Origin of the sequence: Extibacter sp. GGCC_0201 (genome assembly GCF_017566055.1) — a bacterium.
In the GTDB taxonomy this organism is placed as follows: Bacteria; Bacillota; Clostridia; order Lachnospirales; family Lachnospiraceae; genus Extibacter.
In genome coordinates this window covers 57,672-115,342 of record NZ_JABFCH010000005.1, presented here as the reverse complement: position 1 = coordinate 115,342, position 57,671 = coordinate 57,672, and the positions used below count along the sequence as shown (strand labels likewise).

At 49.8% G+C, this 57,671-nt stretch carries 53 protein-coding genes, 1 pseudogene and 1 other annotated feature (2 of these 55 cut by a window edge); of the genes and pseudogenes, 46 read left to right on the top strand and 8 right to left on the bottom strand.

Features of this window, described 5'->3' with window-relative positions; all coding sequences use genetic code 11:
* From HJV72_RS05015 to HJV72_RS04990, 6 genes are all read left to right on the top strand, one after another.
* A protein-coding gene (locus HJV72_RS05015) for an NAD(P)/FAD-dependent oxidoreductase (protein WP_208069221.1) crosses the window boundary here: on the top strand, positions 1-895 show its end. It extends 1,055 nt beyond the left edge of the window; only the last 895 of its 1,950 coding nucleotides appear in the window; its start codon lies off the left edge, out of view; its stop codon occupies positions 893-895.
* 11 nt (positions 896-906) lie between these two features.
* Positions 907-1,968 carry a zinc-binding dehydrogenase gene (locus HJV72_RS05010; RefSeq protein WP_208069220.1) on the top strand — a complete coding sequence of 354 codons (1,062 nt, stop codon included), beginning with the start codon at positions 907-909 and terminating at the stop codon, positions 1,966-1,968.
* Between the two features lie 32 nt (positions 1,969-2,000).
* A complete protein-coding gene (locus HJV72_RS05005) occupies positions 2,001-3,254 on the top strand; it encodes an MFS transporter (protein WP_208069218.1) in 1,254 nt (417 codons plus the stop codon).
* 33 nt (positions 3,255-3,287) lie between these two features.
* Complete coding sequence (locus HJV72_RS05000) at positions 3,288-5,198, top strand: oxidoreductase (RefSeq protein WP_208069216.1); 1,911 nt, start codon at positions 3,288-3,290, stop codon at positions 5,196-5,198.
* 20 nt (positions 5,199-5,218) lie between these two features.
* A complete protein-coding gene (locus HJV72_RS04995; protein ID WP_243765520.1) occupies positions 5,219-5,980 on the top strand; it encodes an SDR family NAD(P)-dependent oxidoreductase in 762 nt (253 codons plus the stop codon).
* 215 nt (positions 5,981-6,195) lie between these two features.
* Positions 6,196-7,122 carry a toll/interleukin-1 receptor domain-containing protein gene (locus tag HJV72_RS04990; RefSeq protein WP_208069214.1) on the top strand — a complete coding sequence of 309 codons (927 nt, stop codon included), beginning with the start codon at positions 6,196-6,198 and terminating at the stop codon, positions 7,120-7,122.
* Between the two features lie 48 nt (positions 7,123-7,170).
* Here HJV72_RS04990 and HJV72_RS04985 read toward each other — a convergent pair whose 3' ends face one another.
* Complete coding sequence (locus tag HJV72_RS04985; RefSeq protein WP_208069213.1) at positions 7,171-8,052, bottom strand: MerR family transcriptional regulator; 882 nt, start codon at positions 8,050-8,052, stop codon at positions 7,171-7,173.
* A 202-nt stretch (positions 8,053-8,254) separates the two neighbouring features.
* Between HJV72_RS04985 and HJV72_RS04980 the strand changes: the two genes are divergently transcribed.
* Positions 8,255-9,082: a MerR family transcriptional regulator gene (locus HJV72_RS04980; protein ID WP_208069211.1), complete on the top strand. Its 828-nt coding sequence runs from the start codon at positions 8,255-8,257 to the stop codon at positions 9,080-9,082.
* Between the two features lie 4 nt (positions 9,083-9,086).
* On the opposite strand, the gene HJV72_RS04975 is transcribed toward HJV72_RS04980, so the two are convergent.
* On the bottom strand, positions 9,087-9,422 hold the full coding sequence (locus tag HJV72_RS04975) for a DUF3784 domain-containing protein (RefSeq protein ID WP_208069209.1): 336 nt from the start codon (positions 9,420-9,422) through the stop codon (positions 9,087-9,089).
* A gap of 194 nt (positions 9,423-9,616) precedes the next feature.
* Here HJV72_RS04975 and HJV72_RS04970 point away from each other — a divergent pair, with 194 nt between their 5' ends.
* The 20 genes and pseudogenes from HJV72_RS04970 (at position 9,617) to HJV72_RS04880 (ending at position 27,823) form a co-directional block, all read left to right on the top strand.
* Positions 9,617-10,162, top strand: coding sequence for a prolyl-tRNA synthetase associated domain-containing protein (locus HJV72_RS04970; protein ID WP_208069207.1), 546 nt, complete (start codon positions 9,617-9,619; stop codon positions 10,160-10,162).
* Positions 10,159-10,491, top strand: coding sequence for an MmcQ/YjbR family DNA-binding protein (locus tag HJV72_RS04965; RefSeq protein ID WP_208069205.1), 333 nt, complete (start codon positions 10,159-10,161; stop codon positions 10,489-10,491). Before HJV72_RS04970 ends, HJV72_RS04965 begins: the two co-directional genes overlap by 4 nt.
* Positions 10,492-10,565: 74 nt before the next feature.
* Positions 10,566-11,174 (top strand): annotated as a pseudogene (locus HJV72_RS20300) (phosphatase PAP2 family protein); the annotation flags it as partial.
* 57 nt (positions 11,175-11,231) lie between these two features.
* Entirely contained in the window at positions 11,232-11,603 is a 372-nt protein-coding gene (locus tag HJV72_RS20295) for a diacylglycerol kinase family protein (RefSeq protein WP_334299332.1), read from the top strand.
* Positions 11,604-11,632: 29 nt separating this feature from the next.
* Complete coding sequence (locus HJV72_RS04955) at positions 11,633-12,013, top strand: phasin family protein (RefSeq protein ID WP_208069201.1); 381 nt, start codon at positions 11,633-11,635, stop codon at positions 12,011-12,013.
* On the top strand, positions 12,006-13,592 hold the full coding sequence (locus tag HJV72_RS04950) for an ABC1 kinase family protein (protein WP_208069352.1): 1,587 nt from the start codon (positions 12,006-12,008) through the stop codon (positions 13,590-13,592). The genes HJV72_RS04955 and HJV72_RS04950 overlap by 8 nt, the downstream gene beginning before the upstream one ends.
* Positions 13,593-13,659: 67 nt before the next feature.
* On the top strand, positions 13,660-14,427 hold the full coding sequence (locus HJV72_RS04945; protein WP_208069199.1) for a MerR family transcriptional regulator: 768 nt from the start codon (positions 13,660-13,662) through the stop codon (positions 14,425-14,427).
* Positions 14,428-14,515: 88 nt separating this feature from the next.
* Positions 14,516-15,184, top strand: coding sequence for a response regulator transcription factor (locus tag HJV72_RS04940; RefSeq protein ID WP_208069198.1), 669 nt, complete (start codon positions 14,516-14,518; stop codon positions 15,182-15,184).
* Positions 15,172-16,101 (top strand): sensor histidine kinase, encoded by a 930-nt coding sequence (locus tag HJV72_RS04935; protein ID WP_208069197.1) that lies wholly within the window; start codon positions 15,172-15,174, stop codon positions 16,099-16,101. Before HJV72_RS04940 ends, HJV72_RS04935 begins: the two co-directional genes overlap by 13 nt.
* Before the next feature lie 108 nt (positions 16,102-16,209).
* A complete protein-coding gene (locus tag HJV72_RS04930) occupies positions 16,210-16,899 on the top strand; it encodes an ABC transporter ATP-binding protein (protein WP_066578585.1) in 690 nt (229 codons plus the stop codon).
* On the top strand, positions 16,892-19,381 hold the full coding sequence (locus HJV72_RS04925; protein ID WP_208069196.1) for an ABC transporter permease: 2,490 nt from the start codon (positions 16,892-16,894) through the stop codon (positions 19,379-19,381). Before HJV72_RS04930 ends, HJV72_RS04925 begins: the two co-directional genes overlap by 8 nt.
* Positions 19,382-19,856: 475 nt before the next feature.
* Positions 19,857-21,407, top strand: coding sequence for an ABC-F family ATP-binding cassette domain-containing protein (locus HJV72_RS04920; RefSeq protein WP_208069195.1), 1,551 nt, complete (start codon positions 19,857-19,859; stop codon positions 21,405-21,407).
* Positions 21,408-21,489: 82 nt separating this feature from the next.
* Positions 21,490-21,927 carry a LytTR family DNA-binding domain-containing protein gene (locus HJV72_RS04915; RefSeq protein ID WP_208069194.1) on the top strand — a complete coding sequence of 146 codons (438 nt, stop codon included), beginning with the start codon at positions 21,490-21,492 and terminating at the stop codon, positions 21,925-21,927.
* 2 nt (positions 21,928-21,929) lie between these two features.
* A complete protein-coding gene (locus HJV72_RS04910; RefSeq protein WP_208069193.1) occupies positions 21,930-22,424 on the top strand; it encodes a hypothetical protein in 495 nt (164 codons plus the stop codon).
* A complete protein-coding gene (locus HJV72_RS04905) occupies positions 22,408-23,259 on the top strand; it encodes an ABC transporter ATP-binding protein (protein ID WP_208069192.1) in 852 nt (283 codons plus the stop codon). Before HJV72_RS04910 ends, HJV72_RS04905 begins: the two co-directional genes overlap by 17 nt.
* Positions 23,256-23,954, top strand: coding sequence for an ABC transporter permease (locus tag HJV72_RS04900; RefSeq protein ID WP_208069191.1), 699 nt, complete (start codon positions 23,256-23,258; stop codon positions 23,952-23,954). Before HJV72_RS04905 ends, HJV72_RS04900 begins: the two co-directional genes overlap by 4 nt.
* 107 nt (positions 23,955-24,061) lie before the next feature.
* On the top strand, positions 24,062-24,715 hold the full coding sequence (locus tag HJV72_RS04895) for a response regulator transcription factor (protein ID WP_208069350.1): 654 nt from the start codon (positions 24,062-24,064) through the stop codon (positions 24,713-24,715).
* Between the two features lie 3 nt (positions 24,716-24,718).
* Complete coding sequence (locus HJV72_RS04890; RefSeq protein WP_208069190.1) at positions 24,719-26,152, top strand: sensor histidine kinase; 1,434 nt, start codon at positions 24,719-24,721, stop codon at positions 26,150-26,152.
* A complete protein-coding gene (locus tag HJV72_RS04885) occupies positions 26,149-26,931 on the top strand; it encodes a hypothetical protein (protein ID WP_208069188.1) in 783 nt (260 codons plus the stop codon). Before HJV72_RS04890 ends, HJV72_RS04885 begins: the two co-directional genes overlap by 4 nt.
* 46 nt (positions 26,932-26,977) lie before the next feature.
* Positions 26,978-27,823 (top strand): M15 family metallopeptidase, encoded by an 846-nt coding sequence (locus tag HJV72_RS04880; protein ID WP_243765519.1) that lies wholly within the window; start codon positions 26,978-26,980, stop codon positions 27,821-27,823.
* A gap of 79 nt (positions 27,824-27,902) precedes the next feature.
* Here the strand turns inward: HJV72_RS04880 and HJV72_RS04875 are convergent, their stop codons facing one another.
* On the bottom strand, positions 27,903-29,279 hold the full coding sequence (locus HJV72_RS04875) for a TrpB-like pyridoxal phosphate-dependent enzyme (RefSeq protein ID WP_330618798.1): 1,377 nt from the start codon (positions 29,277-29,279) through the stop codon (positions 27,903-27,905).
* 136 nt (positions 29,280-29,415) lie between these two features.
* Positions 29,416-29,679, bottom strand: a binding site (T-box leader).
* Between the two features lie 252 nt (positions 29,680-29,931).
* Here HJV72_RS04875 and HJV72_RS04870 point away from each other — a divergent pair.
* Positions 29,932-30,600, top strand: a complete 669-nt coding sequence (locus HJV72_RS04870) for an ABC transporter ATP-binding protein (RefSeq protein ID WP_208069186.1) — start codon at positions 29,932-29,934, stop codon at positions 30,598-30,600.
* Between the two features lie 940 nt (positions 30,601-31,540).
* On the top strand, positions 31,541-33,181 hold the full coding sequence (locus HJV72_RS04865; protein WP_208069184.1) for an ABC transporter permease: 1,641 nt from the start codon (positions 31,541-31,543) through the stop codon (positions 33,179-33,181).
* A gap of 132 nt (positions 33,182-33,313) precedes the next feature.
* Here the strand turns inward: HJV72_RS04865 and HJV72_RS04860 are convergent, their stop codons facing one another.
* Positions 33,314-34,642 carry a replication-associated recombination protein A gene (locus tag HJV72_RS04860; protein ID WP_208069346.1) on the bottom strand — a complete coding sequence of 443 codons (1,329 nt, stop codon included), beginning with the start codon at positions 34,640-34,642 and terminating at the stop codon, positions 33,314-33,316.
* A gap of 166 nt (positions 34,643-34,808) precedes the next feature.
* On the opposite strand from HJV72_RS04860, the gene HJV72_RS04855 reads away from it, so the two are divergent.
* The 7 genes from HJV72_RS04855 to HJV72_RS20120 all read left to right on the top strand — a co-directional run bounded on the left by HJV72_RS04855 (position 34,809) and on the right by HJV72_RS20120 (position 40,609).
* A complete protein-coding gene (locus HJV72_RS04855; protein WP_208069182.1) occupies positions 34,809-35,303 on the top strand; it encodes a ribonuclease domain-containing protein in 495 nt (164 codons plus the stop codon).
* A gap of 13 nt (positions 35,304-35,316) precedes the next feature.
* A complete protein-coding gene (locus HJV72_RS04850; RefSeq protein ID WP_208069180.1) occupies positions 35,317-35,556 on the top strand; it encodes a barstar family protein in 240 nt (79 codons plus the stop codon).
* 112 nt (positions 35,557-35,668) lie between these two features.
* Positions 35,669-35,914: a (2Fe-2S) ferredoxin domain-containing protein gene (locus tag HJV72_RS04845; RefSeq protein ID WP_066578553.1), complete on the top strand. Its 246-nt coding sequence runs from the start codon at positions 35,669-35,671 to the stop codon at positions 35,912-35,914.
* Positions 35,911-37,626, top strand: a complete 1,716-nt coding sequence (locus HJV72_RS04840) for a [Fe-Fe] hydrogenase large subunit C-terminal domain-containing protein (protein WP_208069178.1) — start codon at positions 35,911-35,913, stop codon at positions 37,624-37,626. The genes HJV72_RS04845 and HJV72_RS04840 overlap by 4 nt, the downstream gene beginning before the upstream one ends.
* Position 37,627: 1 nt before the next feature.
* Complete coding sequence (locus HJV72_RS04835) at positions 37,628-38,800, top strand: SpoIIE family protein phosphatase (protein WP_066578550.1); 1,173 nt, start codon at positions 37,628-37,630, stop codon at positions 38,798-38,800.
* Positions 38,784-39,428 carry an RNA polymerase sigma factor gene (locus HJV72_RS04830; RefSeq protein ID WP_208069170.1) on the top strand — a complete coding sequence of 215 codons (645 nt, stop codon included), beginning with the start codon at positions 38,784-38,786 and terminating at the stop codon, positions 39,426-39,428. The genes HJV72_RS04835 and HJV72_RS04830 overlap by 17 nt, the downstream gene beginning before the upstream one ends.
* Complete coding sequence (locus HJV72_RS20120) at positions 39,425-40,609, top strand: anti sigma factor C-terminal domain-containing protein (RefSeq protein ID WP_208069169.1); 1,185 nt, start codon at positions 39,425-39,427, stop codon at positions 40,607-40,609. The genes HJV72_RS04830 and HJV72_RS20120 overlap by 4 nt, the downstream gene beginning before the upstream one ends.
* Before the next feature lie 90 nt (positions 40,610-40,699).
* Here the strand turns inward: HJV72_RS20120 and aroA are convergent, their stop codons facing one another.
* Both aroA and HJV72_RS04815 read right to left on the bottom strand, forming a co-directional pair.
* On the bottom strand, positions 40,700-41,998 hold the full coding sequence (gene aroA / locus HJV72_RS04820) for a 3-phosphoshikimate 1-carboxyvinyltransferase (protein ID WP_208069168.1): 1,299 nt from the start codon (positions 41,996-41,998) through the stop codon (positions 40,700-40,702).
* A complete protein-coding gene (locus HJV72_RS04815) occupies positions 41,988-43,082 on the bottom strand; it encodes a prephenate dehydrogenase (RefSeq protein ID WP_208069167.1) in 1,095 nt (364 codons plus the stop codon). The genes aroA and HJV72_RS04815 overlap by 11 nt, the downstream gene beginning before the upstream one ends.
* Positions 43,083-43,272: 190 nt before the next feature.
* Between HJV72_RS04815 and HJV72_RS04810 the strand changes: the two genes are divergently transcribed.
* The 5 genes from HJV72_RS04810 (at position 43,273) to HJV72_RS04790 (ending at position 50,870) form a co-directional block, all read left to right on the top strand.
* Positions 43,273-45,351 (top strand): elongation factor G, encoded by a 2,079-nt coding sequence (locus HJV72_RS04810; RefSeq protein ID WP_208069165.1) that lies wholly within the window; start codon positions 43,273-43,275, stop codon positions 45,349-45,351.
* Between the two features lie 105 nt (positions 45,352-45,456).
* Positions 45,457-46,815 carry a Trk system potassium transporter TrkA gene (trkA, locus tag HJV72_RS04805; RefSeq protein WP_208069164.1) on the top strand — a complete coding sequence of 453 codons (1,359 nt, stop codon included), beginning with the start codon at positions 45,457-45,459 and terminating at the stop codon, positions 46,813-46,815.
* Between the two features lie 17 nt (positions 46,816-46,832).
* Positions 46,833-48,278 (top strand): TrkH family potassium uptake protein, encoded by a 1,446-nt coding sequence (locus HJV72_RS04800; protein ID WP_208069163.1) that lies wholly within the window; start codon positions 46,833-46,835, stop codon positions 48,276-48,278.
* Between the two features lie 28 nt (positions 48,279-48,306).
* Positions 48,307-49,938 carry a CvpA family protein gene (locus HJV72_RS04795; protein WP_208069162.1) on the top strand — a complete coding sequence of 544 codons (1,632 nt, stop codon included), beginning with the start codon at positions 48,307-48,309 and terminating at the stop codon, positions 49,936-49,938.
* Positions 49,938-50,870: an AEC family transporter gene (locus HJV72_RS04790; RefSeq protein WP_208069161.1), complete on the top strand. Its 933-nt coding sequence runs from the start codon at positions 49,938-49,940 to the stop codon at positions 50,868-50,870. The genes HJV72_RS04795 and HJV72_RS04790 overlap by 1 nt, the downstream gene beginning before the upstream one ends.
* A gap of 63 nt (positions 50,871-50,933) precedes the next feature.
* On the opposite strand, the gene HJV72_RS04785 is transcribed toward HJV72_RS04790, so the two are convergent.
* Positions 50,934-52,109: a CapA family protein gene (locus HJV72_RS04785; RefSeq protein ID WP_208069160.1), complete on the bottom strand. Its 1,176-nt coding sequence runs from the start codon at positions 52,107-52,109 to the stop codon at positions 50,934-50,936.
* 106 nt (positions 52,110-52,215) lie between these two features.
* The gene (locus tag HJV72_RS04780; RefSeq protein WP_208069159.1) at positions 52,216-52,638 is read right to left on the bottom strand and encodes a hypothetical protein; all 423 of its coding nucleotides are present in this window, start codon (positions 52,636-52,638) and stop codon (positions 52,216-52,218) included.
* 171 nt (positions 52,639-52,809) lie between these two features.
* Here HJV72_RS04780 and leuS point away from each other — a divergent pair, with 171 nt between their 5' ends.
* The 5 genes from leuS to HJV72_RS04755 all read left to right on the top strand — a co-directional run.
* Positions 52,810-55,233, top strand: a complete 2,424-nt coding sequence (leuS, locus tag HJV72_RS04775; protein WP_208069157.1) for a leucine--tRNA ligase — start codon at positions 52,810-52,812, stop codon at positions 55,231-55,233.
* 337 nt (positions 55,234-55,570) lie between these two features.
* The gene (locus HJV72_RS04770; RefSeq protein WP_208069155.1) at positions 55,571-55,774 is read left to right on the top strand and encodes a hypothetical protein; all 204 of its coding nucleotides are present in this window, start codon (positions 55,571-55,573) and stop codon (positions 55,772-55,774) included.
* Positions 55,775-55,779: 5 nt separating this feature from the next.
* Positions 55,780-56,634 carry an ATP-binding cassette domain-containing protein gene (locus HJV72_RS04765; RefSeq protein ID WP_208069153.1) on the top strand — a complete coding sequence of 285 codons (855 nt, stop codon included), beginning with the start codon at positions 55,780-55,782 and terminating at the stop codon, positions 56,632-56,634.
* Positions 56,618-57,346 (top strand): hypothetical protein, encoded by a 729-nt coding sequence (locus HJV72_RS04760; RefSeq protein ID WP_208069151.1) that lies wholly within the window; start codon positions 56,618-56,620, stop codon positions 57,344-57,346. Before HJV72_RS04765 ends, HJV72_RS04760 begins: the two co-directional genes overlap by 17 nt.
* Before the next feature lie 20 nt (positions 57,347-57,366).
* On the top strand, positions 57,367-57,671 hold the beginning of the coding sequence (locus HJV72_RS04755; RefSeq protein WP_208069149.1) for a DUF5131 family protein. Its footprint extends 403 nt past the window's final position; only the first 305 of its 708 coding nucleotides appear in the window; the start codon lies at positions 57,367-57,369; its stop codon lies beyond the right edge, outside the window.

The following is a 57,671-nucleotide window of genomic DNA, read 5'->3' as shown; positions in this document are numbered from 1 at the left end:
GACCGCGGCGTTCAAGATGTCGATGCTCAGCTGTGCGGTCAACCCGGAGGCATGTCAGGAACAGTGGTTCCGGCTTGAAAAGACGAGGCTGCCCAAGCGGGTCTGTGTCATAGGCGCCGGGCCGGGAGGGCTGGAAGCCGCACGTGTCGCGGCTGAATGCGGCCACACGGTAACCGTATATGAACAGGAGGGGCAGATAGGCGGACAGCTCACAGCAGCAGCCACTCCGAAGTTCAAAAGCCAGTTAAGAGCGCTGCTGGCATATTATGAGGTACAGCTTGAGAAGCTTGGCGTGCCGGTGCTGCTGAACCGTGAGGTAAAAGCGGATGACCCTCTACTTTCCCAGTATGACAGATGGATAGTAGCGACAGGGGCTGTCCCATTTACCCCGTCTGTAAAAGGAATGGACGGCAGCAATGTAATCAGCGTACTTGATGCCCACCGCCATAAAGAGCTGGTGAAGGGGGAACGGATAGTCATCTGCGGAGGCGGCCTGTCGGGATGCGACTGTGCGCTGGAGCTTTCCATGGAATATAAGAAACGGCCCGTCATTGTGGAGATGATGGACAAGCTGGCGCCGAACATGATTATGATGAACCGGGCATCCATGCAGCGGATGCTGCAAGAGCAGGATATAGATGTCTATACAGGCTGCCGGGTGGAACAGGTGGAAGAAGGCAGGGTACATATAGTGGATAAGGACGATAATTCCCGGATTCTGGAAGCGGATACGGTGATAAGTGCTTTCGGGATGCGTTCCGACCATGCTCTGGCAGATGCCTTGGAGCAAAAGTATGGATGGAAGGTACGCACAGTCGGGGACTGCAGCCGCATCGGACGGGTGGGGCTGGCAGTGCGCGAAGGATATTTTGCAGGGAGCACGTTAGATAGTTGAGGAGGAAGAAGATGAAAGGATATGGAATAGCTGTTCCGGGAGAGCGGATGGGATGGATAGAAAAAGACATCCCCGGACCGGGAAGATATGAGGCGCTGGCAAGGCCCGTAGCGCTTGCGCCATGTACCTCGGATGTTCATCTATTTGAGAATCCGATGATGCCGGCAGAGCGGATACTCGGGCATGAAGTGGTAGCGGAAATCGTGGAGGTCGGCGAAGGTGTGACACATGTAAAGCCAGGCGATATCGTGGCCACAGGTGCCACGACTCCAGACTGGCGGACATGCGAGGTGCAGGATAGCCTGCCCCAGAACAGCGGAGGCACAAATGCAGGAATGATATGGGCATCCAGGACAGATGGCGTATTTGCGGAATATTTTATCATCCGGGACGTGGATATGAATACAGCGGTCATTCCGGAAGGGGTCACGGTGGCTCAGGCCCTGATGACCGGCGACATGGTGACGACCGGTTTCTATGGTGCGGAACTGGGGGAAGTGGCATACGGCGATACCGTCGTCGTGTGCGGAATCGGTCCGGTAGGACAGATGGCAATAGCAGGTTCCGTTCTAAGAGGCGCCGGAAGAGTCATCGCCGTCGGAAACCGGCCCCATACATTTGAGCTCGCCAGATATTACGGGGCGACCGATTGCGTAGATTACAAAGCAGGAGACATCAAAGGGCAGGTGCTGGAATTGACGAAGGGACAGGCCCCTGACTGCTGTATCGTGGCAGGCGGTAATGCGCATACATTTACGCAATGCCTGGATTTGGTCAAGTCCGGAGGGATCCTGTCGAATCTGGTGGCCCAGCCAGAGGGAGTTGCCATTACACCGGCTCAATCCGGCAGATGGTGTTCGCATAAGACGGTCAGAGGCGGGCTCTGCCCCGGAGGCCGAAGGCGGTTGGAGCGGCTTCTGGCCATGATAGCCTGCAGAAGGTTTGACCCGGAAAAGCTCGTGACACAGCGGTTTTACGGACTGGAGAAGATTGAGGATGCATTTGCGCTCATGATGCATAAGGATGACAGCGTGGTGAAACCCATCGTGTATGTAAATGGTACGGAATCTTAGGAATGAGACAAATATAACGGAGGAATACACATATGAAGAAAAAGACAATTTATTATGCAGGCGTAGCCCTTGTCACAACATGCATCATGCAGCTCGTGTTCACAGGGATGATTTACAATCCGCTCAGCCTGTATACAAGCTCTATCATAGAAGACATGGACCTATCCAGAACAAGCTATGCCCTTACGCTGACGACGATGAGCCTCGTCTGTGCAGTCGCGAATTGGACGCTTGGCTGGTTCAAGAAAAAGATTAACCTACGAGGTATCCTCGTGATGGGCGGCGCGGTCATGTCCGTATCCATGTTCGTCTATTCAAAAGCGAACAGCTTGGGAGTCCTTTATCTGGCGGCAGTCCTTACTGGTATCGCATTTGCCTACCTGGCTTCTGCCGTGGGCGGGACGATTATAAATGCCTGGTTTTCAAAACACGCGGGATTTCTTGTCGGCGCTACGATTACGATGGCGGCTATAGGCGGTACGATATTCAGCCCTATGGTAGGCGGATGGATTGCCGCATATGGCTGGAGGAAGTCATTTTTGATTGCTGCGGTCATCAGTATCATCACCACAGCCATCATCGGAATCTTCTTCCGCTCCGAGCCGTCGTCCGTAGGCGTGTGTCCTGCATTCCAGGAAGGAGCGGACGCAGAGGATAAGAAAGACACAGCAACAGTGGAGGAAGAGGGGCTGACACTAAAGGAAGGCATGAGAACGGTAAGCTTCTGGACAACGATCGTCGTGTGGCTGCTCATCGGTATCATCGTCTACTCCATCATGAGCATCATCTCCATCTATGTCCAGGATCTGGGCTTTGACGCGGCGGCGGCCGGAAAGGCGCTGGCACCTATGTACACTGCGAATATGATTCTACCGTTTATCCTCGGATGGCTGGCGGACCGCATTCCGGTTAAATATGTCGTCTCGGGAGGGATGATATTATTCACGATAGCGTGTATCATCCTGCTGACATCGCCATCCAGCTTGAACATGATATATCTGGTTGCTGTCTTTACCGGTGTCGGAATCGCGACAGGCCGCTCCACGCTTCCCATGCATGTGAGACGCGTCTTCGGCAACAAAGAGTATGCAGCGTTCATCGGTATCTTCGTCGGCGTATTCTCCGGCGGAATCGCAATCGGGAGTACAGTAATCGCGGCATTTTACGATATGACGGGAACCTATGCTTCAGCCATGAAAATATACATACCGCTTATGATTGCAGCGATTGCCGCCATGTTCTTCCTGTCTGACAGAACGAATAAAAAGGGAAATGAAAAGAAATAAACGAAAAGTAGTAAAAGAAAATGAGGTGTATACATGAAACTATTTGAACCGATGAAGATAGGCAAGATGGAAGTAAAGAACCGTATCGTAATGGCGCCGATGGGGACCCAGAATGACGGGGACGGCGGCTACTCCACACGGACGGCAAGATATTTTGAAGAACGGGCGAAAGGGGGGACGGGACTGATCATCACCGGGCGGAATGCGTCTACGACGATATTCGAAGAATATTCCACCACACTTCTGGACAAGGCGCAGCATGTTCCGCGGCTGAATCTTATGATTGAAAAGTGTCATCTGTACGGCGCTAAGGTATGCGTACAGATTGGGCCGGGGCTTGGGCGGATCCAGTGGACCAATCCGTTCGACCCGCCGTATTCGGCGAGCCCGATTCCTGCCTTCTGGTTCCCGGATCTGACCTGCAGGGAGCTGACGGTGGACGACATCCACACGCTGACCGATAAGGTGGGATATTCGGCACAGCTGGCGCAGAAGGCGGACGCAGACGCAGTGGAACTGCATGCTTACGGAAGCTATCTGGCCGACCAGTTCCTGACCCCGCTCTGGAACAAGCGGACAGATGAGTACGGAGGGAGCCTGGAAAACAGAACCCGGTTCCTGATAGAAAATATCCAGGCCATCAAAAAATACTGTGGGGATGACTTCCCTGTCATCGTGAAGTTCACGCCCGTACACTGCTATGAGGGAGGCCGGGAACTGGAAGAAGGGGTTGAGATAGCAAAGTTGCTTGAAAAAGCGGGGGCAGATGCGCTCCATGTAGACACCGGCTGTTATGAAGTGTGGTACAGGCAGATACCGACCGTCTATGAAAAGCCTGGCTGCCAGCTCTTTGCCGCAGAGGCGGTAAAAGAAGCTGTGAATATACCGGTCATCGCCCAGGGCAAGCTGAACCATCCTGATCTGGCAGAAGAGGTGGTGCGTGACAATAAGGCTGACTTTATTGCCATAGGGCACCAAAGCCTGGCTGACCCGGACTGGGGCAACAAGGTGATGAACGGGGAACGCGAGGAGATTGTTCCGTGCATCGGCTGCAATAACTGCCTGCATATGGGGCATAAGAGCAGATATTATACTTGCTCGGTTAATGTCCACTGCCATCATGAAGAAGACTATCCGGTAACTCATGACGAGCAGAACCGGAAAGTGCTCGTCGTGGGCGGCGGCCCGGGCGGGATGATGGCGGCAATGACTGCCGCGAAGCGGGGGATGGATGTAGAGCTGTGGGAGAAGTCGGACAGGCTCGGCGGTCTCCTGCTGGCAGCAGGCGCTCCTGATTTTAAGCAGGATGTCATGGATTATGTCAACTATGCCTCAAACCAGGTAAGGAAACTGGGGGTAAAAGTGCGGTTGAACTGTGAAGCGGTTCCAGAAGAGATCATCCGCGGCGATTATGATATGGTCGTGCTCGCATGCGGAGCGGAACCGGTGATTCCGCCGATTCCGGGAGCGGATTCTCATATCGTGAAGAACTCGACGGAAGTGCTCTGCAAAGAAAGGCCGACGGGAAACGTAGTCGTCATAGGTGGAGGCCTCGTAGGCTGTGAGACCGCCCTGCACTGTGAAGAGACTGCACATTCCGTAACAATCATCGAGATGATGGATAAGATACTTGCGACAGTCGATGATTCCGCCAACAATCTGATGAGCCTGCGGGATGCCTTTGCCGCCGGTAATATTAACATCCATGCAGGCGCAAGGGTGAGCAAGATCAACGGGGACAGTGTAGAATTCATCAAAGACGGCCAGACACAAGTAGTTTTGGCGGACCTCGTCGTTATCGCCGCAGGCTACCGTTCCCGGAACCAGCTGGAACAGGAGATAGCGGGGAAAGTAAAAGCCTACAAGGTAATCGGAGATGCCGGACAGCCGGGTAAAATCATCAATGCGGTACACGAAGGATTTCATGCAATCCGCATGATGTAGCATCAATAAAGAGGTGAGCGATGATGTTTGATTTAAAAGGAAGAGTTGCAGTCGTGACAGGGGCTTCGGCGGGACTGGGCACGGAGATTGCAGATGGGCTGGCCCGGCAGGGAGCCGACCTGGCCATTCTTGCAAGGCGGAGAGAGCTGCTGGATGAACAGGCCTGCCTTTTGAGAAAAAGGGGCGTGCGTGTATTACCTGTCGTCTGCGACGTGACGAAGCAAGAAGACGTGGCAAGGGTAGCCGAAACTATCCTGCAGGAATATGGCAGAATAGATATCGCGGTGAACAACGCCGGAGGAGGAAAAGGTGCAAAGGCAGAAGAGATGCCGGCGGAGAACTGGGATTATACGATCAACCTGTCTCTAAACGGGATGTACCATTGCTGCAAAGCATTTGGGAAAGCCATGCTGGAAGCCGGTTACGGAAGGATGATTAATATCGCTTCCATGTACGGGCTGATAGGGAACTTCCGGATACCGTCTTCCGCATACCATGCAGCAAAAGGCGGAGTCGTCAATTATACACGCGCACTGGCGGCCGAATGGGGAGGAAGAGGGGTGACTGTAAATGCGGTCTGTCCGGGATTCTTCTGCTCTGAAGCCACAGAACGGCTGTGGGACAAGGAATTCTTTGCAGATTATCTGAATACATATTCACCGATGCACCGGGGCGGACGTCCGGGAGAACTGAACTCTGCGGTAGTATTTCTGGCGGCCGAGGAATCTTCCTTCGTCAATGGAGCGATACTTCCGGTAGACGGGGGGATGACTTGCATCTAGTATAAGAAAAACATGTGCCAGAGGGTATTGCATTACAATATTCCTCTGGCTTTCTGCACCCTTCCTTGGATTACTGACATTTCATAGGGCTAGCTTATTGAAATGTTAGTATTCAGTAAGGTATACTTATTGAACTGCTAACGATTAATAAGGTATAATAAAATTATAGATAATACTTGCACAGGATAAGGGATGGTAAAAGGACGGTGGATGATATGTGGGACTTATTTATATCGCATGCTTCGGAGGATAAAGAAACAGTCGTGAAACAACTGGCAGACACGTTAAAGAAATATGGATTAAAAGTCTGGTATGATGAATTTGAACTCAAGATTGGAGACAGCTTGTCAAGATCTATCGACAGGGGCCTTGCAGATTCCACATTCGGAATCATCATACTGAGCAAAGCATTTTTTGAAAAGGGCTGGACCGATTACGAACTTCGCAGCCTGCTAAGCAGGGAAGTGTCAAAGCGAGATAAGATAATCCTGCCTGTCTGGCATGGAATAAAAGCAGAAGATGTACTGAATTACAGCCCTTACCTGGCAGATAAGTTCGCTCTGTCAACGGATATCGGGCTTGATGAGCTGGCATATAAGATTATGGAGACGGTAAAGCCCGATGTCATCAATTCCATCGGTATACAGAAGATGTTCCGGAAATTGCTGCCGTATAGTGAACAGAAAGAGATAGGGCTGGAACATATCTATATGGAAGAGGAGGTCAGGCATAAGACGCTGCCGAATTATTTTGTGATAGCTACGAAGCTGATCTGTGATGTGCTAGGTGACATTACAGAAATGGACTACAGGGACGTCTTATATGATTTTGCGAGAGATGCAGATTATGACCACGAGTTTCTCATATGGAATGCTATCGCATGTTCGTACATCAGCTTCATACGTGATAATAAAATTAATTTTAGCGATTTGGATATAAAAAGGGATATATTTTCCTTCTTGCTCGGCTATACGACAGGAGCAGTCGAAGATATAGAAGACTGGCAGCAAAGGCACTCTAAGCTGACAAAAGAGCAATATTACGAATTGTTGATTCGCTACGCGCAGAATCATGATTTCATTATGGAGTATTCTGGTGATTCTATGAAATATACATACGGAAAGATACTGGAACAGGTATGAACAGCCGAGCCCTGCTATGTGTGCGATAGACAGGGTTCGGCCATTTTACTATTTTGAGGGCAGTTCTTTGTGGAAATAGTATCGTAGCGCATCTGCGATATAGTCAGAAGCACCTGCCCCATATTTCTTGTCGTATATCTCCCGGACAGCGTCATGGGAGCAGCTCTCGATTACGATATCCCAGTAGCCATCCCCCATATCGACGCCGAGACTGTTCTTGGTCACATCTTCTATAATCTCACGGACGATGTCCTGAATCTCACCGGTGGTGGCGTCTCTCGTCATATCAGAGGTCAGACGGGCGAAGAGAGCATCGCTTTTCTGCATTAGCTCATCTTTTCTGTCTGCAAGTTCTTCTGACTTCTCCATCAGTTCCGAGAAATGCTCAAGATTATATTTCATGGCCTCCGTGTATTTCTCAACGCTGCCAAACTGCTTGACCGCAAGTTCCGCTATATGGCCGTCATCATCTCTTATCTTCTGGATAAATTCGTTGAACTTCTCGACACTCCCCCAGTATTTGATGACGTCGTCTTCTTTTTCACTTTTAAATGTTTCTAATGCCTCGACATATTCGCTTAAGTCAAATTCTTTAAAGCTCATGCACGGTTCTCCTTTCTCCAGCCTGCCCAAAAGTGCGATAAGCTTATCCAGCCGTTTCCGTTTTAATTCGAGCAGTTCTTTCTGTTTTCTGAAAGCCTTGATATTGTCAAAATCAGAATCTTCCAGAATGTCTCTGATTTCTTTTAATTTAAAGTCCAGTTCTTTAAAAAACAGGATCTGCTGCAGCTTCTGCAAGGCCTCGTCGTCGTACAGGCGGTAGCCTGATGGGGTAAGCTCGGATGGCTTCAGCAGATTGATTTCATCATAATATTGCAGCGTACGTGTACTGACGCCTGTCAGTTCTGCAACCTGTCTCGTTGTTTTCATCGTAATCAGCCCCTTGTCGTAAAGAGTAAAGAGTAAAGAACGTGGCTTGGAAGTCTGCCGGCGTATATCCTGCGTTGTTCTTCAGTTATATGGTACACTATCACGCTACGTGTAAGTCAATAATTTTTTGCCAAATAGTGAAGATTAGTTGACTGTAAACATGGTTGATACTTTATAATTAACAGGAAGAAGGTGATAATACATGACAATAAAAGAAGTAGAAGAGGCAACGAAGCTGCCCAGATCAAATATCCGCTTTTATGAAAAAGAAGGGCTCGTCGTACCGGAGCGGAACGTCTCTAACGGCTACCGGGAATATTCTGCAACCGATGTAGATAACATCAGGAAAATAGCATATCTGAGGACATTAGGTATTCCGCTGGAGATTATCCGGGAACTGATGGATGGAAAACAGTCTCTCTATAGAGCTGTCAAGAGCCAGGCAAAGCGGCTGGACAATCAGATGGAAGACCTGGAGAATGCCAGAAGGCTGTGTGATGCGATGCTTCAAGATAAAGAGATTCATTTTAGTAATCTGGATGTGGAACATTATGTGCCTGATTTGCAAGAGCAGTGGAAGAAGAGCAGGAACATCTTCCGCATGGATTCTGCAGGGTTCCTCTACCTGTGGGGAGGCATGGCCATGTGGAGCGTCTTGCTTGTGGTAAGCATGATTACGGCGCTGCTGTCCTACCGGCATCTTCCCCCCGAGATTCCAATCCAATGGAGCCATGGAGCGGCCAGCTCGATGGCAGGACGATACGTGATATTCCTCTACCCGGCAGCTTGTATTGTCATCAGATATGTGCTGCGTCCGTTTATCTGGAGATGGCTGTATACGCATACGGTCTTCAGTGACAGCCTGGCGGATTATATCACGAACTCCTTATGCCTTGTCGCAGTATCTGTGGAGATATTTACACTGCTATATGTACATGGTACCGTTAGGCATATTACGGTAGTATTGCTTGCAGATACCATTGTATTGGTAGCGGTCTTCGTGGCGTGGCATTCCAGACGGCATAAGTAATGTATTAGCTCCGATTGTTCTTGAAGAGTTCTGCAAGTGCATAGATGACGAGGACGATAGCCGCGATGACAGCGAGCCACATGATACGGATGTCGATGATTATACCGAGACCTGCCAGGAACCACATGAGCGCAATTCCAAAAAAGATCTTGGCTGCATACCTGTAATCGTCATTCCGTTCTTCTTTGGGCTGTCTTGCGAGAGTCCGTTTTTCTTCCTCAGAAGCGAGCAGATACTTGTTCATGAGTATAGGGCCTCGGTAATGCCAGGCAAATATGCCGTATATAAGGCAGAGTACAGCCAGAAGGGCACATATTACAGTGATAATAAGTTCAGCCATATTCCAATATCCTTTCTGCGATATCATGATTTACATATAGAAGCGTTCCTGCTCAATGGCAGAGAAAGCTTATCTTTATTATGTGACACACCGTCTGAAAAGGCAACGTTTTTCCGAGAATCTGCTTTTCTTCTGCTTCTTTATAGAGTAGAATCATAGTAGCAAAACATAGGATTATACAGGGAGATGACAATATGATATTACAGAATGGACGTCCTGCCAAGGCAGAAGGACGGGAAGAAAAGGAAATGAAAACGTATGACGTGCTGGATGAACTTGGCATCAAGTATTCGAGGACAGACCACGGACCAGTAGGGACAATAGCAGACTGTCTGGAGGTAGATAAGGTACTCGGCCTCACGATATGCAAGAATCTGTTCTTGTGCAACCGGCAGAAGACGGCTTTCTACCTCCTTATGATACCCGGGCATAAAACATTGCGGACGAAAGAACTGTCCGCCCAGATTCCTACATCCAGGCTCTCCTTTGCATCAGGAGACGACATGATAAAATATCTGAACGTTGCACCCGGTTCTGCAACCGTGATGGGGCTCATATATGATACGGACAACCAAGTGCAGCTGCTCGTGGACGAAGAGATACTACGAGAAGAATACGTGGGCTGCCATCCGTGCGTGAATACATCAAGCCTGAAGCTGCGGACGGAGGATGTGTTTGGAAAGTTCCTGGAGGCGGTGCATCATGATTATAAGACGGTGGTGTTGGGAGAAGATGTATGACAGAGAGAAATGAAGTGATATCTTATTGTCTGACTTATAAAGAGGTGTATGAAGACTATCCGTTCCGGGATACGGACTGGTGCGTCATCCGGCACAGGAACAGCAGGAAGGTATTTGCCTGGATCTTTGAAAGGGAAGGCCATGTATGGGTTAATGTAAAGTGCAGCCCCGAATGGATAGAGGTGTGGAGACAGACCTTTGCCTCGGTGCTTCCGGCATATCATCTGAATAAAAAGCACTGGAATTCCATCATATTGGACGGGACGGTTCCGAAGGAAGAGATATGCAGGATGATAGGCGAGAGCTATGATCTGACGAAAGGAAAATAACGCTTTGTTTTGTCCTTTACGAAAAAGAGTGGTATAATAAGACCAAAGTCAGAAGACATTAAGGGTGGGATACCATGACAGGAGACAGGGCAGGAAACAATACAATTCACATATGGAAGCTACCGGTGCTGTTCATCGGCCTGGCGGCCTTCGGCCTCCTGCTGGCGGACGTGGCTGGAAGCTATCGCCTGGAGGGCGTAGATACGTTTGTATACCGTGTCATCCACAGGCTGCAGTGTCCGTTCCTGACCGGATTCTTCAAAGTGATGACGAATATGGTACATCCGGTCGTGCTGCTTATCATCAGCATGGCGATGATACACACGCTCCGGCAGAAGCAGTATCTGATCGCCTTGTTTGCCAACCTCGTCCTGGCGGTACTTCTGGATCTGTCCGCCAAGGGATGGGTCATGCGGGAGCGGCCGCCGCAGGCAGGAAGGCTCATCGCAGAGACGGGATACAGCTTTCCGAGCGGGCATGCCATGCTGGCTGCTACGTTCTACGGCTTTATCTTGTTCCTCATATGGCAGACGAAGAAAAGCAGGGCATATAAGATGGCAGGCACGGTAATCTGTCTGGCGGTGATAGCCCTTGTCGCCTTGAGCCGGATATATCTGGGCGTGCATTATGCGACAGACGTCGTGGGAGGATTTCTTGCCGGAATGATATACCTTATCATATATACCTCGGTTGCCAGACGCTATTTTGCGAAGGGGATAGCGTTGCACGGACAGCCGGAGGTGGCGGCCAACCCGCTCTTTAAAAGTTTTGAGTATGCATTTTCCGGCATCATAACCGGGCTTAAGACGGAGCGGAACATGATGATACATTATTCCGCTCTCGGGCTGGTCGTTGTATTTGGAATCACGCTGAAGCTGACAGTGACAGAGTGGTGCATCTGCCTTATCTTATGCGCCCTCGTCATCTCGCTCGAACTGGTCAATACCGCGGTGGAAGCCGTTGTCGACTTGGTGACGAAGGAGCAGAGGCGGCGTGCCAAGCTGGCCAAGGACACGGCCGCCGGGGCAGTGCTGATTGCGGCTATCACTGCGGCAGTCATCGGAGGAATCATCTTTATTCCGAAGATACTGGCGCTGTTTGCACTAAACTGACCATGGCAAAATGAAAGGAGAAAAAGAGGATGGATAACTTAGGTGAAAGCTTGAAAAAGGTAATGCTGGCAGGCGTGGGAGCGCTGGCCACGACAGCGGAGAAGTCCAAAGAGATTCTGGACGACCTGGTGAAGAAGGGAGAGCTTACGGTTGAGCAGGGCAAAGTGCTCAACGAAGAGCTGAAGCACAATGTGAAAAAGGCAGTAAAGGAAAATGTCACCGTAAAGGTAAAACCATCTTCCCCGGAGGAGCTGGAGGAGCTGCTTGACAAGATGACTCCCGAGCAGATAGACCAGCTGAAAGAAAAGCTGGCCGGCCTCGGGCAGACGCCGGCGGAAGAGCCGAAGGATGCCGGGAAGCCGCAGGATGCTTTGGAAGATGAAAAGGACAGCGGAGCGGCAGATGAGTAAAGACGTGCCGGCAGCGTATGGCACCAGGCTGAAAGAGATTATGTCTGTCCTGAAAAAGCATGGCATTGCCAGAGGGGTAACGCCGGAGAAGCTGCGGCTCATACTTGAGGATCTGGGACCTACTTACATCAAGCTAGGCCAGATTATGTCCATGCATTCCGATGTCCTGCCGAAGAGATACTGTGAAGAGCTGATGCGGCTTCGCTCAGACGTGAGCCCCATGCCCTTCGCACAGGTAAAAGAAGTTATCGAAATGGCATATAGCTGTCCGTTGACAGAGGTGTTTCAGGAGGTGGATGAGACACCTCTTGGTTCTGCGTCCATCGCACAAGTACACAAGGCAGTGCTGGAGAGCGGCGAGAAGGTTGTCGTCAAGGTGCAGCGGCAGGGCATCTACGGGACGATGTCGCGGGATATCGGTCTGCTGCACCGGGCGGTCAGGTTCCTGCCGCCAGTGAATATGAAAGGTCTGGTGGATCTGGATCTTGTGCTGGACGAGCTGTGGAACGTAGCCCAGGAGGAGATGAACTTTCTCAACGAGGCGTCCAATATGGAAGAGTTCGGCAAGCTGAACAGGGACGTGGCATTCGTGGACGTCCCTGTCCTGTACCGGGAATACACGACCGGACAGGTGCTCGTGATGGAATACATCGATGGCTTCGGAATCGATGAGAAGGAAAAGCTCCTGGAGAACGGGTATGACCTGGATGAAGCAGGCGCTAAGCTTGCGGACAATTATATAAAGCAGATTATGGAAGACGGCTTCTTCCACGCGGATCCCCACCCGGGCAATGTAAAGGTCCGGGATGGGAAGATCATATGGATTGATATGGGCATGATGGGACGCCTTTCCGCCAGGGATAAGGAACTGATCGCAAGGGCGGTGCAGGGCGTTGCCGTAAATGATGTCGGAGAGATCCTCGAGTCGGTCATGGCACTCGGCGAATTCAAGGAGAAGCCGGACCAGAGCAGGCTCTATGCAGACATCGGCAATCTGCTCACAAAGTATGGGACGACAGATATCGGCAAGATAGATATTGCCAGAATCATGGAGGATCTTATGGAGGTGATGAAGGACAATAAGATTATCATGCCCCATGGACTGACGATGCTGGCAAGAGGCATGTCTCACATGGAAGGGGTGCTTGCGGATATCAGCCCAAAGATCAACATGGTGGAAGTTGCATCTGCGAGGCTGGCAGGCAGCCTCCTGTCCTGGGAGAACTGGAAGAAAGAGCTGAAAAGCGGTGGCAGAAGCATCTACCGTTCGATTCACAAGGCGCTGGATATCCCGGCGCTGGCAGCCGATCTGCTCCGGGGATTCCTGAAGGGACAGAACCGCATCAATCTGGACGTACATGCGACAGAAGATCTGAGCGAGATGCTGACAAGGCTCATAAAGAAGCTTGTCATGGGCTTCCTCGTGACCGCGCTTCTCATCAGTTCCAGCATTCTTTGTACGACGGATATGAAGCCGAAGATATGGGGGATACCCGCGCTTGGGGCATTCGGATATCTGCTGGCTCTGGGGCTTGCTGTCTGGATATTCCTGAGCCATATCCATACGAGAAAAAAATAAAATATGCCTCTTGACTTTGACGCTGCGTAAAGAAGTATGCTTGCTTTGGATAGAGGAGGTGACGATAATGGAGTATAGTATCAGAGAATTGTCTGACATGGCGGGAGTAAGTGCACGTACCCTGCGCTATTACGACGAGATAGGGCTCTTGAAGCCGCTCTACACGACGGACGCCGGATACCGCTATTATGGCGGGGATGAGGTGGCGCTGCTGCAGCAGATTCTTTTTTTCCGTGAGCGGGGCTTTGATTTGAAAAGCATACAGAGCATTCTCTATGAGGACGGTTTTGATATTATGAGCGCATTGGAAGGACATCTTCTCGGGCTGGAAGAAGAGCGGAACCATATGGATTCCCTCATTCGGACAGTGAAGCAGACGATTGCGTCAATGAAGGGAGAAGGCAAAATGAGCGATAATGAGAAGTTTGCCGCATTCAAAGAGAATATGGTGAAGGAAAATGAAGAAAAGTATGGAGCAGAAGCACGCCGCAGATACGGTGATGAGGCAGTGGACACATCAAACCGGAAGGTGATGGACATGACGGAGGAAGATTACGGACACTTTGAAAGCCTCGAGAAAGAGATCCGCAGGCTGCTGAATGAAGGCGTACGCGCAGGAATAAAGGCGGACAGCGAGGCAGCGGGGCAGATTGCGAAGCTGCACAAAGAGTGGCTCTGTATGACTTGGAAGGAGTACACGCCAGAGGCCCACAGGAATATCACCCTGATGTACGTGTCAGACGAGCGGTTCCGCTCCTATTATGACAAGGAAGAGCAAGGATGCGCCGCACTGCTAAGAGAAGCGGTGGACAGATGGTTGGACGGGCAGGCGTAAGTGTCACGGCATTGTGATTATTTGGCATTTGCAGTACCTTCTGCATGACGGTATAATAGAGTTAAGAATCGTGAATCAGAGGTGTGCTATGCATAAGATAATGATAGTGGAAGATGACGTGGAATTGAATCAAAGCATATCCTATTCCCTTGAGCGGGATGGATATGACACGATATCTGCACATTCCCTGGAGGAGGCCAAGAGCCTTTTTCTGCAGGAATGTGCAGATTTGGTTCTGCTCGATGTAAATCTGCCGGACGGAGAAGGCTTCTGGCTGTGCGGATGGATCAAAGGGCAGAGGAAGGTGCCGGTCATCTTCCTCACGGCAAGAGATCTGGAAGAGGATGCGCTCAAGGGATATGAGACAGGAGCGGAGGACTACGTGACCAAGCCCTTCTCCATGAACATCCTTTTGAAAAAGATTCATGTCATCTTACAGCGTACAGACACGCAGAGCAGGAACATCTACGACGACGGGTTCCTGAAGATAGACTTTGACATGGCAAAAGTAGAGGCCGGAGGAAAAGAGTGCATGATTACGCCTACCGAATTCCGGATGCTCCGTCTGTTCTCGGACAATGCGGGACGGCTTCTGACGTATGCCGTGCTGTTAGATCAGCTCTGGGACTGTGGCGGCCAGTTCGTGGATAAGCATACGCTGGCGGTGAATGTGAACCGGCTTCGCAGAAAGATAGAAGACGATAGCCACAAATACATATCTAACGTATACGGGATGGGATACCAATGGCTGAAATGATGATGATTCCCGCACTCTGCCTTGTCATAGCGGCTGCCTGCATGTGGCACAGGATGCGGACGCTTAGGAGAGACATATATACGTTCACAGAAAAGCTGGAGGAGAGCCTGGATGCCATGGCTGACGGGGAGGAGCTGGAAGAATGCAGTGTCCCGGAAGATACGTTGTGGGGCAAGGTGCACGGTAAGCTTGTAAAGGTAAGCCATATGTGGCATCAGAAAGACGAGCAGAATAACAGGGAGAAGAGGCAGATAAAAGAGCTCATATCTGATCTGTCCCACCAGACCCGGACGCCCATCGCCAATATGAAGCTGTATCTGGAGATGCTGCAGGCCGAAGATCTGGACACGGAAAAGGCCAGGGAATTTATCGCAAAGATGGAAGGGCAGACGGAGAAGCTGGATTTCCTGCTTCGTGGCATGGTGAAGATGTCCCGGCTGGAGACAGGCATCATTGAGATACGGAGCCAGAGAAATTACATATATGATACGCTTGTCCAGGCCGCCGGTGCCGCGGTGCCGGCCGCCGAGAAAAAGGGGATAAGGATCTGCGTGGACTGTGGGGAACACATAGAGGCGGACCATGACAGAAAGTGGACGGGAGAAGCGATATATAACATACTGGACAATGCCGTCAAGTATACGAAGCCTGGAGGATTAATACAGATACGGGTTGTGGTGCAGGAATTCTTTACGAAGATAAGTATCAGCGACAACGGGAAAGGGATTGCCCGTGAACGGCAGGCGATTATATTCCAGCGCTTCTACCGGGAACCGGAAGTGCATGAGGAGGAAGGCATCGGCGTGGGGCTCTATCTTGCAAGGGAGATTATCACCCGCCAGAAAGGGTATATAGAAGTACGGTCCGAAGAGGGGGAAGGTGCAGAGTTCTGCGTCTATCTTCCGAATGGGAAGTAAGACAGGTACGGAAGGGAAGAGTCACAGGTTTGTGATTCTTCTTTCTTGTGAACGGTTTGTGATATTTTTCAGATATGCTTGTTGTAAAGAAGGAGGGAGACAGAAGAGATGGAGACATGGATTGTAAAGACAAAGAATCTGAAAAAGTATTATAAGCTCGGAGACAATACGGTCAAAGCGCTGGACGGCGTGGACTTCCAGGTGGAGGAAGGCAAGTTTACCGCCATCGTCGGGAAGTCCGGCAGCGGTAAGAGCACGCTGCTGCATATGATAGGAGGGCTGGACGTGCCGACGGACGGACAGGTCATTGTGGACGGGAGAGACCTGTCGCAGATGAACAGAGAACAGCTCGCTATATTCAGGAGAAGGAAAGTAGGCTTCGTGTTCCAGAGCTACAATCTCGTACAGGACCTGAACGTGTATGAAAATGTCATCCTGCCGGTTGAACTGGACGGCGCCCGTGTGGACAAAGCTTTTGTAGATGAAATACTGGACCTGTTGAAGCTGGATGAGAAGAGGGAGTCGCTTCCGTGTACGTTGTCCGGCGGTCAGCAGCAGAGAGTGGCCATTGCAAGAGCGCTTGCCTCGAAGCCTTCTATCATACTGGCAGATGAACCGACCGGCAACCTGGATACGGCCACGAGCCATGATGTGATGGGGCTTCTTCGGGTTGTTGCAAAGCAGTTCCACCAGACGATCGTGCTCATTACCCACGACTGGGATATCGCGCAGCTGGCGGACAAGATTGTGCGTATCGAGGACGGCAGGATCGTGAAGGGATGTGAACGCCATGCTTAAGAATAACAACAACGCGGTCATCACGAAGCTGGCAAGGCGCTCTATGTCAGGAAACAAGAGGAGAAATGCAGTCATTGCCATGGCGATACTGCTGTCGTCTTTTCTTCTCTTTACGATATTGACGGTAGGCATCACCTACGTTAAGATGCAGGCACGCCAGAACATGCGTATGAAAGGCGCCGTGTATGACGCGGTCCTTATCGGAGGATTTACGCAGCAGCAGAAGGAGATATGCGAGAAGAATGAAGACATCACTACGATTGGCATAGAGGCCAAGGCCGGTTATCCGGAAGCGACAGATGCGGACGATACGTTGCATACGGTCCTCATATGGAGTGACGACGTATACTGGGATGTACAGAAAAAGCCCGCGATGGGCAAAGTCGAGGGGCGTTATCCGGCGAAAGCCGATGAAGTGATGGCGACGAAAGCCGCCCTTGAAGACTGCGGCAAAGGCGACCTGGGCGTCGGTGATTCTTTTGCGATGACATATCAGGACAAAAACGGCTCTCATACGAAGGAATTCCGTATATCAGGCATGTGGGAAGGCTACGGAGACAATAAAGTATTCTATGTATCAAAATCATTTTTTGAACAGTCAGGACATGCATTTTCAGACGTGAACTGCGGAATCCTCTATCTGGATTTCAAATCCAGCATTATGACGGAAAAGTCACAGTCCGAGTTCCGGGATTCCCTGGAGCTTGGCAAGCAGCAGCGGCTCTTCTTTACCTCTGAGACAGAACAGTCCGTGCAGATTCTGGCAGGGCTTGCGGGGCTTGTCATCATGACGTGCCTGAGCGCGTACCTGCTCATCTACAACATACTTTACCTGTCCGTATCAGGGAACATACGTTATTATGGCCTTCTCCAGACTATCGGCATGACGGGAAGGCAGATCCGCAGGCTCATACAGAGACAGATGCTGATTATCGGTACAGCGGGGACGGCAGGTGGCATCCTGCTCGGATCGGCCGCCTCCTTCTTCCTGATACCGGTAGTCGTAAAGACGCTCGGCATACGGGAGGATGTGGAGGTTGCCTTTCATCCGGCCGTCTTCCTGCTCAGCATTGCCGTCGTCGGTATGACGGTATATCTCGGCAGCCGCAAGCCTACGAGAATCGCCGATTCCGTGTCCCCTCTGGAGGCGCTGGGCTACCGTACGGTATCGGGCAGGAAAGCGTCCCATAAGACGGGGCGGGGAAGCATCCTTTGGAGAATGGCGGTTGAACAGCTTGGCAGAGACAAGAAAAAGACAGGTGTCGTCATATTGTCGCTGGCAGCGTGCCTGTCCGTATTTCTCTGTCTCGTTACCATGATTGAAAGTCACGGCGCACGGACCGTAATGTCCAACTATATGAACGCAGACTTGATTATTTCCAATGATACGATGAAAAAAGAGGATGAATCCGAATGGTACCGTATCATGGACGATAAATTTCTTGCAGATATGGTGAATATGGATGGTGTTAAAAAAGTGCATCCTATGACGAGCACGCAGATAATCATACCGTGGGAACCCGAATTTTCTGATATGTGGATGCGGGAATTCTATGAGACGTGGATGGACCACGGCTATGAGGAAGATATCGAGGAATACAAGCAGCATCCAGAGAAATTCTACACCTTCATGACAGGGATTGACGAGGAAGAGTTCGACTATGTGAACAGCACCCTTGAAAAACCTGTAGACAAAGAGCAGTTTATGGATGGCAGTACATGTCTGATCTACCGCGACGGACTGTCGCTTCAGCTGGAGGACATTCAGGGGAAGAAGGTGAACTTTTCCCAGTATCATGACAATACGAAGGCGTATTCGATGGAGATTGTGGGCTATGTAGACGATGGCTACTACGCATTCATGCCGGGGATGACGCCTGTGGTGCTTGTAAGCGATGCCTTTGTGGACAGGACAGTGGCAGATCCGTGGATATCCAGAGCAAGCGTGCAGTATAAAGAAGAATACGACGAACAGACCGAGGCACGTATCATGGATTATGCAGAAGAAGGTCCTCATGGCGGTGACTTGTCCTATGATTCTAAGATTGATAACATGAAATCCATTCAAAAGGCGCAGGGCAACATGATGGGCGTCGGAATAGGGATTACCTTGATTCTTGCGATGATAGGACTTATGAACTATATCAATACCGTGTCGGGCAATATACAGAACCGTCAGACAGAACTGTCTGTCATGGAGAGTGTGGGAATGACGGAGAAGCAGGTCAAAGGGATGCTCGTCAGGGAAGGCCTGCTGTATGCAGGAATCTCGCTGCTTTTGACCGCGACGGCGGGGTTAGGAGTCACGTATGCCTGCTACCAGTCTCTGAACTATATGGATATCGCCTTCCAAGTCCCGGTGCTGCCGGTACTGGCGATGACGTTGCTTGTTACATGCATCTGTTCTGTGATACCGCTGGCCGCTTACCGGATGATAGTGGGAAAGCGGTCGATTGTGGAGCGGATCAGAGGGTTCGAATAAAAAGAGGCCGGATAACGCAGCCAGTTGACAGGATAGATGCAGTCTGCTATTATTAGTTTGATTTAGAGATACCAGACAGCAGACACGCGGGGAGAGGCAGTTATGGGATTTTATAGAAGCAGCCAGCTTACAAGGCGAATCAGCTCTGTACAATTGATATGGATGAAGCATTGTACAGAGTATGGCGGATAGATAAGCAGAATTCATCGGAAAAGAGAGTTAGGGCACAGCAGCCGGACAGTGTATCCGGTACTGTTGCCGTACCTGATTTTCCGTGATACTGCAGCAAAAGGCCATGGACAGTGTTTTGTCCATGGCCTTTTGCCGTGTACGGGTGCGTGATTCGCAAGAACGGTTCACGGAAGAATATGGCAGAAGGCCGGATGCAGCAGATTAAGCTGCATCTCGTCTTCTGCTTTTTTGCGTGAATAATTTTAGAAATCAAGGAATATTTGATGAAAGGATCAAGATAATTATGAGCTTAGTAGAAATTACAGACTTAACCCATTCATTTGGGGATAATATATTATTTAGAAATGCAGATTTTGTACTCAATAAAGGAGAACATGCCGGTGTCGTTGGGCACAACGGAGCAGGGAAAAGTACCTTTATCAAGATATGTACAGGCCAGGTGGTACCCGATTCTGGGAGTGTTTCCTGGACAAAAGGGATTACGGCAGGATATCTGGACCAGTATGCGCACATAGAAGCGGGACTGACGCAGGAAGGATTTTTAAAGTCCGCATTTCTGGATCTGTACAGACTGGAGGAGCAGATGAATGAACTGTATAGCCGGGCAGCAGACGGTGATATGAGCAGTATGAGACGAGCCGCGCGGTATCAGGAGCGGCTGGAGGCATCCGGATTCTATTCCATAGATACGTATATTTCACAGGTTGCAGCCGGGCTTGGGCTTACGGGCATCGGAATGGAACGACCGGTCGGACAGATGAGCGGCGGGCAGAGGGCGAAAGTTATCCTCGCCAAGCTGCTGCTGGAAAAGCCGGATGTTCTTCTGCTTGACGAGCCGACGAACTTTCTCGACAAGGAACACGTGGCATGGCTTGGAGGATACCTGTCAGAGCTGGAGAACGCGTTTCTCGTCGTGTCACACGACCATGATTTTCTAGAACGAATCTGCAACCGAATCTGCGATATCGACAACAGGACAATCACAAAGTATTACGGGACATACTCTGAATTTTGCAAGAAGAAGGCGCTGCTTAGGGAAGATTACATCCGGCAGTACAGTGCGCAGCAGAAGGAGATTAAAAGGACGGAAGAATTCATCCGGAAAAATATTGCCGGACGGAAGTCCAGGATGGCAAGAGGAAGGCAGAAGCAGCTTGACAGGATGGAGAAGATAGAAGCGTTGGTAATCAAGGAGATGAAACCGGTATTTAAGTTCCAGGATATGCCTGCATCGAATACGGAATACCTGGCGGTAAATCATCTTTCGGTCGGATATGATTTTCCCGTGCTGCCGGATATCAGCTTTTCCGTTACGGGCGGACAGAAAATCGCGGTTACCGGATTTAACGGTATCGGCAAGTCCACGCTTCTTAAGACGCTTGTGGGACAGATTCCTCCATTAGGAGGGACGTATGCTTTTTCCGGACAGGCAGAAGTTGCATACTTCGAGCAAGATCTTCTGTGGGAAGATGGAAAGAGGACACCGCTGCAGGTCATTACGGATACCTTTCCTTCCATAGAGCCGAAAAAGGTGAGGAAGGCCCTCGCCCGGTGCGGCATCTCGAGCGCCCATGCTGACCAGGCGCTCGAGACGCTGAGCGGAGGAGAGCAGGCGAAGGTGAAGCTGTGCCTGCTTACGCTGAGACCATGCAGCTTCCTGATCATGGACGAACCGACGAACCATCTGGACATACAGGCCAAAGAGGCGCTGAAGGAAGCAATCCAGGAGTTTGCCGGAGCGGTGGTTCTTGTATCCCATGAAGCATCATTTTATAGAGAGTTTGTGAGCAGAGTTATCAATGTAGAGGGACAGGACTGGAAACATAGCACTTGATAAGGGTAACTTACGACGTACCATATTGTTGGAAGCCAGGTTCTCTGGTATAGTCTAAGTAGTTCAAAGAGGAGGGGTCAACGTGAAGATAACAATCCATACAGATCCGGCATTTTCCGGCACGGAGGTCACAATAAGCTGTGCGTACCTGACGCCGGAGCTGGAGAAGATTATCGCCATGCTGAGGATGCTGGAACAGAAGATGACAGGAATCAAGGACGGCGAGATCCATATGCTGGACATCGCAGCAATCCTGTATATAGATACGACGGATAAGAAGACATTTCTCTATACGATGGAATCCGTATATGAGACGGAGCTGCGGCTGTACGAGTTGGAGGACCAGCTGGAAGAAAGCGGTTTCCTGCGCATAGCCAAATCCTGCATCGTGAATGTCCGCCATATCACTTCATTGAGGGCGGACATTGACAGGAAGATACGGGTCACGATGGATAACGGGGAGCAGCTTCTCGTGTCAAGGCAGTATACAAAACGGCTGAAGGAAAGGTTGGGAATCTGATTATGGAAGAAAAAAGGACAATATTTAGCTATCTGTCACAGGTACTCATCATATTTGGCGCTACCGTGTTATGTATGACAGCATTTACGTATGTGTTCGGAGACAGTGCGCAGGAGATTTCCGCGCTTTACCGGATAGGTGGCGAGGGGATTCCGCTGGAAATCATACCGGAGCTGTTCCTTCTCTCTGTCATCGTCGTCGTGCTGCAGTATCTGTTTTTTACGGACCGTCTGTTGAAGAAGATGTCGGTGAACGCGCGTATCGTGTGCATGGTCGCATGTATACTGGCTGCAGTGTGTGGATTTATCCTGATGTTCGACTGGTTCCCGGCACATATGTGGCAGCCCTGGGTACTGTTTCTCGTCTGCTTTGCAATCTGCTTCTTTGTGAGTGCAGGCATATCGACGTTGAAAACGAGGATTGAGAACAAGAAGCTCATGGAAGGGCTGGAAAATATGAAAAAGCATTGGGAGGCAGAAAATGAAAAAACTGATTAAGGCAGAATGTGTCCATATGGAGTTCAAGGAAAGAGAGGTGCTTAGAGGCATCGACCTGCACGTGTCCAAGGGCGAGATATTCGGACTGCTTGGCCCTTCCGGAGCAGGCAAGACGACCCTTATCAAGATTCTTACCGGCCAGCTTAAGCAGACCGGCGGCAAGGCGTATATTATGGGGCAGGACAGCCACCAGCTTGGCAGCACGGTATGTGCACGGATCGGGATGGTCATGGATAACAGCGGATTGTACGAACGCCTTACGTGCGCCGACAATCTGGGAATCTTTGCAGAGATTTACGGCATCTCCAAAGGGGAGATTAAGATTGCGCTTGATAAAGTGGGATTGTCGGAAGCTGTGAAGACGCCGGTCCATAAGCTGTCAAAAGGGATGCGGCAGCGCCTTGTCCTTGCCAGGGCAATCATGCACCGGCCTGATGTGCTGTTTCTCGATGAGCCGACCAGCGGCCTGGATCCGGCTACGGCTTCCAGCATTCACCGCCTCATCTGTGAGGAGAGGGACAGGGGGGCGGCCGTCATGATGACGACCCACAACATGGAAGAGGCGTCTAAGCTGTGCGGATATATCGCGCTTCTGCATGAAGGAAGCATCGTAGAAGAAGGAGCGCCGGATGACATATGCAGAAGATATAATCATCAGAATAAGATAAAGATACTGCTCAATAGCGGCACGACCGTCATGCTGAACCACGACGGCAGCGAGGCAGATACGATTGCGGAGTATTTCCGTACAAGCGATGTGGCGGAAATACATTCGACGGAACCAGATCTGGAGACGGTATTTATGGAACTTACGGGAAGGGGACTTGATTTATGAGAGGGAAAAGAATCTATGCAGTGTGGAAGAAGCAGATGAAGGATACGTTAAAAAATAAGGCGGTGCTCCTCCAGTTCGTCATGTTCCCCGTGCTTTCTATCATCATGCAGAATTCCATAAAGATAGACGGGATGCAGGAACGGTATTTTGTCATCCTGTTCGCCACGATGTATGTGGGGATGGCTCCGCTAACGGCCGTGGCCTCTATCATATCAGAAGAAAAAGAAAAGAATACGCTGCGGGAACTTCTGATGGCCAATGTCAAGGCAGGGGAATACCTGCTCGGAATCGGGCTTGGCATCTTCGTATGCTGCATGGCAGGCTCTGTCGTGTTTGCCCTGGCAGGGAAGTATACGGGGAAGGATATGGCAGAATTCCTCCTTGTCATGGCAGCAGGGATAATCATTTCCCTCCTGCTTGGCGCGGTCATCGGAATATCATGCAGGAATCAGGTGACGGAGGTGTCTGTCAGCGTGCCCGTGATGCTTGTGTTCTCATTTCTGCCTATGCTGGCCTCCTTTAATGAGAAGATTGGAGCGGTTTCAGAATATGCTTTTTCCCAGCAGATCAGCAACTATATGAGTGCGGTCGGGGACTCGGCAGCCAAGGGTGGGAATCTGGCCGTGATATTGTGTAATGCCGGCATATTCGCGGTATTGTTCGGGGTGGTCTACCGGAAGTGCCGTCTGATTTAGTAGCATTGTATGAGGCTTTGACGGAATAAGATACAAAAATGATGCCATAATCATGTATAATATAAATAATATGAGAAAGTTTATGGAATATATGAGGTGGCTGTATGATGAACAAAATATTGATCGTAGAGGATGAGGTGCCCATATCCAACCTGATAAAGGAGAACTTAAGTGATGCGGGGTACCTCTGTTTCTGCGCTTTCGACGGGATGCAGGCGGCGGATATGGTCGAGTGCGAACGCTATGACCTGGTGCTTCTGGATATCATGCTTCCTGAGATTGACGGATATGAGCTTCTCGAGTATATAAAACCGCTCGGCATCCCTGTCATATTTCTGACTGCAAAGGGGGATGTCCTTGATAAGGTGAAGGGCTTGAAATCCGGTGCGGAAGACTATATAACAAAGCCGTTTGAAATCGTAGAGCTGCTGGCAAGGGTAGAGACGGTCCTGAGAAGATACGGTAAGACACAGCGGTATGTGACGCTCTATGACATTACGGTGGACACGCTGTCGCGGACCGTTAAAAAAGGTGAGGATCCGGTAGCGCTCACCGCCAAAGAATACGACCTGCTGCTCTTATTCGCGCAGAATCGGAATATCGCCCTGTACCGGGACTTCCTCTATGAACGTGTGTGGGGGGAGACGTATCTCGGTGACAGCCGTACCGTTGATCTTCATGTGCAGCGTATGCGCAGGAAGCTCGGGCTGGAGCATAAGATAGTCCCTGTATACAAAGTCGGATATCGTCTGGAGGCGTAGCAGTTGAAGTTTTTTTGGAAAATCTTTTGCAGTACCATCATTATCGCCGCATTTACATGCAGCGTGGGCGGGTACTATCTTATCCGCTCGCAGTTCCGGCTTTCGCTGGACCGAGAGATAGATGCCGCCTATTCTGAGAATGATATCCTCTGGCAGATTATGGACCAGGAGCTGAAGGATCTGACTTCCATGGAGGAAGAAGTGCCTGAAATAGCAGATAATATCACGGTCAACGTCTCGGGAGGCTCGATTCCGTTTGCAGTAAGCGATGAAGAAGGTTCGGTAATCTACAGGAACAGCGGGCTGTCGGGCGGCAGGGAAATATATGACAAGCTAAGCGGCAATAAGAAAGGTTATGAGATATATAAGTCAAAAGGGAATTACTATATCCATGCTGTAAGGCCGATATATGCAAGAGGCGAGGTGATGTATCTGGAGAGCTACAGAGAGATTACATACCTGTTCGAGGCGAAGAGGCAGCAGTATATGACGTTTGCCGTACTGCTGTGCGTGCTTTTCGCCGGTGTCGGGCTTGTATCCTTTGTCGTGTCAAGCCTCCTGCTGTCTCCGCTTAAAAAGCTTTCTTCGGCGACGAAGCAGATGGCGGACGGAAGCTTCAGGCAGCAGCTCAATATAGCAAGGAACGATGAGATTGGAGAACTTGCGTCAGATTTTGAACAGATGTCGGTGAAGCTTGAGGACATGGTAAATGAACTGAAGGAATATTCACGGCGTCAGAAAGACTTTGTAGATAATTTCTCCCATGAGCTGAAGACGCCGCTGACGTCCATCATAGGGTATGCGGATATGATCCGATCCAAGGAGATGGAATCGGAGCGCCGGATGGCGTGTGCAGATTATATCTATACGGAAGGCAAGAGGCTGGAGACATTGTCCCTGAAGCTGATGGACCTGATTGTGCTGGAAAAGCAGGACTTTACATTTCGTCCGGTCCATATGCGCGAGTTCCTGGGGCGGATTGCAGATGCGTTTTCCCCGGTTGTCTCAGACAGCGGCATATCATTTTCCACCAGGATTCAGGATGCTGCATTTAGAGTGGAACCGGACCTTATGAAGACGGTCTGCATGAATCTGCTGGATAATGCGCGGAAAGCCGTTGATGATGAAGGCAGCATCGTGCTCGCGGGCAGGAAGCTTCCGAACGGGGCATACTGCATATCTGTGGAAGACAATGGAAAGGGCATTCCAGAAGGGGAGCTTTCCAAGATTACAGAAGCGTTCTATATGGTAGATAAGTCAAGAGCCCGCGCCCAGGGCGGGGCAGGCATGGGGCTCGCGCTCTGTTCGAAAATCGTAGGGCTGCATCGGGGGAGGATGAAGTTCACAAGCCGGGAAGGCAGGGGAACACGGGTGTCCGTCTATCTCAGGTCCGGCAGCAGAGCCCCCGGAGATGCCGGGGAAAGGAGGCAGGGATGAAGAACAGGACATGGGTGGCAGTCCTCCTTTTAGCAGTGGTTCTTGGAGCGTCGGTATACGTGCCTGTCGCTCTGTCCGGATATGAGGAAAAGAAGCTGCTTGCAGATGTACAGACAGAGCAGCTGAAGGAAGCTGCAAAACCGGAGAAGCCGTCGTCGGATACGCTAAAGAAGCTGTCTGTCATTAACAGGGCGCGCCAGACGGGAAGTGAAGTCATATCAGGAAAAGTCGTATATAGTGCGGCAGATAACAGACCGGCAGAACTTGTGGAAAAAGGGTTTGAAAAGCTGTTACAGAGCGGCATCGTGACAGGAGAAGGGCTGACCGGAAGTATCTCGGTTAAGGAAGCGATGCGGATGTATTACGCAGAGGAGGATGCACAGCAGAAGATTCGATGCTTTTACATTGTAGCCGAGTGCAGCGGGCTTTTCTTTAGTTTTCTGATTGACGAAGAGACAGAAGTCTTGTATGAGATCAGCATATCTCCAGAAGAGGCAGGAGCCGGCATCAGGCTGACCGACAATGCCTGGGAGAAGTGGGCGGAGTATCTCGGCATTACGCTGAAAGAGATGGACAGGCAACCGATGGATGAGGTAGTCGTGTATGAGACGGAAGATCCGGATGTCTTATACATCATTTACCAGTCAGAGCTGGGAGAGGACGGCTATATCAGCCTGACGGATACTTTGTCATTAGGTCTGGATGGAGATAATTCGGCATCGACAGTAGATGATGCAACTTCGACGGGAGATAGCAGGGCATTGGATGCAACTTGGTAATACAATATCGGTGAAATGAAGATTCCTTATGAAAGGGGAGGTTTTTATGAACCGATATAAATCAGAGATGCGTTCGGCGCATATCCGTGTATCCGGGAGGGAGACGGAAAAGCACAGGAAGACGGGCTGGCGGCAGAAAAGAAAGGACAAGGTTATATTTTATGGCGTCTCTGCAACCATCATCTGCCTGCTCGTCTTTATCTGCGGGTTTACATGTTTGGATAAGTACAGCGGTGTCAAGGAACAGACAATGGATCGGGCAGATGCAGGCATGCCGGGAGCAGACGTTGCGGGTGAGAAGGCAGAAACGCTGCAGAATGGGCAGGCAGATGTGTCCGCATGGAATCTGAGGCTTGTGAATGCAACACATCCGATTACCGAAAGTTATCCTATTGACATTACGTTGCTAAAGAATGGACAATCCGTAGATTCGCGTATATATAGAGATTTGCAGGATATGATGGACGCGGCGAGGAGTGAAGGGCTTTCTCCTTACATCTGTTCTTCTTATCGGACGGCGGAAAAGCAGAGATTATTGTATGAGGCAAAGGTAGCGTCCTGCATAAAGGAGAGCGGCTCCAGAAAAGAGGCGGAAAAGAAGGCGGCCGTATGGGTCGCGCCGCCGGGTACGAGCGAACATGAGCTTGGTCTGGCTGTCGACATCGTGGCAGAGTCGTACCAGCTTCTGGACAAAGGACAGGAAGAGACGCCGGAACAAAAGTGGCTCATGGAACACTGCAGCGAATATGGATTCATCCTCCGCTACCCCACCGACAAAAGCGATATAACGGGCATCGGCTACGAGCCGTGGCATTACCGCTATGTGGGAAAAAAGGCGGCAGAAGAAATAACGAGGCAGGGAATCTGCCTCGAAGAATACGTGAATATGTGAAAAAACTGTGAACGGGGACGTGATCAAATTTAATTTTGTTACGTCCCCATTTGAGTTTTGACCTGTACCTAAACGTCGATTATACTTCCGGCAGACCGGCAAATCCTTTTGCCAGGTCGTCGTCGGACGGGATATAATCGGTCATTTCGCCGTTGTTGAATTTTTCATACGCCACCATATCGAAGTAGCCGGTCCCGGTGAGGCCGAAGACGATGGTCTTCTCTTCCCCGGTCTCTTTGCACTTCATCGCCTCATCCATGGCGGCCTTGATGGCGTGGCTGCTCTCAGGAGCAGGGAGGATGCCTTCGATACGGGCGAACTTGGTTGCGGCATCGAAGACTGCGGTCTGCTCGATGGAGATGGCTTCCATGAGCTTGTCATCGTACAACTGTGAGAGGACGGAACTCATGCCGTGGTAGCGAAGTCCTCCTGCATGGTTCGGCGACGGGATGAATCCGCTTCCGAGAGTATACATCTTGGCCAATGGGCATACCATACCGGTATCACAGAAGTCGTAGGCATATCTGCCGCGGGTAATGCTTGGGCAGCTTGCGGGTTCTACCGCTATGATCTGATAGTCCTTCTCCCCTCTTAACTTTTCGCCCATGAACGGGGAAATGAGACCTCCGAGGTTGGAGCCGCCGCCTGCACATCCGATAATGACATCAGGCGTTATGCCATATTTGTCAAGCGCCGCTTTCGTCTCCAGTCCGATGACCGACTGGTGGAGCAGCACCTGTGACAGGACGGAGCCGAGTACATAGCGGTAGCCGTCCTGTGAGACCGCAGCCTCGACCGCTTCAGAGATAGCACAGCCAAGACTCCCCGAAGTACCCGGATGCTCAGCGAGGATCTTGCGTCCGACATTGGTAGTCTCGGACGGAGAGGGGGTCACGTTGGCACCGTATGTCCGCATCACTTCCCGGCGGAACGGCTTCTGCTCATAAGAGCATTTGACCATGTATACCTGACAGTCCAGCCCGAGATACGCACATGCCATGGACAGGGCCGTACCCCACTGGCCGGCGCCGGTCTCTGTCGTCACGCCCTTGAGTCCCTGCTTCTTGGCATAATATGCCTGCGCGATGGCAGAGTTCAGCTTGTGGCTGCCGGAAGTATTATTGCCCTCGAACTTGTAATAGATCTTAGCCGGTGTCTGGAGCGCTTCCTCCAGGCAGTATGCCCGGACAAGCGGCGAAGGCCGGTACATCTTATAAAAATCTTGGATTTCCTGTGGTATTTCAAAGTAAGGCGTCGTATCGTCCAGCTCCTGTCTTACGAGCTCGTCGCAGAATACACCGCGAAGCTCCTCAAAGGTCATAGGCTCTAAAGTGCCTGGATTTAAGAGCGGTGCAGGCTTATTCTTCATATCGGCGCGTACATTATACCATTCTTTTGGCATCTCACTTTCTTCAAGGTAGATTTTGTAAGGGATTTTCTTTGCTTCTTTCATCATGTTTTCCTTCCTTTCATTTGAGATTGATAAATGCTAAGTCCGACAGAGAGGTTTAGCGCAGGTGTTTTCATCCCCCGGAGGGTTTTGGCTTTATAGGACGTAATTTCCTATAACGTAAAAAACTCCTGTCCTAAATCATTAGGACAGGAGTGGGTTCCTGCGGTGCCACCTAAATTCATTCTTTCGGCAGATAGGAAAAGAATGCGCTCAGACATGTACAGACATACATGTTCCATGTGATAACGGTTGGATTCCGTCGCTCCTACTTTGACACGATACATGCCATTTTGGTTTGCCCTCGCAAGTCCATTCACTGAATCGGATATTATCACGGTTCCACCATCACGTGACTCTCTGTAAATATACCGTTAAAGCTACTACTCTTGCTCATCGGTTCTTGATTTTGCTTTATTATAATGCAGTAATAAAGAAAAGTCAACACAATTTTTAGTTTTGAGATAATTTCATATTAAATGAGCTGAAATGTTGAAACGAAGGTTTCACGAGCACTGTTAGAGGAAAAATAGTTGAGATACATGAGGATAAGTATTAAAATTAAAATAAAACAATACGTAAACCATACAGGCACATGAGCGACTGAAGAACTAGTGAAAATGCAAGACAATATATAAAGATATAGGGGATAAGACATATGACAAATGTTTTAGAAGCACAGAATCTTAGTAAAGTTTATAAAACGGGTGAGGTAGAAGCTGCTGCAATCAAAGGAATTCATTTAGCTATCGAAAGGGGACTGTTTTATTCTATTATAGGAAAGAGCGGTTCCGGCAAGTCTACACTTTTACATCTGTTAAGCGGTCTTGATAAACCGACCAGCGGAAAAGTGCTGATTGAGGGCGTGGATATACATAAGTTAAAAGACAGCGAGCTGTCAAAATTACGCAGACAGAAGATGGGATTTGTTTTTCAATCCTATAATCTGCTGCCAGAATTTTGCGTGGAAGAAAATATAAAGATGCCTTTGTATCTTAATAAGAATAAACCTGATAAAAGATATATTAAAAAGATTATGGAAATGCTGGATATCGCAGACTTAAGGCTGAAATTTCCAAATCAGCTGTCTGGAGGTGAACAACAAAGAGTAGCGCTTGCCAGAGCGTTAGCAGCCAGGCCGAGCATAATTTTTGCTGACGAACCTACAGGGAATCTGGACGTGGAAACAAGCAAAAAGGTTATTTATCTTCTGAAGGCTATGCAACGTGAGTTTGACCAGACAGTGCTGCTTGTAACCCATGACATGGAAATTGCAGAACAGGCAGACAAATCAATTCGTTTACAAGATGGAATGATTATAGGATGAAAATACTATGAGAAAAATTGCTTTAAAAAGTATAAGAGGAAAAAAAAGAGAGACGAGGCTGTTGACAGGAATGCTGATACTGATTTATGCTGTCAATTTTATGCTCGTTATATTTGCAGGAAGTTTTGAAAAAACTTTAGAAGAGAACCGCTATGAGAAATATGGGGAATGGTCCGGAGCAGCCATAGGTGCTGACATTAATTTAAAGGACACTTTGGAAACTCAGAAAGATGTCTATAGTATAGGCGCTATGGAGACCGGTGGCAATGTACGTGTAGAGGGTAAGGATTGCGGCAAAGTTGGAACTGTGGACAAGACAGCGAGGGAACTTGCCCGTTTGGAGCTGGAAGACGGGAAATGGCCCGTGACAGAGACAGAGGCAGCGCTGCCGTCTTCAATTGTGAAACAGCTTGACGGAACTGTTGATATTGGTGATAAAGTATCTTTGGATTATGCTGAAGGAAGCCGGAAGTCTGGGAGAGAGGTCATTATAACCGGTATTATCAAGACATGGGGAACAGACTGGACAGTAGACAGGTCTTTGCTCCCATCTGTGATTCAAGGCAAGAATTCCAAGACAGTTGCCGAAAGTGATAATAGCATCACTTATTTTTTTAAAACTTCAGATATGAATGCAGGCAGTCTTAACAATCTGTCTGCACGGATTGGTCAGAATAGTGAGGCAGAGTTTGTTTTTAATGAAGAGGCGTATCCCGGGAATATGAGCCTGGCAGCTACACTGTCTGAGGACGGGAAACAGGTCATGTTTTTGATTCTTGTCTCTACTATTATTATCGGATATTTATTGACGGTGTTTGCAAAAAACGAGAGATACAGTCTGCTGATTCTCCGAGGTTTGGGAGCCGGAAGGGGGCAGATATTGCTGCTGACCTTGTGGAAATGTGTATATTTCCTGGGCTTCTCTGTACTTGCAGGAGCCATGATTGGTTCTGCAGGAAGTATTGCTTTATTGAGTATTGTCAAATCAGTAATGGGCATATCCGTATTTTATGAGATTAAGTGGCTGAACATATTGCAGATAGGGGGTGCCTGTGCTATTGTCTTCGTGATTGGATATCTGGGCATGGCAATGCAGGTCTGTATGATGGAAATCATGTCTTCATATAAGGAAGACAGCGAAAGATACGAAAAAAAGGTATTAGATATTAAAAGAGCTGAATATCATACGATAAAAAGCATGGTGAAGCGAAATAGAAGGTTCTATAGGGACAGGATCGGTTTTAGGGCCGGCATATCTATAATCGTTATTGTCATTTCAGCAGTCTGCACATACCTGTTTATAAAATCTGAGTCGGATTATCGTTTTTGGAAGGAACAGAAAGGATATAATTATCTGTTTCAAACGCCTGATCTGACAGAAGGAATATCAGATGTGGACATTGATAACATAAAAGATATTCCGGGCATAGAAACGGCAGAATACGAAAAGTTTCTCAACTGTTCAGGAAAGGAACAGATGATTACGATTAGCTGGAATGGCTGGAAGGACAGTGAATATGTCAGGACATACCGGCGTTACGCTCAAGTCCACAATAGTACAGAGCCGTACGATAAAGAGGGTGATTACTTTACACTCAATGAAATCCGGGGAGTCAGCCCGCAAGAGAAAGAAAGGCTGTCCGGCTATCAGGATGCGGTTGCTGACGGTGAGCTGGATGAGGATGCGTTTAATGAGGGGGAAGAATGCATACTGTTTTTATCTCCATATCAAATCCGGGATGTTGGCACGGACATCATCGATAAAGAGCCGGTTTATATAGACCCGGAAGGCTCGGTTGAGAAAAGACACATATATACATACGAAGAGGATAATCCCATACAGCCTGGAACATATATCAATATATCTTCTCCATGGGGGACGAGAAAGATAAAAGTAGGTGGTATCATATATGCCGCCCCACAGTATGGAGAACAGGTTATAGCCGTCGGGGAAAGATTCCTGGATAAACTTTGTGGAATTGAGGATGAAAACCTTTATAATTCAGTTCGATTTCCATATTCGGAGGATGCGGATTTTGAAGAAATGGACATTGCAATAGCAGATTTTTTCAGCACGATGCATAATGGTGAAGGGCTGGTTAACGAAAGAAACATATATGAGGAGATACGCGGACAGCTCGTTTCGGATATATTCCGCATGGTGGTAATTATAACGGCTGTATGGCTGCTGTACTTATTAATTATGTATCAGGGCAATGCGGGTCATCTCAATTATGAAAGAAAAAGGATAGGCATACTCCAGACTTTGGGAATAAGTAAATCCGATTTGAAGAAAATGTACTATTATGAATATCTATACGAGTCAGTCATTATTACAGGGGCAGGAGCGCTTATCTGTTCTGCTTGGTTTGTTTTCAGATTACGTGTCGCTACAAGTTTTGACAGCATGAAAACTTTTAAGCTTGCTGTAATGAGTAACACGGGAGATCTCTCCGATTTTGCTTTTTCTGTTCTGACAGCGGTTGTAGTATGTGCCGGAATTAGTCTGATCACGATATATGTACCGGTAAAACGTATACTCAGAAACAGTATCATAACTAATATCAGAAGACTGCATTAGCGCATTCATGTGGATGATGGGAAACAAGAGTATGAATGACCGCGTGCAGTAGTGGAACAGGGCGTGTTGAAGTTGGGAAACACGCCCTGTTTTTGGTAGGATGCTGCTTTTAACGGCATTATGGGTACTGCTTCAGAATCCGGGCTCTATTTGATTCCTATAGGTCCGGATCTGCTGCAGCCGTTGTCTGACAGGGGCTTCGGCTCCTTCTTCGGTAGGATGGTAATAGGTCGTGCCTGCAAGGCTGTCAGGCATGCACTGCATGTCGGTCAGCTTATCGGCGCTATCGTGGGCGTATTGATAGCCGACTCCGTAGCGCAGGTCTTTCATCAGCGCAGTCGGCGCATTGCGCAGCTGGAGCGGCACCGGCTCCGCCAGACGTTCCTGGGCATCCTTGCGGCATGTCTCATAAGCGACATACAGGGAATTGGATTTCGGAGCCATGGACAAGTAGGTCACGACATGGGTGAGGTGGACATTACACTCGGGCATCCCAAGGAAATGGCAGGCCTGATAGCCCGCCACGGCCAGAGGCAGAGCCTGGCTGTCCGCCATGCCCACGTCCTCGCTGGCAAAGCGCACGAGCCGCCGGGCGACATAGAGCGGGTCCTCTCCGGCCTCCAGCATCCGGGCCAGCCAGTATATGGCGGCGTCCGGATCGCTGTTGCGCATCGATTTGTGCAGGGCCGATATGAGATTATAATGCTCCTCCCCATTCTTATCGTAGAGCAGGGATTTCCTGCTGATACATTGTTCGATGGACGACTTCGTGACAAGCGTCTTTTCAGGGGTGATTTCCCCGTTGAGGACAGCCATCTCCAGCGTATTCAGAGCAGTACGCGCGTCCCCGTTGGCAAAGCCCGCTATCATCCGCAGAGAGTCTTCAGAGATATCCACATCCAGATTCCCGAACCCGGAAGGAGAGGCAAGCGCGTGGCAAAGCAGGTGAAGCAGGTCGTCCTCTGACAGGGCATGGAGCACGAACACCTTGCATCTGGACAGGAGAGCGGCATTGATCTCGAACGAAGGATTTTCCGTCGTCGCCCCTATTAGGATGATGCTGCCCTTCTCCACATACGGCAGAAACGCATCCTGCTGGGCTTTGTTGAAACGATGGATCTCATCGACAAAGACGAGGGTGCGGATGCCGGCATGCCGGTCCTTTTCCGCCTTGGTCATCACTTCCTTGATTTCCTTTATGCCGCTGGTGACAGCGCTGAAATCGATAAAATCGGCTTTCGTCCTTCCCGCGATGATACGGGCCAGCGTGGTCTTCCCGACACCCGGAGGTCCCCAGAATATCATGGAAGATATCTGGTCCTTGTCGATGAGCTGCCTCAGCAGCTTTCCGGGGCCGAGCAGGTGTTCCTGCCCGGCGAATTCATCGAGGCTTCCGGGGCGTAGGCGGCTGGCAAGCGGGGTGATTGCCCGTTCATTATCAAAAAGTGAAATCTGTTCCATCATACTGGCGGCTCCTTATCTACATGATAAATCTATATATTCTATTATACCAAACATACGTTCAGAATGGAATAGGAATTGGGAAAAAAGATGTGGGATGTTTGCAGTTGATACAAAGTCTCTGTATAATAGTAATATCAAACCATAATAAGCAGAAAGGGGAAGCATGAACAGAAAGATACGCTATCTGGCAGGAATCGCCGCCCTGCTGCTCTGCCTGCTGGCCGGGGGCTGTGGCGGTCCGGCAACGGGCAGTACGTCCGGCGGCGGAACCGTTCAGGAGACAGGAAGAAGGAATGAGACGGTCAAGGTAGAGGAGGCCGGCACATATACTTCAAAAGCAGAGGTTGCGGCTTATATTCATACCTATGGCCGGCTTCCGGATAACTTCATCACGAAGAAGGAGGCAAAAGCGCATGGATGGGACAGTAAAAAAGGGAATCTGGGCGAAGCTGCACCGGGGAAAAGCATCGGAGGGGACCATTTTGGCAATTATGAAGGCCTTCTGCCTGAGAAGCCCGGCCGGAACTATTATGAGTGCGATATTGACGGTGACGGCGGTTACCGGGGAGCCAAAAGGATTATCTATTCGGATGACGGGCTGATCTACTACACGGAAGACCATTATGAAAGCTTTGAGTTATTATACGAAGAAGAATGACAGGAGGGTTAAAATGAAAGAAGTTACACTGGACGCGGGCAGACTCTGCCAGAAGGAAGCGGCTCATGCATACCTGAAAGAGCGGCTTGGGCTCCCGGACTATTACGGTTCGAATCTGGATGCGCTCTACGATTGCCTTACGGAATTGGACGGTCTGAAGGTCATCCTGTCTAACAGCGCCGATGCCGATTGCTGCGCATCAAAAATAATAGAAGTAATGCGGGAAGCAGATATAGAAGTCGAATTGCGTTAATGCGCCGGTAATGTTATAATAATTGCAAATATTTAAGTGCAGGCCGGCCTTGCCGTCCAAGCAGAAGGATCAATGGCGGGGCATCTGCACACAGAGCGGAAAGGGGCACATTATGAAAGTCCAGATATGTATCGGAAGTTCCTGCCATCTGCGCGGGTCGGAGGCGATTGTAAAGACATTTGGCAGGCTTCTCAAAGAAGAGCAGATTGATGCACAGGTAGAGCTGTGCGGATCCTTCTGCATGGGAGCCTGTTCCAAAGGGGTAAGCGTGAAGATTGGAGAGGATATCTACCATGTAAAGCCGGAAGATGCAGAAGATTTCTTCCATGAAGTCATACAGAAGGAGGCGGCCAGGTGAGGGTAATTGATTTTAGAGATGCAAGCTGCAGACACTGTTATAAATGTGTGCGTAACTGCGAAGTAAAAGCCATATCTGTACAGAATGAGCAGGCGCATATTATGAAGGATCACTGTATCAACTGCGGACACTGCCTGGAAGTCTGTCCGCAGAATGCCAAGACATTTGCCAGTGATATGGAACGGGTAAAAGGCTATCTGAAGCAGGGGATGAAGACGGTCATCTCCATAGCGCCGTCCTATCTTGGCGTTCTGGAATATGGAAAGCCGGGGCAGGTGGTGGACGCTCTGCTAAGGCTTGGCTTTTATGAAGTGCGCGAGACGGCAGAAGGGGCCGCCCTTGTGACCCAGGAGTACAGAAAGCTGTTGAAGGACGGTAAGATGAAGAATATCATCACGACATGCTGTCCGAGCGTGAACGACCTGATTGAGAAGTATTATCCTGCCCTGACCAGTCAGATGGCACCGGTCGTGTCCCCCATGATCGCCCACGGACGTCTCATCAAAAGCATATACGGGGATGACACGAAGGTCGTATTCCTCGGGCCGTGCATCGCCAAGAAGGAAGAGGCGATCGGGGACAAGAGGGTAATCGGCGCGGTAGATGCCATCCTTACATTTGAAGAGATTACAAAGTGGTGGGCGGCGGAAGGCATCGACGTATCTGCATGCGAGGACAGGCCGGTCGGCAATCCGGACCCGCGGGTCAATAAGCTGTATCCTGTCGGAGGGGGAATCGTCAAGTCGATACTGGCAGATTCCGTGGAAGACAATTATTATAAAGCGTATGTAGACGGGCTGAAGCCTTGCATGGAGCTGTTCGAGGAGCTTACAAGGGGAGAGGTGGAGGACTGCTTCTTTGAGGTGAATGTCTGTGAGGGCGGCTGTATCAAGGGACCTGCCTCCGATAAATGGCAGCAGACGGTCATCAAGGCGAAGATGAATGTGGAAGACCAGGTCGGACACAGAGAGCCCGCAGAAGGGATTGCCTGCGGGAACATATCCATGGAAAAGGAATTCCATGACCGCCACGTGGCGGACAAGATGCCCGACAGTACCGAGATGCGGGAAGTTCTGAAGGCCATGGGCAAATATACGGCCGAGGATGAGCTCAACTGCGGGGCTTGCGGCTATCCTACATGCCGGGCTAAGGCTGTGGCGGTGTACCAGAGGAAGGCGGAGATAGGGATGTGCCTGCCCCATGCGCTCGAGCAGGCGGAGTCCATGTCCAACGTCGTCATGGATGTGACGCCGAGCATGATTCTTATCGTGGACAAGGACATGCGCATCAGGGAATGCAACAAGAAGGCGCAGGAGATGCTGGACGTCTCCCGGGAAGAAGCTCTGGAGCGGTACATATTCGAGTTCCTGGATGACAGGGACATATCAGAAGTGCTCCGTACGAAGCATCAGATCATACATAAGAAGGTGGGGCTTGAGTCCATCGGGATGACGGTCGTAGAGTCTATCATATATATTGAGAGCCTGGAATCCGTCCTTGTGACGTACCAGGATATCACGAAGGAAGAAAAAGCGAAAGAGCAGCACTATAACTTGAAGATAGAGACGGTGGAGATGGCGCAGAGGGTCATCGACAAGCAGATGATGGTCGCGCAGGAGATTGCGGGCCTGCTCGGGGAGACGACGGCAGAGACGAAGGTGACCCTGTCCAAGCTAAGAGATTCTATTCTTTTTGAAGAAGAAGGAGAGTAGCATGAATGTAAGTGTAGATGTGGCATGGAAGAGCCTGAACAAGCACGGGGAAGAGCTGTGCGGCGACAAGGTGGAAGTGCTCAAGACCGAAGATTCCGAGATCGTGATTCTGGCCGACGGCATGGGCAGTGGCGTCAAAGCCAATATCCTCGCTACGCTCACGTCCAAGATACTGGCTACCATGTATCTGGAGGGGGCGCCGATTGAGGACTGCGTGGAGACGATTGCGAAGACGCTGCCGGTCTGCAAGGTGCGGGAAGTGGCATATGCGACATTCAGCATCCTGCAGATATTCCACAACGGAGATGCGTATCTCGTGGAGTTTGACAATCCGTCCTGCGTGTTCGTTAGAGACGGTAAGGTGGTGGACTATCCCTACGAGGAGCGGGTGATAGAAGACAAGGTGATTCATCTGTACCGGTTCAAGGTGCAGCTGAATGACTGTTTTGTACTTATGAGCGACGGTGTCATCTATGCCGGCGTAGGAGAGCTGCTGAACTTTGGCTGGACTTGGGAGAGTATGGCGGAATACACGCTGAAATGTACGAAAGAGACGCTTTCGGCTTCCCGCCTGGCAGCCATGCTCAGCAAAGCCTGCGACGATTTGTACGGTCAGAAGCCGGGGGACGATACGACCATTGCCGTCACCCGGGTGATCGAACGGCGTATCGTCAATCTGTTCACCGGACCGCCGACGCAAAAAGAAGATGATGAGCGGGTGGTGAAGGACTTCATGCGCGGCGAGGGGAAGAAGGTCGTCTGCGGCGGAACGAGCGCCAATATCGTCGCAAGGGTACTGCGCAAGGATATTGTCACTTCCCTGAACTACGCAGATCCGAACGTACCGCCTACCGCGACGATTGAAGGGCTGGATCTTGTGACGGAAGGAGTGCTGACGCTTGGGAAAGCGCTGAACCTTCTGAGACGTTACGAACAGGATGAATTTGACGAGGCGTTCTTTGATGAGCTTGATGCGGAAAACGGGGCGGCGAAGCTGGCGAAACTGATGATAGAAGAGTGTACGGAACTGAATCTGTTTGTCGGAAAGGCAGTCAACACGGCACATCAGAATTCCAACCTGCCGTTTGACCTGAGCATCCGCATGAATCTTGTGGACCAGCTGAAAGAATGCGCAGAGCATATCGGAAAAAATGTTAATGTCAGATATTATTAGGAGCATATGCAGGGACAGGGCGCAGCGGGCGTTCCTGTCCCTGTCTGCATGTGTAACATTTTCCGTATTCATACGTGTATATGTTAAAGGGGGTGATAAAGTGGAAAAAGATCTGCTTGAACAAGTGTATATGAAGTATATGAAACCGGTATATCTCTATCTTTTTTCTCTTTGTCACAGCCGCGAGACAGCCGAGGATCTGACGCAGGAGACGTTCCTGAAGGCCCTTTGCTCCCTCGAACAGGCAGAGCTGGTACTTCCGTGGCTGCTTAAGGTGGCTAGAAATCTGTACATAGACCTGTGGAGAAGAGACCGCAGATTTGATGCCATAGAGGAGATGGCAATGACTGACGAGGCGGAAGAAGTGTTGGAACTGCTTATACAAAAGGAGCAGAACCGGAGATTATACGAGATGATTCTCCAGCTGGGCAGACGAGAACGGGAAGCGGTCGTGTTATATTACTTTGCCGGCCTTTCACAGGAAGAAATCAGCCGGCAGCTTGGAACAGGACATGGCAATACCCGGGTCATCCTTCACCGGTCCAAGCAAAAGCTTAAGAAGATGCTGGAGGAGACGGACGGGCGGCGTGCAGACGAAACGGATTCAGAAAGAAGGTGTGGCAGGTGAATTATGAAGAACGGTTCAGAAAATATGTAAAAGGAGAGATAGGGGAAGAGGAGAAGGCCCGGATAGAGGAGGACTTGAATAAGACAAGAGTGCTGCTGGAATATCTGGACAGCAGTATGGATGAGACGTTGTATGCTGAAGAAGAGGGGCCTGCCGGAGCGGAAAATAACGGAAGGGCAGAAAAGGGATGGGCTTACAATGAAATGGGCCGCAGGATATCCCGCGCGGTAAACAGAAAGCTGCGGCACTATGCGGTGCTGACAGGTGCGGTCGTGCTGCTGCTCGTATTTCTGGCTATCTATGCCCTGTCTCCTGTTATGGATGCCATATATTATAACCCGTCCAGTCCCAGAGAATCACAGCCCCCTCTTGATTTGAACATGGCGGTATATATGGAGCTTGTGTGCGGGGACAAAGGGTTCGCCTCCGTCAACGTACGCCCGGAGGGGTACGGAAGGCATTCCCTGGACGTACAGACGCAGATAAACGGCCGGATAAGCCATCATTATCTGGAACTGAATAAGAACCATCTCTACTGGACAGATATGAGCTGGAACCAGCCGGATCTTCCCGGAAATGCATTTACCTACTCTGTGGAAGACAGGGAGACATTCGCCGGAACGACAGCAGAGGAAGCTGCCGTAAAACTTCGCGGCTTGTCAGAATCTATGGTGGTTCGCGCTGCTCTGTCCTTCAAAGAGACAAAAGATACGGAGCAGCTTGCAGCGTTCATGAAAAAATACAGCGGAGAATATCTCTATGTTCCTTTCGAGACATATGAGGACCAGAGAGGAACCATGTCCGGCTACATGGGATACAGGCCGGATGCCGCAGGCTACGTAAGGACAGACAGCTATGACCAGAAAAGATACCCATACTTGGATCTGGCACAGTACGAAGAGGAGGGAGAGATAGACGCGGATGTACTGACGCAGCATGTCACCTCCATGCTAGCTTACATGAAAGATAACGAAGCGTTCGGACAGATATTCGCATCAGTCGTACCGGGGGAGAACGTATTCGACAGACAGCAGTATGAAGGTGCGCTGGATTACGTGCAGAAGAATGGTGTAAACGGATATGGCGTGGTGGTAAATGCCGGCAGGGACGAGCTGCTGCAAATGCTGTCAGATCCAGATGTAGACGGCATATACCTTATAGACGCTCAGCTAAAATTGTGAAAATTATGTGAATAGGGACGTAACCTTTTTGAATTTAGTTACGTCCCTAATTGACTTTTGACCTGTACCCGATTGATAAGTCAGCGGAATTTAGTGAAGACTCTCGATTGTCTCCCAGAATGTGGGATAGGATACATCTACGCATTGGCTGTTATGAATCTGGGTCTCACCTTCCGCCGATAAGCCTGCAATGGCAAAGGACATGGCGATGCGGTGGTCCATATGGCTTTCGATGGATGCCCCCTTTAACACGCGGCCCCCTTCTATCACCATGCCGTCTTCTGTCGGGGTGATATGTGCACCCATAGCGCGAAGATTTTCAGTAACGGTTTGAATACGGTCTGTCTCCTTGACCTTAAGTTCAGCCGCATCGCGGATAATAGTAGTCCCTTCAGCGCATGCAGCCATGACGGCGATGACAGGAATCTCGTCGATGAGTGACGGGATGAGGTCTCCCTCGATAACGGTTCCGTGGAGTCGACCCGGCCTTACGAGGATGTCTGCGCACGGTTCGCCGCTCTGTATGGCCTCGTTGATAAGGGTGATATCTGCCCCCATGTTCTGGCATACGCTCAGGAAACCGGCCCTTGTAAAGTTGGTGCCTACATTTTTAATCAGGAGTTCGGAACCGGGTACGGTAAGCCCGGCCGCGATAAAGTATGCTGCGGACGAGATATCTCCGGGTATATCAATCTGTTGGCCGTATAGCTCCTGGCAGGGCGCTACCGTGGCGGTGGCACGTCCGTCCGGATGCATCGTCGCTGTCAGAGCGGCACCGAAGCTCTGGAGCATCCGTTCCGTATGGTTCCGTGACAGGGCCGGTTCTGTGACAGAAGTCTCGCTGTCCGCATATAACCCGGCCAGCAGGACGGCAGACTTAACCTGGGCAGATGCCACGGGGGATTCATAGTGGATGCCATGTATACAGCCCGGCTCGACTTTCAGCGGTGCACAGCCGCTGCCATCCACGCTTGTGACCCTGGCCCCCATGCGCCCGAGGGGAGTGATGATTCGTCCCATGGGCCGGGAATTTAAGGATTCGTCGCCGGAGAGGACGGAAGTAAAGTTCTGCCCGCTTAGAATTCCGGATATCAGGCGGGTGGTCGTTCCGCTGTTTCCTACATCCAATACCCCTTCAGGTGCGCGCAGGCCTCTGAGGCCTTTGCCATGTACGAGGACGCTCTTGGGCTTATGTTCGATTTCCACGCCCATGTTCCGGAAGCAGCCGATGGTTGCCAGACAATCCGCACCTTCCAGGAAATTGGTGATTTCCGTCGTTCCAAGTGCTATGGAGCCAAGCATGACGGCACGGTGGGAGATGGACTTGTCGCCGGGGACAACTACCGTTCCTCTAAGCCCCGAAGCTTTACTGATATACTTAACGCTCATATACGATATACCTGAATTTCTGCAGTAAATCCGCCGCTCTTGAGGATGAGACCTCATCGTAGAATTCAATGCGCAGAACCCCTTCTTCAAATTCTCTGTTGTGTACGATTCCTATATTTTTAATATTCAGATTGTTGGACGCCAGTATGGTAGCGATAGCAGCGATACCGCCTGCTTCGTCTATGATGTCGCAATATACGGCAAAAGCCTTTTTGATTGGACCCGCGGAAGATTCCGGTATGGAATTGCGGTAGCTGCGGGAGCTGTCGAACAGATGATAAAGCCCCCGTTCATCACCGGCATCGACGATTCTTTTGGCCTCCTGAAGCGTTTCTATATATTCCTCCAGAATTTTGGAGATATTCTCCTTATTCTTCAGGCAGATATGCTGCCACATGGTAGGAGAAGACGACGCTATCCGTGTGATGTCTTTGAACCCGCCGGCAGCCAGCTGCTTCATCATCTCCTCTTCCGTATCCGTATCCCTCACGAAGTTTACAAGGCTGGAGGCGATGATGTGGGGCAGATGGCTGATTGTACCGGTGACATAATCGTGTTCCCGATATCCCAGGATGACCGGAATGGCCTTCAAAGCTTTGACAAATGCCTGGTACCTTTCTATCTTTTCCACCGGAACCTTTGGGGACGGCGTCAGGACATAGTACGCATTTTCGATGAGCATGGCTTTGGAGTTCACATAGCCACTTTTTTCAGATCCTGCCATCGGGTGTCCGCCGATAAAGTATTCTTCAAGCCCTAATGCTTCTACCTCCTCATGGATGTTCGTCTTAACGCTGCCTACGTCTGTCAGGATACAGCCTTCGTTCACATATCCCGCAATCTGTTTCAGATAAGCGGTATTGTAAGAGACAGGAGCGCACAGGAAAATGTAGCTACAGCCTTTAAAATTGTCGTCAATAGAAGTTGCCGCCACATGAATCAAAGACTCCTGCGTGGCGAGGGCAAGCGTCTCCCTGTTCTTGTCAAATGCTATGATTTCATAATCCGGAAAATACTGCCGGACAGCTTTCGCGATAGAACCGCCGATAAGGCCGAGACCGATAAAACCAATTTTATGATACATAGGTACACACCTTTCTTCAAATAGATATAGGTTAAATTCTATCTTTTCTTCTATCTTTTGTCAATACTATAGCGCTTTAAAGTAGAAAAGCACTATTTGTTGTAAAGTATGTATAAAAGAGTTGTAAAAACGTACAAGTTTTAGTACAATATATACATGAGATTCTACCAATATAAGGAGGCAGCGAATTATGAAGGTTTACAGAACGGATGAGATTAGAAACGTAGTCCTTTTGGGGCACGGAGGAAGCGGTAAGACGAGCCTTGCAGAGGCTATGGCTTATGTATCAGGAGCAACAAATCGGATGGGAAAGATATCGGATGCCAACACGATTAGTGATTTTGATAAAGAAGAACAGAAACGTAAATTTTCAATTAGTACGACCTTAGTGCCTGTCGAGTGGGAGAAGGCCAAGATTAACATACTTGACACTCCGGGATACTTTGACTTCGTGGGCGAAGTGGAGGAAGCGGTGAGTGCGGCGGATGCGGCGGTCATCGTAGTATCGGGAAAAGCGGGAGTCCAGGTAGGGACAGAAAAGGCATGGCAGATGTGCGACAAATATAATCTGCCGCGCATGGTATATGTAACAGAGATGGATGTGGACGACGCCAGCTTCCGCGAAGTGGTGCAGGAGCTCACAGACAGATATGGGAAGGTGATAGCTCCTCATTTCCAGCCGATTCGTGAAAATGAAAAGCTCGTAGGCTATGTCAACGTCATAAAAAATGCAGGCAGGCGCTATACGGGAATCGGTGAGCGCGAAGAGTGCGAGATTCCTGACTATTGCAAGCCAAACCTTGAAATATACCGGGAAAAGCTGCTTGAGGCAGTTGCCGAGACGAGTGATGAATTCATGGAACGTTACTTCGCCGGGGAGGAATTCTCCGTGGAAGAGATACGTGCGGCTATGAGGACGGAAGTTATGGACGGAAGCATCGTACCGGTATCCATGGGATCTAATATCCAGGCCCAGGGCGTTGCCAATCTGCTGTCAGATATCGTAAGGTTTTTCCCAAGCCCGGCCAACAGAGAATGCGCGGGCATCAACCGCAAGACGAATGAGATATTCGAGGCCAACTACGAGTTCGCTAAAGCGAAGTCGGCCTACGTATTTAAGACGATGGTGGATCCGTTCATCGGAAAGTATTCTTTTATCAAAGTGTGTTCCGGCGTACTGAAAGGTGAAGATGTGCTTTATAATGCAGACTCAGATACGGAAGAGAAGCTTGGAAAGATATATACGATGGTAGGAAACAAGCCGGTGGAAGTAACAGAGATGTTTGCAGGCGACATCGGGGCGATTGCCAAGCTTACGAGTACGAAGACCGGAGATACGCTCTCTGCGAAAGGGACCCCTGTATTGTACGGAAGGACAGAATACTCCAAGCCGTATACATATATGAAGTATATATGCAAGAATAAAGGGGACGAAGATAAGGTATCCCAGGCGCTCCAGAAGATGATGGCAGAAGATGTCACGCTGAAGGCTGTCAACGACAGCGAGAACCGGCAGACGCTGCTCTACGGCATGGGCGACCAGCATCTTGATATAGCTGCAAGCAAGCTTGCGGCAAGATATAAGTGCGAGATCAGCCTGGATACGCCGAAGGTTGCTTTCCGCGAGACGATAAAGAAGAAATCCGATGTAGATACGAAATATAAAAAGCAGTCCGGCGGGCACGGCCAGTATGGTCATGTCAAGATGACATTCGAACCGTCCGGAGATTTGGAGACGCCGTTTGTATTCGCAGAGACGGTTGTCGGCGGAGCCGTACCGAAGAACTACTTCCCGGCAGTGGAAAAGGGACTTCAGGATTCTATCGTCAAGGGGCCTCTCGCCGGTTATCCGGTAGTCGGTGTCAAGGCAACGCTGTATGACGGTTCCTATCATCCGGTCGACTCTTCTGAGATGGCGTTCAAGACTGCCACTGTGCAGGCATTTAAGAAAGGCTTCATGGAGGCTGCCCCGGTGCTGCTGGAGCCGATCGCCTCTTTGAAAGTCACGGTACCGGATGATTACACCGGTGACGTCATGGGTGACCTGAACAAGCGCCGCGGGCGAGTGCTCGGCATGAATCCGATAGCCGGGGGCCGGCAGGTGATTGAAGCCGACATACCGATGACAGGACTGTTCGGTTATTGTACGGTCCTTCGCTCTATGACAGGCGGAAGAGGCACGTATGAATATGAATTCAGCCGCTATGAGCAGGCTCCTTCTGATATCCAGGAAGCTGAAGTTGCAAAGCGTGCTGCTGAGAGCGATTAATAATTATAGAAGAAAAGCCCTTAAGGGCTTTTTTTCTTAATACAAAAGTGCTATAATCTCTATGCTATACCGAAAACATTAGAGAATATATAAGAGGAATAGAAAATGAAAATAGTAATCATAGGTGACGGCAAAGTCGGCCATAAGCTGACTTCTCAGTTATCCGAAGAGAATTACGACATTGTGCTGATTGACCAGAATGAAGGAAAGCTGAAGGAGGCACTGAACCAGCTGGATATATTCTGTATTACAGGAAATGGAGCTGATGTAGAGATTCAGAAGCAGGCCGATGTGCCCCATGCAGATCTTGTCATTGCCTGCGCGTCCACGGATGAGCTCAATATGCTCAGCTGCCTGCTGGCGAAGAGGCTTGGCGCAAAACATACGATTGCGAGGGTCAGAAATCCGGTCTATTACCGGCAGATTGATCTGCTCAAGGAAGACCTTCACCTAAGCATGGCGGTAAACCCGGAGCTGGCGGCGGCCAATGAGATAGCGCGGGTGCTGCTTTTCCCCGAGACGAGCAAAGTGGAGACATTTATGAAGGGAAGGGTGGAACTCGTCGAATTCCCTGTCCGCGAAGAGAGTCATCTCGTGGGGCTGTCACTTGCTGAAATATACCAGAAATATCAGATAAAGATTCTCGTATGCGCGGTAAAAAGAGGAACGGAAGTGTTTATACCGGATGGTGACTTCGTACTGGAAAAAGGTGACAAGCTGCATATCGCGGCGGCTCACCAGGAGCTGAAGTCGTTCTTCTGCGCACTTGGCCGGAAGACGACAAAGGTGAGGAAGGTGTTAATCTGCGGAGGCGGACATGTGTGCTTCTATCTCGCGGGGCAGCTGCTGCAGGCGGGTATGCAGGTAAAGATCATCGAGAAAAACGAGAAGCGGTGCGAAGTACTCTGCGAGAATCTGCCGCGTGCGACAGTCATCCACGGCGATGCGGCAAGCCATGAGCTGCTTCTCGAAGAAGGGATCCAGAGTGCAGATGCGGTAGTTGCCCTGACCGGCATGGATGAGGAAAATATCATCATGGCGTTGTTTGCCAAGACGCAGGGGGTCAACAAGATAGTAGCGAAGGTAAATGAAGATACAAGAGCACAGATGGTGGAAGGGCTTGGGATAGACAGCATCATCTCAGCCAAAAGTGCCACCGCAGATGCCATACTTGGATACGTGAGGGCAAGAAACAATTCGGCCAGAAGCGTGAACATGGAGACGATGTACCGGCTGATTAACGGCAAGATAGAGGCGCAGGAGTTCATCATAAAAAAAGAGGGCATATATACGAACGTACCGCTGAAAGACCTGCCGACGAAGCCGAATAACCTTATCGCCTGCATCGGGCGTAAAAGGAAGATTATCATTCCGGGAGGGGAAGACCATCTGGAAGTCGGAGACAGCGTGATTATCATTACAAAAGAACATGTCATCAACGATTTGAGCGATATACTTGCATAGGGAGCCTGGGGAGAGTTATGAATACTAAAATGATACGTTTTATATTGGCCAAGATGCTTGGTGTGGAGGCGATTCTATTGCTTCTTCCGGCACTGGTGGGCGCTGTCTACGGAGAGAGGGACGCTGTCTATTTTCTGCCCGTATCGGCGGTACTGCTTGTCATATACTTTATCGCAGGGCAGCGCAAGCCTCAGAACCGTACGATATACGGGAAAGAGGGCATGATAATCGTTGCAAGCGCCTGGATTCTCTGGTCCTTGTTCGGAGCCCTGCCCTTTACGCTGTCCGGCAGTATCCCTTATTATCTGGACGCGGTATTTGAGACGATATCCGGCTTTACTACGACGGGCTCTTCTATACTGACAGATATAGAGGCTCTTCCCCAGTGCATGCTATTCTGGAGGAGCTTTACACACTGGGTCGGCGGCATGGGCGTGCTCGTGTTTGTCATGGTGCTCACTAGTCTGGATAAGAACAATACGATGTACCTGATGCGCGCTGAAGTGCCGGGGCCGGAGAAGGACAAGCTTGTGCCGAAGATGATGTCCACAGCACGGATATTATACGCGATGTATCTCGGGCTTACGCTCATAGAAGTCATACTTCTGTTATGCGGCGGGCTGGACATGTTTGACAGTCTGATTCATGCATTCGGAACAGCAGGAACCGGCGGCTTTTCAAATTATTCCGCCAGCGTCGGGCATTTTGAAAGCGCATATATCGATGGTGTCATCACCGTCTTTATGATATTGTTCGGTATTAACTTCAACCTCTATTTCCTCCTTCTGCTCGGCGAGGCCAAATCCGTATGGAAGAATGAGGAGCTCAGGGTGTATCTTGGAATCATAGCCGGTGCGATTGCCATCATAACGCTGAATATAAGCGGCCAGTTCCCAAGCCCGCTGAAAGCGTTCCGATACGCGGCGTTCCAGGTGGCCTCTATCATAACGACTACCGGATACGCGACTGCTGACTATAATGGATGGCCGATGCTGTCGCAGTGCATATTGATGCTGCTTATGATTATCGGAGCCTGTGCGTCTTCCACCGGCGGCGGTATCAAGATATCCCGTTTCATGATCGTCATCAAGAGCATCAGACGGGAGATAAAGCAGATGCTGCATCCGAAGTCCGTCAATATCATCAAGATTAACGGCAAGAAGATTGGGCCGGACGTGCTCCGTGTCGTGTATATCTATCTGCTGGCATATATGGGGATTGTCGTGGGGTCTGTACTGCTCATATCCATCGACAACCTGGATTTTGGAACTACATTCAGCTCAGTCATGGCGACGCTGAATAATATCGGCCCCGGCATCAATGATGTGGGACCGGTAGGCAACTTTGCAGAATTTTCACCACTGTCCAAGATAGTATTTTGTTTTGACATGCTGGCAGGGAGGCTTGAGATATTCCCGTTCCTGATGCTGTTTACACTGTCCGCATGGAGGAGAAAGTTCTAGAGTCGGGAATCAAGAGAAGGAGAAGTTTATGAAAAAGTCTAGGAAACTTATTATCGCAATCATTATCATACTGGCAGCAGGCCTGTATTATTACGTCTCTTTGCCTGCTATCAACATCCATTCTACCGATGTCTGGTTTTTCGTCCTGTTCCTGCTGGCGGCCGCGGCTGTGCTGTATGCAGTGCGCAAAAAGCTTGGCAGAGGGGAGCTGAAGCAGAATAAAGTGATGAAGACGCTTGGATTTCTTGTTCTTGGCGTAGGCGTGATATATCTCATAGGAGCACTGTTATCCTCCCCAATTATCAATGCCAAGAAGTACCAGAAGCTGATGAAGGTGGAAGAAGGAGAGTTCGCAGAAGACGTAGAAGAACTGTCCTTTGACAAGATCCCCCTGCTGGATAAAGATACGGCAGAACTCCTCGGCGACAGGAAGATGGGAAGCATGGTGGACATGGTATCCCAGTTCGAGGCGGATGAAATATACAGCCAGATCAACTACAAAGGCAACCCGGTACGGGTGACGCCTTTGAAATATGCAAGCGTCATCAAATGGTTCACGAACCGGTCCAATGGAATCCCGGCTTATATCCGTATCAATATGGCGACCCAGTCCACAGAGCTGGTCAAGTTAGAAGAAGGGATAAAGTATACGACGAGCGAGCATTTTAACCGGAATATATACCGGCATCTGAGATTTGCACACCCTACGTATATCTACGATGACCTGAGCTTTGAGATAGACGAAGAGGGGACTCCATTCTGGATTGCTCCGGTCAAGAAGTTCAACATCGGCCTGTTCGGTGGAGAGACGGTAGGCAAGGTCGTGCTCTGCAATGCAATTACCGGAGAGACGGAAGAGTATGATATCGAAGATGTACCACAGTGGGTGGACCGTGCCTATTCGGCCGATCTGCTCGTGGATCTGTTCGACTATTACGGAACACTGAAGCATGGCTTTTTTAACAGCGTACTGGGGCAGAAGGACTGTCTGAAGACGACAGACGGCTATAATTATCTGGCGCTTGACGATGATGTGTGGATGTATACAGGCGTCACTTCCGTGAACGGAGACCAGTCTAATGTCGGGTTCGTTCTGTCCAACCAGAGGACGATGGAGACGAAGTATTATAAGGTGGAAGGTGCCACGGAGACATCGGCCATGTCATCGGCGGAAGGGCAGGTACAGAACCTGAAATATACATCGACCTTCCCGCTGCTCTTGAATATTTCAGATGAGCCGACTTATTTTATGGCGTTGAAGGATGATGCCGGGCTTGTGAAGAAGTATGCCATGGTAAACGTACAGAAGTACCAGATCGTGGCAATCGGAGACAGCGTAAGCCAGTGTGAGGAGAACTATCTCGAACTGCTGCTGAGCAATGGCGTGAAAGAGGCGGAAAAGGATACGAGAGAAGTGATGACAGCCACCGGAAAGATAACAAAGATTGCCCAGGCGGTTATCGAAGGCTCGTCCCACTATTATGTTATGCTGGAAGGCTCAGATGAGATATTTGATGTATCTGTAGTCGACTTTATCGATATCGTCAAATACGACGTAGGACAGGAAGTCACGATAGAGTATAAGCAAGGGGAGAAGGCCAACACGGTAATGTCTCTTTCGGAAGGAAAGACAGAGGATAATACGAAAACGGAGGAATAATGGAACTAAGTATATTATTGGCTGAACAGATCGTAGCCCTGTTCCTGATGATGGCGGCAGGCTATGTGCTGGTCAAAGCCGGTTTGTTTGAGTCGAAGGACAGCAAGGTCCTGTCCAATATCGTAGTATATGTCTGTTCCCCCTGCGTAGTAGTGAACTCTTTTCAGATAACACTGACAAAAGATAAGATAATGGGGCTCCTGCTGGCAGCAGCAGGAGCTGTTATCGTACACGCCCTTCTTGTAGGCCTGACGCGGCTTGTACAGAAGCCGTTGTGCCTGAATCCTATTGAGAAGATGTCGATAATCTATTCCAATTCGGGCAATCTGATCGTTCCGCTCGTATCTTCTGTACTCGGCCAGGAGTGGGTGTTCTATTCGGCCGCATATATGGTCGTGCAGACGCTGCTGCTCTGGACGCATGGAATCGGGGTCATTGACCGTAAGCCACAGAAGAATTATAAGAAGATACTTCTGAACCCCAACATAATAGCTATATTTGTCGGAGTAATCCTCTTTGCAGGCGGCGTAAGCCTTCCGGTTCCACTGCGGGACTGTATCGGGGGCTTCGCGGATATGATAGGGCCGGCCAGCATGCTCGTCATCGGAATGATAATAGGAAATATCGACTTGAAATGGGTATTCCGACAGAAGAGGCCTTATTTCATCTGCTTCATCAGGCTGATTGCATTCCCCCTGCTGTTCATCGCAGTATTCTGCTTCGCCGGTATGCAGGGGCTTCATAAAGATGCGGAGTACATACTGCTCGTGGTCCTGCTGGCGGGTTCTGCTCCGGCTGCGGCGATGGTGACACAGCTGGCACAGATATATAATAAGGACGCGATGTATGCAAGCGTCATAAATGTAATGTCAATCATCTTCTGCATCATAACGCTGCCGGCCGTGACATTATTGTACGAATATTTAGTGTAATTTGTTATAATTTTGAAAGGGGTCAGACCCCTGCCGCAGCAGGGGTCTGACCCCTTTCAAAATTCAATCAATTGCCTGACTATATTCCTCTATCTTGTTCAATACTCTCTCTTTTTCTGAACCTTCCAGCGGAACCGGACTGTAATCGTTATAACCGTTCGCCGATGACAGGGAACACGGTATCATATTGATATTTTCGTCTTTTTTTACGCCGTCCTTTGTTATGGTGAATGTCTGTTGGAATATCATCGTATCCTTATCTTCCGGGTTGGAGTTTCCGCCAAAGCAGAAGTTGCCCAGGCTGTAGGCGATATACCTTCCTTTGTACTTCTCCACGCCCTGCAGCACATGCGGATGATGTCCTATGACAAGATCGGCCCCTTCGTCGACGGCCAGACGTGCCAGTGCTTTCTGCGTGTCGTTCGGGACATATTCCCGCTCGATGCCCCAGTGGAAGTTGACGATGATAAGCTGTGCGCCGGCCTCCTTAAGTGCTGCGATATTCTCTTTGACCTGCTGTTTCTTTTCCATATGTTCCGCCAGTTCATAGATGCCTGTCAGCCCGACCTTGACCCCTTTGATATCCACCACATCCGCCCGCTCATAGCCGAAGGTGGCGATTCCGGCATCCTCCAGTGCTGTAATAGTATCCGTATAACTTTTCTCACCGTAGTCCCGGCTGTGGTTATTGGCAAGGTTAGCTGCCTCCACCGAGCCGCCGGTCAGGATAGCGGCATATTCCGGCGGTCCTTTGAACGCGTACGTCTTATCTTCGCGCTGCTCCTGCGTGGTAAGCGTTCCTTCCATATTGACGATGGTCAGGTCGTCCGCTTCCAGTATCGGCCGTACGTTCTGGAAAAAATAGTCGGCGCCCCGGGCATTATAATAGGCGTTCAGGCTCGTGTCGGGGTTGAAGTTCACATCCGTGCCGAGCGTACAGTCGCCGACGGAGCTGACAGTGATGATTGTAGACTTGTCAGAGTCGTTTTTATCTTTTTTCGTATTGATGACAATATTTTTTATCTCTACTTTGGACGTGTCAGGTTTGTCCTTCTTTTTTGCCTCTTTCTCTGCCGCCTTCTTTCCGCTTTCGGGCGTGTTCTTCGTAATCATGCTCTTTACGCCGGCTATGACCGCAACACACAATATGACGGTGAAGAGGGCGCCGAGCATCAACGTCAGCTTCCTCTGCTTCCTGCGCCTGTCCCTTTTTCGTTTTGCGTCTCTAATCCCACTCATAATTTTTTTCTCTTGTAAAAGGGGCAGTTCATACCTGAACTGCCCTGCATTCTCTTATTTATGTAGTTACAGATAAAATATATCTTTGGAACATCGCCTCCATAGCCTAGTTCAATAACGTACAGTCTGCCATGTCTATTCCGGACAGCTCATCCTTCGTAGCACTGAGACTTACGTAGAATTCAATGTCGCATTCTCTGGAAACCTTTTTCAGCCTCTCAATAAATTCTGGTACGTTGCCTAATGAAATATCGGCATGTTTTAAAAGTCCGTCGATAAATACACATTCGATATCGTGGTTGGAACTATACATGCCATATAAAAATCCGATGTACTCATCAATATTCTCGATAGATTTGAAGTCATCCATACAGATTGTGCGGATATCAAACGCCACGCTTGCCGTATCACGATGTGTCTTTTTAATAAATACTACATTGCCGTTGCAGACTTTCACCTGGCTGTTAGCCTGTTCGATCATCTGCTGTGTCTTTCCGCTGCCTTTCGGGCCAATCAATAAATTTACCATGGGAAACACTCCTTTTTTATGTATTTGACATACGTATTTTCTTGTCTTTTATTATACATGAATTCGGCATGATAGACAACCAGAAAAGTGAAATAAATTGCGGGTAATAACTTGACACGAAAAACGCATGTGGTACAATTAGAAATAGTGTTAAAATAGGAGGAATGAACCATGAGCACACCTTATAATCATAAGGCAATAGAGAAAAAATGGCGCGAGCGATGGGGACAGGCCCCGGTGAATGTCAAAGAAGATGAGAATGGAAAACGCCAGAAATATTATTGCCTGGACATGTTCCCATACCCGTCGGGAAACGGGCTTCATGTGGGGCATTGGAGAGGATATGTGATTTCTGACGTCTGGAGCAGATATAAATTACTACAGGGATATTATATTGTCCATCCGATGGGATGGGACGCTTTCGGCCTTCCGGCGGAAAACTATGCCATCAAGATGGGAGTGCACCCGGCCAAATCTACGGCGGAGAATGTGGAAAACATCAAACGCCAGATTAATGAGATTGCGGCTTTATACGACTGGGATATGGAAGTGAACACGACAGACCCGGAATTCTATAAGTGGACACAGTGGATATTCGTGAAGATGTTCAAAGAAGGTCTGGCATATGAAAAGGAATTTCCTATCAACTGGTGTCCTTCCTGCAAGACCGGCCTTGCTAACGAAGAGGTTGTAAACGGCCAATGTGAACGCTGCGGCACAGAGGTAACGAAGAAGAACCTGCGCCAGTGGATGCTGAAGATTACCGCTTACGCGGAACGTCTGCTGAATGACCTCGACAAGCTGGACTGGCCGGAAAAGGTCAAGAAGATGCAGGCAGACTGGATCGGCAAGTCATACGGTGCAGAAGTAGATTTCCCGGTGGATGGAAGAGAAGAGAAGATTACCGTATACACGACGAGGCCGGATACGCTGTATGGTGCGACGTTCATGGTACTTGCGCCGGAGCATGAGCTTGCAGCAAGCCTTGCCACTCCCGAGACGAAAGATGCGGTTGAGAAATACATCTATGATGCCTCGATGAAATCAAATGTGGATCGTATGCAGGATAAGGAAAAGACCGGTGTATTTACCGGCAGCTATGCAGTCAATCCGCTCAATGGAGAGAAGACGCCTATCTGGCTGTCCGACTATGTACTTGCAGATTACGGTACCGGGGCGATTATGTGTGTTCCTGCCCACGATGACCGTGACTTTGAGTTCGCGAAGAAATTTGGCATACCAATCGTACAGGTCATAGCCAAGGACGGAAAAGAAATCGAGCATATGACGGAAGCCTACACCGAAGCGAACGGAACGATGATTAATTCCGGCGAGTGGAACGGTATGGAGTCCGCTGTTCTGAAAAAGGAAGCGCCACATACGATAGAAGAGCGTGGAATCGGAAAAGCTACTGTCAATTATAAGCTGAGAGACTGGGTGTTTTCACGCCAGCGCTACTGGGGCGAGCCGATTCCCATCATCCATTGTCCGGAATGTGGTGCAGTTCCGGTACCGGAAGACGAACTTCCTCTGACGCTGCCTGACGTAGAGTCGTATGAACCGACCGGCACAGGCGAGTCTCCCCTTGCCGGCATCGACGAGTGGGTGAACTGTACGTGTCCGGTATGTGGCAAGCCGGCGAAGCGCGAGACGAACACGATGCCTCAGTGGGCAGGTTCATCCTGGTATTTCCTCCGCTATGTGGACAATCATAACAGCGAAGCGCTCGTATCGAGGGAAAAAGCAGATGAGATGCTCCCGGTAGATATGTATATCGGCGGTGTGGAGCATGCGGTTCTTCACCTGCTGTACTCCCGTTTCTATACAAAGTTCCTCTGTGACATCGGAGCCGTTAATTTTGATGAGCCGTTCAAAAAGCTGTTCAACCAGGGTATGATTACCGGCAAGAACGGCATCAAGATGAGCAAGTCGAAAGGGAATGTAGTATCACCGGACGATTTGGTGAGAGACTACGGATGTGATTCACTGAGAATGTATGAGCTCTTCGTCGGTCCTCCGGAGCTGGATGCCGAGTGGGACGACCGCGGCATCGACGGCGTGAACCGTTTCCTGAAGCGTGCCTGGAATCTCGTGATGGACAGCAGGGACAAAGACATCAAAGCGACCAGGGAGATGATAAAGGTACGCAATAAGATGGTTTATGACATTACGACGCGCCTGGACAGCTTCAGCCTTAATACTGTGATTTCCGGATTCATGGAACACAACAACAAGCTGATTGACATCGCCAGGAAGGAAGGCGGAGTAGACAAGGAGACACTGTCAACTCTGGCAATCTTGCTTGCACCGTTTGCCCCTCATATGGGGGAGGAGCTCTGGGAGCAGCTTGGACATGAAGGAAGCGTCTTCCACGCCGGATGGCCCTCATATGATGCCGATGCCATGAAGGATGATGAAGTGGAAGTTCCGGTTCAGATCAACGGTAAGACAAGGGCCGTCGTTACGGTACCCGCGGATGTGTCCAAGGAAGATGCCATCGCTGCAGGCAAGGCGGCTGTAGCCGACAAGCTGACAGGCACGGTTGTCAAGGAAATCTATGTGCCGAAGAAGATTATCAATATCGTCCAGAAATAAAGCAATCGAAAGAAGATAGGGTAACTATTTCAAAGCAGAGGTGGAATAAGGCGTAGATAGTGGAGACATTATCTGCGTCTTTTATAACATACGGATTTGCGGTCCGGTTACCATTGCTAGCCGGTCGAAGTTTCTGTATTATGAAAGGTAGCAGACTGTAATCTTAAGAGGAGAAAGGGATGGCAGGACGATGGTAGTAATAGACGATAACGCCAAGGCTTATATGCAGAAGTACGGGTGGAAACATGTCGTGCTGAACATAGAAGACATCACGAGCTGATGTGCCCCTCCGTACAAGGAGATGTCGGTAAGCTTTACCGACGAGGACAAGGATGTTATGTTGGAAAAAGGATACGACGTAGACGAAAGTGAACTGGGCAATGTATATTATCCCAAAGAAGGTATCATCATTCCAGGGCAGATAATGGTCCGCTATGTAGAGTATCCGTGGATTACCTGTTTCGAGGTAGAAGGTATCGAGATTAAGAAGAAGGCCGGCGGTGTAGCTGAAGAGAGGCCGGAGTGTCCCGGGGATATATGATATAGATGGCCTTGACGGAAGGAATCAGAGGGAATGATAAGGAACGGGGAGTATTTATGGAGATTATCAGATTGGAAAATGTTACGAAAAGCTACGGAGACAAGCTTGTTCTGAATCATATAGACAAGGTGTTCCATCGGGGAGAAGCGGTGGCCTTCGTGGGACATAACGGCTGTGGGAAGAGTACGCTGCTTCGGATAATCGCGGGTCTTACGGTACCGTCGGACGGAAGAGCCGTGCAGGCGCCTGGGCTGCTGTTTCATTATATCCCTGAGAAATTCCCGCCGACACCGGTGACTGCAAGGCAGTATCTGCTGAACATGGGCATTCTTGACGGCATGAGAAGGGATGAGGCCGGAAGAAGGATAGCATCGCTCGGAGAGGACTTCTTTTTTGGCGAGCTGCTGGATGTGCCCATGAGGTCCCTCTCGAAAGGTACGCTTCAGAAGGTAGGGGTGATTCAGGCGTTCATGACGAGGCCCGATGTTCTGCTGCTGGACGAACCGGTGTCTGGACAGGACAAGGAGTCCCAGAAGGTACTGATTGAGAAGACGAACGAACTTCGCGGGGAGGATGTGACGATACTGCTGTCGTGCCACGAAGAGCATATAGTGAATGCCATTGCACAAGACGTATATACCATACGGGAGGGAAGACTGGAAGACTATGAGCCTGCCGGCACAAAAATGTGTACCGTCATTTTGGAAAATGCAGGAGGCCTGGAGGCTGACGGGCGTATGACGAAATATGGCCGCTACTACAGGCTGAAGGCCGAAGAGACGGAATGTGACCGTATACTGCCGGGGCTGCTTTCCCGTGGCTGGAGACTGAGAGGGATGTATAATGAAGAAGATAGCTGAACTGACAAGATACGGGCTGCACATCTACTTTAAAGGGAACAAGTTCATCATGCCGCTTGTGGTCATTATCGCGTATCAGTACACGATGTATACCATCATGCCGGTCGGCATCGTGGACAGCTTTGTAATGGCGTCCTACCTCGTATTCTTCGTCCTTGTCTGGGCGGGGCTCAGTGTATCAGCGGATGAAAATCCGGTGATGGAGCAGATTCAGCTGCTGCGTGTCAGAAGCAGCCTGTGCTATTATATAAGCCGTTCAATCATTCTGGCGATGCTCGGTCTGCTAGTGAGCGCCGTATGCGTGCTGTTTCCTGTCATCCAGAATGTTTTGAACCATAAGGGGCTGTTTCTAAGGCCGCTTACGGCGTATGACGTGCTGAATGCTTTTATCCTTGTGGCAGGCTGCTCATTTGCGGGAGGTGCTTTAGGAAGCCTGCTGCATCCGAGAGTGATGGAGGACCGGAAGCTTGCGGTCGTACTTACGGTGCTGCTCTCGGTTCTGACGGTAGTCAGAACTGGTCTTGTACAGGAGATTCCATTCCTTAAGTATGTGGCATGGATTCTGCCACCAGTGGACAGGATAGCATATATATATGGCAATGTGGATGAATTCCGGATCTTACAGACCGGACTCATATTCATGGCACTTGTCGGATATGGAGCGGTTCTTACTGTTATAAAAAGCTGCATATGCCAAAAAAGAAAATTTTAAGATAAGGGGGATGAGGTGTCATGGCGATGTGGAATCCATGGCGTGGCTGCCACAGATACAGCGAAGGCTGCAAGTTCTGTTATATTCATAAGGGAGATGCGAAAAGAGGGATGGACACCGGAGCTATCGTAAAACTGGACGGCTTCGATGCCCCGGTAAGAAAGACCAAAAAAGGGGAGTATAAGATGAAGCCGGGACAGACGGTCTACGTATGCTTCTCCACCGATTTTTTTATCGGGGAGGCAGACGAGTGGAGGAAGGAATGCTGGGAGATGATGCGGGAGCGTCCAGACCTTCATTTCCTCTTTTTGACGAAGCGGATCGA

What these genes read in the sequence shown, in the direction of transcription:
- HJV72_RS04945 (WP_208069199.1), top strand. Translation starts at nt 13,660, where the DNA reads ATGGAGTATAGTATCAGAGAATTGTCTGACATGGCGGGAGTAAGTGCA.
- HJV72_RS04990 (WP_208069214.1), top strand. Translation starts at nt 6,196, where the DNA reads ATGTGGGACTTATTTATATCGCATGCTTCGGAGGATAAAGAAACAGTC.
- HJV72_RS04780 (WP_208069159.1), bottom strand. Translation starts at nt 52,638, where the DNA reads ATGGTAAATTTATTGATTGGCCCGAAAGGCAGCGGAAAGACACAGCAG.
- HJV72_RS04785 (WP_208069160.1), bottom strand. Translation starts at nt 52,109, where the DNA reads ATGAGTGGGATTAGAGACGCAAAACGAAAAAGGGACAGGCGCAGGAAG.
- HJV72_RS04875 (WP_330618798.1), bottom strand. Translation starts at nt 29,279, where the DNA reads ATGATGAAAGAAGCAAAGAAAATCCCTTACAAAATCTACCTTGAAGAA.
- HJV72_RS04925 (WP_208069196.1), top strand. Translation starts at nt 16,892, where the DNA reads ATGCTTAAGAATAACAACAACGCGGTCATCACGAAGCTGGCAAGGCGC.
- HJV72_RS04865 (WP_208069184.1), top strand. Translation starts at nt 31,541, where the DNA reads ATGATTGGTTCTGCAGGAAGTATTGCTTTATTGAGTATTGTCAAATCA.
- HJV72_RS05010 (WP_208069220.1), top strand. Translation starts at nt 907, where the DNA reads ATGAAAGGATATGGAATAGCTGTTCCGGGAGAGCGGATGGGATGGATA.
- HJV72_RS05000 (WP_208069216.1), top strand. Translation starts at nt 3,288, where the DNA reads ATGAAACTATTTGAACCGATGAAGATAGGCAAGATGGAAGTAAAGAAC.
- HJV72_RS04815 (WP_208069167.1), bottom strand. Translation starts at nt 43,082, where the DNA reads ATGTATCATAAAATTGGTTTTATCGGTCTCGGCCTTATCGGCGGTTCT.
- HJV72_RS04790 (WP_208069161.1), top strand. Translation starts at nt 49,938, where the DNA reads ATGGAACTAAGTATATTATTGGCTGAACAGATCGTAGCCCTGTTCCTG.
- HJV72_RS04955 (WP_208069201.1), top strand. Translation starts at nt 11,633, where the DNA reads ATGGATAACTTAGGTGAAAGCTTGAAAAAGGTAATGCTGGCAGGCGTG.
- HJV72_RS04905 (WP_208069192.1), top strand. Translation starts at nt 22,408, where the DNA reads ATGAAAAAACTGATTAAGGCAGAATGTGTCCATATGGAGTTCAAGGAA.
- HJV72_RS04860 (WP_208069346.1), bottom strand. Translation starts at nt 34,642, where the DNA reads ATGGAACAGATTTCACTTTTTGATAATGAACGGGCAATCACCCCGCTT.
- HJV72_RS04885 (WP_208069188.1), top strand. Translation starts at nt 26,149, where the DNA reads ATGAAGAACAGGACATGGGTGGCAGTCCTCCTTTTAGCAGTGGTTCTT.
- HJV72_RS04940 (WP_208069198.1), top strand. Translation starts at nt 14,516, where the DNA reads ATGCATAAGATAATGATAGTGGAAGATGACGTGGAATTGAATCAAAGC.
- leuS (WP_208069157.1), top strand. Translation starts at nt 52,810, where the DNA reads ATGAGCACACCTTATAATCATAAGGCAATAGAGAAAAAATGGCGCGAG.
- HJV72_RS04845 (WP_066578553.1), top strand. Translation starts at nt 35,669, where the DNA reads ATGAAAGTCCAGATATGTATCGGAAGTTCCTGCCATCTGCGCGGGTCG.
- HJV72_RS04880 (WP_243765519.1), top strand. Translation starts at nt 26,978, where the DNA reads ATGAACCGATATAAATCAGAGATGCGTTCGGCGCATATCCGTGTATCC.
- HJV72_RS04970 (WP_208069207.1), top strand. Translation starts at nt 9,617, where the DNA reads ATGATATTACAGAATGGACGTCCTGCCAAGGCAGAAGGACGGGAAGAA.
- HJV72_RS04985 (WP_208069213.1), bottom strand. Translation starts at nt 8,052, where the DNA reads ATGAAAACAACGAGACAGGTTGCAGAACTGACAGGCGTCAGTACACGT.
- HJV72_RS04980 (WP_208069211.1), top strand. Translation starts at nt 8,255, where the DNA reads ATGACAATAAAAGAAGTAGAAGAGGCAACGAAGCTGCCCAGATCAAAT.
- HJV72_RS04770 (WP_208069155.1), top strand. Translation starts at nt 55,571, where the DNA reads ATGTTGGAAAAAGGATACGACGTAGACGAAAGTGAACTGGGCAATGTA.
- HJV72_RS04800 (WP_208069163.1), top strand. Translation starts at nt 46,833, where the DNA reads ATGAATACTAAAATGATACGTTTTATATTGGCCAAGATGCTTGGTGTG.
- trkA (WP_208069164.1), top strand. Translation starts at nt 45,457, where the DNA reads ATGAAAATAGTAATCATAGGTGACGGCAAAGTCGGCCATAAGCTGACT.
- HJV72_RS04795 (WP_208069162.1), top strand. Translation starts at nt 48,307, where the DNA reads ATGAAAAAGTCTAGGAAACTTATTATCGCAATCATTATCATACTGGCA.
- HJV72_RS04760 (WP_208069151.1), top strand. Translation starts at nt 56,618, where the DNA reads ATGAAGAAGATAGCTGAACTGACAAGATACGGGCTGCACATCTACTTT.
- HJV72_RS04975 (WP_208069209.1), bottom strand. Translation starts at nt 9,422, where the DNA reads ATGGCTGAACTTATTATCACTGTAATATGTGCCCTTCTGGCTGTACTC.
- HJV72_RS04870 (WP_208069186.1), top strand. Translation starts at nt 29,932, where the DNA reads ATGACAAATGTTTTAGAAGCACAGAATCTTAGTAAAGTTTATAAAACG.
- HJV72_RS05005 (WP_208069218.1), top strand. Translation starts at nt 2,001, where the DNA reads ATGAAGAAAAAGACAATTTATTATGCAGGCGTAGCCCTTGTCACAACA.
- HJV72_RS04850 (WP_208069180.1), top strand. Translation starts at nt 35,317, where the DNA reads ATGAAAGAAGTTACACTGGACGCGGGCAGACTCTGCCAGAAGGAAGCG.
- HJV72_RS04920 (WP_208069195.1), top strand. Translation starts at nt 19,857, where the DNA reads ATGAGCTTAGTAGAAATTACAGACTTAACCCATTCATTTGGGGATAAT.
- HJV72_RS04965 (WP_208069205.1), top strand. Translation starts at nt 10,159, where the DNA reads ATGACAGAGAGAAATGAAGTGATATCTTATTGTCTGACTTATAAAGAG.
- HJV72_RS04855 (WP_208069182.1), top strand. Translation starts at nt 34,809, where the DNA reads ATGAACAGAAAGATACGCTATCTGGCAGGAATCGCCGCCCTGCTGCTC.
- HJV72_RS04910 (WP_208069193.1), top strand. Translation starts at nt 21,930, where the DNA reads ATGGAAGAAAAAAGGACAATATTTAGCTATCTGTCACAGGTACTCATC.
- HJV72_RS04765 (WP_208069153.1), top strand. Translation starts at nt 55,780, where the DNA reads ATGGCCTTGACGGAAGGAATCAGAGGGAATGATAAGGAACGGGGAGTA.
- HJV72_RS04995 (WP_243765520.1), top strand. Translation starts at nt 5,219, where the DNA reads ATGATGTTTGATTTAAAAGGAAGAGTTGCAGTCGTGACAGGGGCTTCG.
- HJV72_RS04895 (WP_208069350.1), top strand. Translation starts at nt 24,062, where the DNA reads ATGAACAAAATATTGATCGTAGAGGATGAGGTGCCCATATCCAACCTG.
- HJV72_RS04810 (WP_208069165.1), top strand. Translation starts at nt 43,273, where the DNA reads ATGAAGGTTTACAGAACGGATGAGATTAGAAACGTAGTCCTTTTGGGG.
- aroA (WP_208069168.1), bottom strand. Translation starts at nt 41,998, where the DNA reads ATGAGCGTTAAGTATATCAGTAAAGCTTCGGGGCTTAGAGGAACGGTA.
- HJV72_RS04935 (WP_208069197.1), top strand. Translation starts at nt 15,172, where the DNA reads ATGGCTGAAATGATGATGATTCCCGCACTCTGCCTTGTCATAGCGGCT.
- HJV72_RS04900 (WP_208069191.1), top strand. Translation starts at nt 23,256, where the DNA reads ATGAGAGGGAAAAGAATCTATGCAGTGTGGAAGAAGCAGATGAAGGAT.
- HJV72_RS04930 (WP_066578585.1), top strand. Translation starts at nt 16,210, where the DNA reads ATGGAGACATGGATTGTAAAGACAAAGAATCTGAAAAAGTATTATAAG.
- HJV72_RS04830 (WP_208069170.1), top strand. Translation starts at nt 38,784, where the DNA reads ATGTCAGATATTATTAGGAGCATATGCAGGGACAGGGCGCAGCGGGCG.
- HJV72_RS04950 (WP_208069352.1), top strand. Translation starts at nt 12,006, where the DNA reads ATGAGTAAAGACGTGCCGGCAGCGTATGGCACCAGGCTGAAAGAGATT.
- HJV72_RS04835 (WP_066578550.1), top strand. Translation starts at nt 37,628, where the DNA reads ATGAATGTAAGTGTAGATGTGGCATGGAAGAGCCTGAACAAGCACGGG.